The sequence below is a fragment of the Microbacterium azadirachtae genome (assembly GCF_000956545.1).
Lineage (GTDB): Bacteria > Actinomycetota > Actinomycetes > Actinomycetales > Microbacteriaceae > Microbacterium > Microbacterium azadirachtae.
In genome coordinates, this window is the sequence record NZ_JYIT01000055.1 from 1 (window position 1) to 46,493 (window position 46,493).

42 protein-coding genes are annotated in these 46,493 nt (G+C 71.5%); 20 read left to right on the forward strand and 22 right to left on the reverse strand.

Annotated elements, in window-relative coordinates:
- Positions 1 to 264 precede the first annotated feature (264 nt).
- Complete coding sequence (locus tag RL72_RS02715; RefSeq protein ID WP_045249276.1) at positions 265 to 1,194, reverse strand: 2-hydroxyacid dehydrogenase; 930 nt, start codon at positions 1,192 to 1,194, stop codon at positions 265 to 267.
- Positions 1,195 to 1,211: 17 nt separating this feature from the next.
- Here RL72_RS02715 and RL72_RS02720 point away from each other — a divergent pair, with 17 nt between their 5' ends.
- The 3 genes from RL72_RS02720 to RL72_RS02730 all read left to right on the forward strand — a co-directional run bounded on the left by RL72_RS02720 (position 1,212) and on the right by RL72_RS02730 (position 3,908).
- Positions 1,212 to 1,616 (forward strand): SDR family NAD(P)-dependent oxidoreductase, encoded by a 405-nt coding sequence (locus RL72_RS02720; RefSeq protein WP_248700350.1) that lies wholly within the window; start codon positions 1,212 to 1,214, stop codon positions 1,614 to 1,616.
- Between the two features lie 190 nt (positions 1,617 to 1,806).
- Positions 1,807 to 3,363: an SDR family oxidoreductase gene (locus tag RL72_RS02725; protein WP_248700351.1), complete on the forward strand. Its 1,557-nt coding sequence runs from the start codon at positions 1,807 to 1,809 to the stop codon at positions 3,361 to 3,363.
- 56 nt (positions 3,364 to 3,419) lie between these two features.
- Positions 3,420 to 3,908, forward strand: a complete 489-nt coding sequence (locus RL72_RS02730; protein ID WP_045249277.1) for a hypothetical protein — start codon at positions 3,420 to 3,422, stop codon at positions 3,906 to 3,908.
- Positions 3,909 to 3,958: 50 nt separating this feature from the next.
- Here the strand turns inward: RL72_RS02730 and RL72_RS02735 are convergent, their stop codons facing one another.
- From RL72_RS02735 to RL72_RS02750, 4 genes are all read right to left on the reverse strand, one after another.
- Positions 3,959 to 4,546: a dihydrofolate reductase family protein gene (locus RL72_RS02735; protein ID WP_045249278.1), complete on the reverse strand. Its 588-nt coding sequence runs from the start codon at positions 4,544 to 4,546 to the stop codon at positions 3,959 to 3,961.
- 248 nt (positions 4,547 to 4,794) lie between these two features.
- Complete coding sequence (purQ, locus tag RL72_RS02740; RefSeq protein WP_045249279.1) at positions 4,795 to 5,502, reverse strand: phosphoribosylformylglycinamidine synthase subunit PurQ; 708 nt, start codon at positions 5,500 to 5,502, stop codon at positions 4,795 to 4,797.
- Complete coding sequence (gene purS / locus RL72_RS02745) at positions 5,499 to 5,747, reverse strand: phosphoribosylformylglycinamidine synthase subunit PurS (protein WP_045249280.1); 249 nt, start codon at positions 5,745 to 5,747, stop codon at positions 5,499 to 5,501. Before purS ends, purQ begins: the two co-directional genes overlap by 4 nt.
- 174 nt (positions 5,748 to 5,921) lie before the next feature.
- Positions 5,922 to 6,443, reverse strand: a complete 522-nt coding sequence (locus tag RL72_RS02750; protein ID WP_045249281.1) for an adenine phosphoribosyltransferase — start codon at positions 6,441 to 6,443, stop codon at positions 5,922 to 5,924.
- Between the two features lie 377 nt (positions 6,444 to 6,820).
- Here RL72_RS02750 and RL72_RS02755 point away from each other — a divergent pair, with 377 nt between their 5' ends.
- A complete protein-coding gene (locus RL72_RS02755; RefSeq protein ID WP_045249282.1) occupies positions 6,821 to 8,266 on the forward strand; it encodes a glycoside hydrolase family 1 protein in 1,446 nt (481 codons plus the stop codon).
- A 3-nt stretch (positions 8,267 to 8,269) separates the two neighbouring features.
- Positions 8,270 to 9,337, forward strand: coding sequence for a LacI family DNA-binding transcriptional regulator (locus tag RL72_RS02760; protein WP_045249283.1), 1,068 nt, complete (start codon positions 8,270 to 8,272; stop codon positions 9,335 to 9,337).
- Between the two features lie 88 nt (positions 9,338 to 9,425).
- Here the strand turns inward: RL72_RS02760 and RL72_RS19025 are convergent, their stop codons facing one another.
- Entirely contained in the window at positions 9,426 to 10,502 is a 1,077-nt protein-coding gene (locus RL72_RS19025) for a hypothetical protein (RefSeq protein WP_052674143.1), read from the reverse strand.
- Positions 10,499 to 11,374 carry a DUF1266 domain-containing protein gene (locus tag RL72_RS02770; protein WP_045249284.1) on the reverse strand — a complete coding sequence of 292 codons (876 nt, stop codon included), beginning with the start codon at positions 11,372 to 11,374 and terminating at the stop codon, positions 10,499 to 10,501. The genes RL72_RS19025 and RL72_RS02770 overlap by 4 nt, the downstream gene beginning before the upstream one ends.
- Before the next feature lie 102 nt (positions 11,375 to 11,476).
- Here RL72_RS02770 and RL72_RS02775 point away from each other — a divergent pair, with 102 nt between their 5' ends.
- Positions 11,477 to 12,175 carry a TetR/AcrR family transcriptional regulator gene (locus RL72_RS02775; RefSeq protein WP_045249285.1) on the forward strand — a complete coding sequence of 233 codons (699 nt, stop codon included), beginning with the start codon at positions 11,477 to 11,479 and terminating at the stop codon, positions 12,173 to 12,175.
- On the opposite strand, the gene RL72_RS02780 is transcribed toward RL72_RS02775, so the two are convergent.
- The gene (locus RL72_RS02780; protein ID WP_045249286.1) at positions 12,176 to 13,522 is read right to left on the reverse strand and encodes a uracil-xanthine permease family protein; all 1,347 of its coding nucleotides are present in this window, start codon (positions 13,520 to 13,522) and stop codon (positions 12,176 to 12,178) included. It abuts the gene before it with no gap.
- Between the two features lie 169 nt (positions 13,523 to 13,691).
- Positions 13,692 to 14,591 carry a phosphoribosylaminoimidazolesuccinocarboxamide synthase gene (locus RL72_RS02785; protein ID WP_045249287.1) on the reverse strand — a complete coding sequence of 300 codons (900 nt, stop codon included), beginning with the start codon at positions 14,589 to 14,591 and terminating at the stop codon, positions 13,692 to 13,694.
- A 60-nt stretch (positions 14,592 to 14,651) separates the two neighbouring features.
- On the opposite strand from RL72_RS02785, the gene RL72_RS02790 reads away from it, so the two are divergent.
- The 3 genes from RL72_RS02790 to RL72_RS02800 all read left to right on the forward strand — a co-directional run bounded on the left by RL72_RS02790 (position 14,652) and on the right by RL72_RS02800 (position 17,409).
- Positions 14,652 to 15,233, forward strand: a complete 582-nt coding sequence (locus RL72_RS02790) for a GNAT family N-acetyltransferase (RefSeq protein ID WP_045249288.1) — start codon at positions 14,652 to 14,654, stop codon at positions 15,231 to 15,233.
- Between the two features lie 87 nt (positions 15,234 to 15,320).
- Positions 15,321 to 15,929: a PadR family transcriptional regulator gene (locus RL72_RS02795; RefSeq protein WP_245762924.1), complete on the forward strand. Its 609-nt coding sequence runs from the start codon at positions 15,321 to 15,323 to the stop codon at positions 15,927 to 15,929.
- The gene (locus RL72_RS02800) at positions 15,922 to 17,409 is read left to right on the forward strand and encodes a DHA2 family efflux MFS transporter permease subunit (RefSeq protein ID WP_045249289.1); all 1,488 of its coding nucleotides are present in this window, start codon (positions 15,922 to 15,924) and stop codon (positions 17,407 to 17,409) included. Before RL72_RS02795 ends, RL72_RS02800 begins: the two co-directional genes overlap by 8 nt.
- Positions 17,410 to 17,575: 166 nt before the next feature.
- Here RL72_RS02800 and purD read toward each other — a convergent pair whose 3' ends face one another.
- The gene (gene purD / locus RL72_RS02805; RefSeq protein ID WP_045249290.1) at positions 17,576 to 18,853 is read right to left on the reverse strand and encodes a phosphoribosylamine--glycine ligase; all 1,278 of its coding nucleotides are present in this window, start codon (positions 18,851 to 18,853) and stop codon (positions 17,576 to 17,578) included.
- 226 nt (positions 18,854 to 19,079) lie between these two features.
- Positions 19,080 to 19,778, reverse strand: coding sequence for an NUDIX hydrolase (locus RL72_RS02810; RefSeq protein WP_045249291.1), 699 nt, complete (start codon positions 19,776 to 19,778; stop codon positions 19,080 to 19,082).
- Between the two features lie 37 nt (positions 19,779 to 19,815).
- On the opposite strand from RL72_RS02810, the gene RL72_RS02815 reads away from it, so the two are divergent.
- Both RL72_RS02815 and RL72_RS02820 read left to right on the forward strand, forming a co-directional pair.
- Positions 19,816 to 20,184, forward strand: a complete 369-nt coding sequence (locus tag RL72_RS02815; protein ID WP_045249292.1) for a sterol carrier family protein — start codon at positions 19,816 to 19,818, stop codon at positions 20,182 to 20,184.
- 183 nt (positions 20,185 to 20,367) lie between these two features.
- Positions 20,368 to 20,685, forward strand: a complete 318-nt coding sequence (locus RL72_RS02820) for a hypothetical protein (protein WP_045249293.1) — start codon at positions 20,368 to 20,370, stop codon at positions 20,683 to 20,685.
- Positions 20,686 to 20,742: 57 nt separating this feature from the next.
- Here the strand turns inward: RL72_RS02820 and RL72_RS02825 are convergent, their stop codons facing one another.
- The 3 genes from RL72_RS02825 to RL72_RS02835 form a co-directional block, all read right to left on the reverse strand.
- Positions 20,743 to 21,342, reverse strand: coding sequence for a hypothetical protein (locus RL72_RS02825; protein WP_045249294.1), 600 nt, complete (start codon positions 21,340 to 21,342; stop codon positions 20,743 to 20,745).
- 118 nt (positions 21,343 to 21,460) lie between these two features.
- Entirely contained in the window at positions 21,461 to 22,720 is a 1,260-nt protein-coding gene (locus tag RL72_RS02830) for a serine hydrolase domain-containing protein (RefSeq protein WP_248700352.1), read from the reverse strand.
- A complete protein-coding gene (locus RL72_RS02835) occupies positions 22,717 to 24,456 on the reverse strand; it encodes a biotin carboxylase (RefSeq protein ID WP_248700353.1) in 1,740 nt (579 codons plus the stop codon). The genes RL72_RS02830 and RL72_RS02835 overlap by 4 nt, the downstream gene beginning before the upstream one ends.
- A gap of 210 nt (positions 24,457 to 24,666) precedes the next feature.
- On the opposite strand from RL72_RS02835, the gene purM reads away from it, so the two are divergent.
- From purM to RL72_RS02850, 3 genes are read left to right on the forward strand one after another with little or no spacing between them, the layout of a single operon-like run.
- On the forward strand, positions 24,667 to 25,782 hold the full coding sequence (purM, locus tag RL72_RS02840) for a phosphoribosylformylglycinamidine cyclo-ligase (RefSeq protein WP_428838615.1): 1,116 nt from the start codon (positions 24,667 to 24,669) through the stop codon (positions 25,780 to 25,782).
- 5 nt (positions 25,783 to 25,787) lie between these two features.
- A complete protein-coding gene (locus RL72_RS02845) occupies positions 25,788 to 27,347 on the forward strand; it encodes an amidophosphoribosyltransferase (RefSeq protein ID WP_045249296.1) in 1,560 nt (519 codons plus the stop codon).
- Entirely contained in the window at positions 27,344 to 28,693 is a 1,350-nt protein-coding gene (locus RL72_RS02850; protein WP_248700354.1) for an MFS transporter, read from the forward strand. Before RL72_RS02845 ends, RL72_RS02850 begins: the two co-directional genes overlap by 4 nt.
- On the opposite strand, the gene RL72_RS02855 is transcribed toward RL72_RS02850, so the two are convergent.
- From RL72_RS02855 to RL72_RS02865, 3 genes are all read right to left on the reverse strand, one after another.
- On the reverse strand, positions 28,647 to 29,870 hold the full coding sequence (locus RL72_RS02855) for a metallophosphoesterase family protein (protein ID WP_045249297.1): 1,224 nt from the start codon (positions 29,868 to 29,870) through the stop codon (positions 28,647 to 28,649). The genes RL72_RS02850 and RL72_RS02855 overlap by 47 nt on opposite strands.
- The gene (locus RL72_RS02860; protein WP_045249298.1) at positions 29,867 to 32,005 is read right to left on the reverse strand and encodes a DUF5054 domain-containing protein; all 2,139 of its coding nucleotides are present in this window, start codon (positions 32,003 to 32,005) and stop codon (positions 29,867 to 29,869) included. The genes RL72_RS02855 and RL72_RS02860 overlap by 4 nt, the downstream gene beginning before the upstream one ends.
- A gap of 124 nt (positions 32,006 to 32,129) precedes the next feature.
- Positions 32,130 to 34,088 carry a glycoside hydrolase family 5 protein gene (locus tag RL72_RS02865; protein WP_045249299.1) on the reverse strand — a complete coding sequence of 653 codons (1,959 nt, stop codon included), beginning with the start codon at positions 34,086 to 34,088 and terminating at the stop codon, positions 32,130 to 32,132.
- 188 nt (positions 34,089 to 34,276) lie between these two features.
- Here RL72_RS02865 and RL72_RS02870 point away from each other — a divergent pair, with 188 nt between their 5' ends.
- From RL72_RS02870 to RL72_RS02885, 4 genes are all read left to right on the forward strand, one after another.
- The gene (locus RL72_RS02870; protein WP_045249300.1) at positions 34,277 to 35,167 is read left to right on the forward strand and encodes a carbohydrate ABC transporter permease; all 891 of its coding nucleotides are present in this window, start codon (positions 34,277 to 34,279) and stop codon (positions 35,165 to 35,167) included.
- The gene (locus tag RL72_RS02875; RefSeq protein WP_082071988.1) at positions 35,167 to 36,141 is read left to right on the forward strand and encodes a carbohydrate ABC transporter permease; all 975 of its coding nucleotides are present in this window, start codon (positions 35,167 to 35,169) and stop codon (positions 36,139 to 36,141) included. The genes RL72_RS02870 and RL72_RS02875 overlap by 1 nt, the downstream gene beginning before the upstream one ends.
- Positions 36,142 to 36,205: 64 nt before the next feature.
- Positions 36,206 to 37,525: an ABC transporter substrate-binding protein gene (locus RL72_RS02880; RefSeq protein ID WP_052674144.1), complete on the forward strand. Its 1,320-nt coding sequence runs from the start codon at positions 36,206 to 36,208 to the stop codon at positions 37,523 to 37,525.
- 91 nt (positions 37,526 to 37,616) lie between these two features.
- Positions 37,617 to 39,368 carry a glycoside hydrolase family 35 protein gene (locus RL72_RS02885; protein ID WP_045249301.1) on the forward strand — a complete coding sequence of 584 codons (1,752 nt, stop codon included), beginning with the start codon at positions 37,617 to 37,619 and terminating at the stop codon, positions 39,366 to 39,368.
- 6 nt (positions 39,369 to 39,374) lie between these two features.
- Here RL72_RS02885 and RL72_RS02890 read toward each other — a convergent pair whose 3' ends face one another.
- A complete protein-coding gene (locus RL72_RS02890) occupies positions 39,375 to 40,403 on the reverse strand; it encodes a LacI family DNA-binding transcriptional regulator (protein ID WP_248700355.1) in 1,029 nt (342 codons plus the stop codon).
- Positions 40,404 to 40,459: 56 nt separating this feature from the next.
- Between RL72_RS02890 and RL72_RS02895 the strand changes: the two genes are divergently transcribed.
- The gene (locus RL72_RS02895) at positions 40,460 to 42,670 is read left to right on the forward strand and encodes an alpha-galactosidase (protein WP_045249303.1); all 2,211 of its coding nucleotides are present in this window, start codon (positions 40,460 to 40,462) and stop codon (positions 42,668 to 42,670) included.
- Between the two features lie 17 nt (positions 42,671 to 42,687).
- On the opposite strand, the gene RL72_RS02900 is transcribed toward RL72_RS02895, so the two are convergent.
- On the reverse strand, positions 42,688 to 43,512 hold the full coding sequence (locus RL72_RS02900; RefSeq protein ID WP_045249304.1) for an MOSC domain-containing protein: 825 nt from the start codon (positions 43,510 to 43,512) through the stop codon (positions 42,688 to 42,690).
- A 90-nt stretch (positions 43,513 to 43,602) separates the two neighbouring features.
- Complete coding sequence (locus RL72_RS02905) at positions 43,603 to 43,788, reverse strand: DUF3073 domain-containing protein (RefSeq protein WP_045249305.1); 186 nt, start codon at positions 43,786 to 43,788, stop codon at positions 43,603 to 43,605.
- A 161-nt stretch (positions 43,789 to 43,949) separates the two neighbouring features.
- Between RL72_RS02905 and RL72_RS02910 the strand changes: the two genes are divergently transcribed.
- The gene (locus RL72_RS02910; RefSeq protein WP_045249306.1) at positions 43,950 to 44,492 is read left to right on the forward strand and encodes a universal stress protein; all 543 of its coding nucleotides are present in this window, start codon (positions 43,950 to 43,952) and stop codon (positions 44,490 to 44,492) included.
- 181 nt (positions 44,493 to 44,673) lie between these two features.
- Here RL72_RS02910 and RL72_RS02915 read toward each other — a convergent pair whose 3' ends face one another.
- The gene (locus RL72_RS02915; RefSeq protein WP_045249307.1) at positions 44,674 to 45,309 is read right to left on the reverse strand and encodes a PadR family transcriptional regulator; all 636 of its coding nucleotides are present in this window, start codon (positions 45,307 to 45,309) and stop codon (positions 44,674 to 44,676) included.
- Positions 45,306 to 46,157, reverse strand: coding sequence for a DUF4097 family beta strand repeat-containing protein (locus tag RL72_RS02920; RefSeq protein ID WP_045249308.1), 852 nt, complete (start codon positions 46,155 to 46,157; stop codon positions 45,306 to 45,308). Before RL72_RS02920 ends, RL72_RS02915 begins: the two co-directional genes overlap by 4 nt.
- Positions 46,158 to 46,493: the final 336 nt, after the last annotated feature.

A 46,493-nucleotide genomic window follows, 5' to 3' on the forward strand; every position in this document is an offset into this window, starting at 1 on the left:
AACCAGATGGCGGCTCCGCTCCTGTCCACTGGTCGCCGTCTGCGGCATAAGGGTCGCCTATCCCGCAATCGGCGACCAGTGGACAGGAGCGGAGCCGCCATCTGGTTCGGTGGTCGCCCTCTGCGGCTTAGGGGGCCGGACACCCGCAATCTGCGACCACCGGGCGGAGGGGGTGCTCTTTGTGCGGTTCGCTGGTCGCGCTTTGCGGTTTCGGAGCGGTGTAACCCGCAATCCGCGACCAGTGAGCGGAAGGGGGATCCGGGGTCAGCGGCGGATGAGGTTCACGGGGGGCTCGCCCGCGAGCATGCGGTCGATCTGGGTGCGCACGAGCGCGGCGATGCGAGGCGCCATCGCGGTCGACGCGCCGCCGACGTGCGGGGTGAACAGCACGCCGGGCGTCGTCCACAGGGGGTGGCCCTCGGGCAGGGGCTCGGGATCCATGACGTCCAGCGCGGCGCGGATCCGGCCGTTCTCGGCGACGAGGGCGTCGGTGTCGACCAGCGTGCCGCGGCCGACGTTCACCAGCAGGGCGCCGTCCGCCATGCGCGCGAGCATGGCGGCGTCGAACAGCCGGTGCGTCGCCGGCCCGCCCGGCAGCGACAGGATCACGATCTCCGCCTCGGGGAGCACCGCGGGAAGGTCGGCCAGCGCGTGCACCGCGATCTCGCCCAGCCCGTCGATCATCTCGGTGCGCGCGGTCTGGGCGACCGCCGTGACGCTGACCTCGAAACCCGCCAGCCGCCGGGCGACGGCCTTGCCGACGCCGCCGATCCCGACCAGCAGCACGCGTCGGTCGGCCAGGCTCGACGTGAACGCCCGATCCCAGACACCGGCGTCCTGCGCGCGCACGAACCGCGGCAGCTCGCGCTGCGCGGCGAGGGTCAGCGCGAGCGCGAGCTCGGCGGTCGCCGGCTCGTGCACGCTCGCGGCGTTCGCGAACAGGACCCCGGCCGGGATCCGGTCGATCACGGCCTCGTACCCGATCATCTGCCCCTGCACGAGACCGACGTCGAGGTCATCGAGCGCGGTGAGGTGCTGCCGGCCCAGATACGACGGCACGACGATGTCGATGCGCGAAGCCGGGGGCGGCGTCGCCATGTCCCACACGCGCACCTCCACTCCGTCGGGCAGGGGGCCCCGGGCGATGACGTCGGCGGCGAGTTCGGCGGTGGGGACGGTGACGAGGAAGCTCACCCCTCGAGCGTATGCCCGTGCGCGCGGTGCCCGGCGGGCCACCCGCCCGCCGGTGGACGTCCGCGGTGCGCCCGCGGGGAGAAGGCGGCTGGGGCCTCAAGGGCGGCGGCCAGGCCATCTCGTACTGCGCCTCGAAGGGCGCCGTCGTGAACATGACCCGCGCGCTCGCGATCGACCACGGCCCGCAGGGCATCCGCGTCAACTCGGTGAACCCGGGCGACGTCGACACCGGCATGCTGCGCGACGAGGCGCGCCAGCTCGGCCAGGACCAGGCGGGCTTCCTCGCCGAGGCCGCCGAGCGACCGCTCAACCGCATGGGTCAGCCCTCCGAGATCGCCGCGGCCGTGGTGTGGCTCGCGAGCGACGAGTCGTCGTACGTGACCGGATCCGCCCTCGTCGTCGACGGCGGCGGCATCGCCTGAGCCGCCCGGACCGCGGCGGGCCGGTGCGCGTTTTCCCTCCCCGAGTCGTCTTTCCCTCCCCGTGGACACGCAGCTGCGGGGAGGTAAAGCCAGTCAGGGGAGGGAAACGACAATCGTCCCGGGTACCGCCGCGAGCGGATTACCGGACGGCCCGGGCTCTCGTCCCGCCGGCTCGCGTAAAATCGTGACAATGACCGACGCCCCCTCCGACACCCCGTCGACGCAGAGCGACCGCAGCGGCACGACAGGCGGCGACGTCGTCGGATCCGGGATCGACCCGCACGATCTCGCCACCACCCTGCGGGTGCTCGCCGAGCTGCACGAGCTCGACCAGGAGCACCCCGACTTCATCGCGGTGCGCCGCGCGACGTCCGCGATGTTCAAGGCCGCCAAGCGGGTGCGCCGTCGCGAGATCCGCGACGCGATCGCGGAGGCCGACAAGGCCGTGATCGCGGCGACCGCCACCGGCGCGCCGGACCGTATCGACGACGAGACGCGCGGGCTCGACCTCGCCAGCAGCGTGGTCGACGCCCCCGTCGCCGGGGAGCTGCTGAAGCCGCGCAACTGCTACATCTGCAAGCAGCCGTACACGACGGTCGACGCGTTCTACCATCAGCTCTGCCCGGACTGCGCCCGGTTCAGCCACGGCAAGCGCAACGCCCGCACCGACCTCACCGGCAAGCGCGCGCTGCTCACCGGCGGCCGCGCGAAGATCGGCATGCACATCGCGCTGCGCCTGCTGCGCGACGGTGCGCACACCACGATCACCACGCGCTTCCCGCGCGATGCCGTGCGCCGATTCGCGGCGCTGCCCGACTCCGCCGACTGGCTGCACCGCCTGCGCGTGGTCGGCATCGACCTGCGCGACCCCGCCCAGGTGATCGCCCTCGCCGACTCGGTCGCCGCGCAGGGCCCGCTGGACATCCTCATCAACAACGCCGCGCAGACCGTGCGCCGCTCGCCGGGTGCGTACTCGCTGCTCGTCGACGCCGAGCTGCAGCCGCTGCCGGACGGCCCGCTGCCCGAGATGGAGACCTTCGGGCACACCGCGGATCCGCATCCCGAGGCGCTGCAGGCCTCGGTCGACGCGCACCCGCTGCTGTCGATCGCCTCGCTCGGAGGCACGATCGCCGAGCAGGGCGGCCAGGCGCTCACCGCTGAGGAGCTCGCTCGGCTCGCGATGGCCCCCGGCTCCTCGTCCCTCGCGAAGCACGCCGACGGCACCGCCATCGACGCGGGCGGTCTCGTCCCCGACGTCAACCGGGTCAACAGCTGGGTGCAGAGCGTGGACCAGGTGGATCCGCTCGAGATGCTCGAGGTGCAGCTCTGCAATACGACCGCGCCGTTCCTGCTGATCAGCCGGCTGCGCCCCGCGATGGCGGCGTCGCCCGCGCGGCGCAAGCACATCGTGAACGTCTCGGCCATGGAGGGCCAGTTCTCGCGTCGGTACAAGGGCCCGGGGCATCCGCACACGAACATGGCGAAGGCAGCGCTGAACATGCTCACCCGCACGAGCGCAGGCGAGATGCTCGAGACCGACGGGATCCTGATGACCGCGGTCGACACCGGGTGGATCACCGACGAGCGCCCGCACTACACCAAGGTGCGCCTGGCCGAGGAGGGCTTCCACGCCCCGCTCGACCTGGTCGACGGCGCCGCGCGCGTGTACGACCCGATCGTGCGCGGCGAGGCGGGGGAGGACATCCACGGCGTGTTCCTGAAGGACTACGAGCCCAGCCCCTGGTGACGCATGGTCAGCGCTCCCCATCGCGGGAGGCCTGCGGCCGTCCGTAGGGTGACAGGGTGACGTCTCCCGCCTCGAAGCCGAAGAGTCCCTACAAGGGCACCGGGTACTGGGTCTCGCAGCTGCTCATCTCGGGGTTCTTCCTGCTGGCGGGGACGGCGGGCGGCCTGTTCATCCTGTTCGCGCCGGACTGCTGGCTGAACACCCGCACGTGCGCCCCGGAGGGACGCGGCGAGGGCGTCATGCTGCTCCTGGTCGGCATCGTCTTCGGCATCATGTTCTTCGCGATGCTGCGCGCCTGGCGGCGCATGTCGAAGGAGCAGCGCGCGGTGTACGCCTGGGCCATCATGCAGCAGCACGCCACGCGCACCGACGGGCACCCGGTGAACCCGCGCGCGGTGGTCGACGACCTGGCGATCATGGGAGTCGCCGCGCGGGCGAAGCGCGGCGACCTGTCCGTCGCCGAGATCCGCCGGCTGCAGGAGCTGCGCCCCGACGTGCCATACCCCGGCTCGCTGCCCCTGCCTCCGACCCGTCGCGAGGACTGATCCGGCGAACCCGGGCGGCTCACCGCGACGGCGCGGGCCGTGCGCGCGGCTCAGCGGCGCACGGCGTAGCGATGCAGCGTGACGCCCTCGTCGTAGGAGGCCTGCTCGAGGAGGTCGACGATCACCGGTGGGCGGCTCTCTCCGGGCCTCGGATCGTCGAACAGCGGCCGACCGGATCCGAGGATTGCCGGATGCGTGAACAGCACCAGCTCGTCGAGCAGGCCGGCGTCGAGCAGCGCCGTCGCGATCGTCGCTCCGCCGACCCCGATGTCCCCGTCGGTCGACTCCCGCACCTCCGCGAGCCGGGCGACCGCGTCCTCGCCGATCACGCGCGTGTTGTAGGGCGCCTCGGTGCGGGTGCGCGAGATGAGGATCTTCGGCTTGTCGGTCCAGATCGCGCCGTACTCGCGCATGTACGCGGGGAGGGATGTGTCGTCCCGCGCCGCGGGCCAGAAGTCCTCCATGATCTCGAACACGCGTCGCCCCTGCACCATGAGGGCCAGCTCGCCGGCCCTCCGGTTGAACTCGCGATGCAGCGGCTCGCCGATCCGCATCCAGTCGCCGCCGCCGTCCTCGCCCGGCACGGCCTCGATCCGCAGATCCAGCGACACGTTCATCCAGTACACGAACCGGCCCATGGGATCCTCCGCTCCTCGGCGTCGTCGATTCGACGCTAGACCGCGGTGCCACGGGGTGCAACGGATCCCGGCGACGCGATGACGTGGCGCGGTGAGGGGGCGCGGTTGCAGGCGCGCGCGGGTGCGCTGCGCGTGCGGGCGGGTGGGGCGCGTCTGCAGGAGCGCGCGACGCCTGCAGGACGAAATCGCGGATCCGAACCTGCAGGCGTCGCCGGATCGGATCCGTCGTGGGGACGGCGGGACCGGTGTTATGCGGCGACGCGTGCGACCGCGGCGATCGCGCTCGTGAAGAACGGCAGTCCGTCGACGCCGCTGCGCATGGCGGCGGCCGTGTCGGGGCCGAAGCCCGGCTCGGTCGCGTGCTCGGGGTGCGGCATGAGTCCGACGACGTTGCCTGCGGGGTTCGTGAGGCCGGCGATGTCGCGGAGGGATCCGTTGGGGTTCACCCCGGCGTAGCGGAAGGCGACGAGACCCTCTCCCTCGATGCGGTCGAGCGTCTCGTCGGCGGCGATGTAGCCGCCCTCCGCGTTCTTCAGCGGGATGATGATCTCCTGGCCGCGCGTGAACTCGTTCGTCCAGGCCGTGTCGGCGTTCTCGACCGTGAGCTTCTGGTCGCGGCGCACGAAGTGCTGGTGGTCGTTGCGGATCAGGCCGCCGGGCAGCAGGTGCGCCTCGACCAGCATCTGGAAGCCGTTGCAGATCCCGAGGATCGGCATGCCCTTGGCCGCCGCGTCCTTGATCTCGGTCATGATCGGCGAGAGCGCCGCGATCGCCCCCGAGCGCAGGTAGTCGCCGTAGCTGAAGCCGCCCGGCAGGATGACCGCGTCGACGCCCTCGAGGTCGTGCGAGCCGTGCCAGAGGGCGACGGGCTCCGCGCCGGCGATGCGCACGGCGCGCTGCGCGTCGCGGTCGTCGAGCGAGCCGGGGAACGTGACGACCCCGATGCGGACGGTCACTCCGCGACCTCGACGCCGACGACGTCCTCGATCACGGAGTTGGAGAGCACCTCTTCGGCGACGCGGCGCGCCTCGGCGAGCACGGCGTCGGTGACCTCGCCGTCGACGGTGAGCTCGAAGCGCTTGCCGATGCGGACGTCGCTGAATGCGGTCACGCCCGTCCGGGCGAACGCGCCGGAGACGGCCTTGCCCTGCGGGTCGAGCAGTTCGGACTTGGGCATGACGTCGACGACGATGGTGGGCATACCAGGAATCCTCAAGTGGTCGCGCGGGCGGGGCGCGTCCAGTCTACCCGTCGCCCTCCCCCGCTCGGTCGCGACCTCGTCGAGCGCCCGATCTCTGTTTCAGAGCGCTCACCTGGCCGGATCCGGGGTCCGGAAGCAGCCAGGTGAGCGCTTCGAAACGGGAGAGGGGAGGGGTCAGCTGTGGAAGACGGTGTGCACGTCGCCGACGACGTCGCGCCCGCCCAGCCCGTCGATCTCGAAGAGCACCGAGATCCCGGCGACCGTGTAGCCGAGCTCCTCCACGATCCGCCGGCCCGCGGCGAGGGTGCCGCCGGTGGCGAGCACGTCGTCGATGAGCAGGATCCGCGCGCCGGCGGGGAGGTCGTCGTGCATCTCGATCGTCGCCGTGCCGTACTCGAGCGCGTAGTCGACCGACGCCGCCGGCAGCGGCAGCTTGCCGGCCTTGCGGATCGGCACGAACCCGGTTCCGGCCTCGATCGCCGCGGCTCCGGCGAGGATGAACCCGCGGGCCTCGATCCCGGCGACCACGTCGAAGGCCCCGCGGAACGGCGCCACCAGGGCCTCGGTCGTCGCCTGCAGCGCCTCGCGGTCGGCGAGCAGCGGCGTGATGTCGCGGAACAGGATCCCCGGCTCCGGATAGTCCGGGACGGAGCGGATGAGCGATTCGGCGCGGGCCAGGGCGGGCGAGAAGGTCACCGGACCAGGGTACGCGCGTGTGCCGGTGTGCCCGTGTGCGTGCCGGAGTGGGGCGCCGGGGCGAGGTGAGTCGTGGCGCGCGACCACGACGCAGGAGATCCCGCCCCTATGCGATTCGGTCGGGCTTCGCCGGCGTCTCTCCTGCGTGGTGTCTCCGGAGAGGGGGTGGCTCCCGGAGGGCAGGCTGTTGACAGTCGTGGGAGCGCTCCCATAGCCTGGCCGGGATGCGCGGGCGCCTGGTCCGATCAGCCCCGCGCACGACCGACGAGCGGCCCGAGGCCAGAGCCGCACACCCGCCAGAGCCGCACACCCGAACGAGCCGCCCGCCCAGGGCCCCCACACCGAGAGCCGCACACACCGAAGGAGCATGCGCCCGCATGAGCACCGTGGATCCGTCCGTCCGCCGCTTCCCCGACGGGTTCCTGTTCGGAGCCGCCACCGCCGCCTATCAGATCGAGGGCGCCGCGTTCGAAGACGGCCGCACCGCCTCGATCTGGGATGCGTTCGCGCGCGTGCCGGGAGCCGTGCAGAACGGCGACACCGGCGACGTGGCGTGCGACCATTACCACCGCTACGCCGACGACGTGCGGCTCATGACCGACCTCGGGCTGCAGGCGTATCGCTTCTCGACGTCGTGGGCGCGCGTGCGGCCCGACGGCGGCGCGGTCAACCCCGCCGGGATCGCGTTCTACGACCGCCTCGTCGACGAGCTGCTCGCGAACGGGATCGTGCCGTGGCTCACGCTGTACCACTGGGACCTGCCGCAGGCGCTGGAGGAGAAGGGGGGCTGGACCTCGCGCGACACCGCGGACCGCTTCGTCGAGTACGCGCTCAGCGTGCACGACGTCCTCGGCGACCGCGTGCAGCACTGGACCACCCTCAACGAGCCGTGGTGCTCGTCGTTCCTCTCGTACACCGCGGGCGTGCACGCCCCCGGCCGGCTCAGCATCGAGGACGGCATGCTCGCCGCCCACCACCTGCTGCTCGCCCACGGCCGCACGATCCGGGAGCTGCGCGCGCGGGATCCGAAGCTCGACCTCGGGATCACCCTCAACCTCACCGTCGCCGATCCCGCCGACGCGCGCGACCCCGCCGACGTCGACGCCGCCCGTCGCATCGACGGACAGTTCAACCGCTGGTTCCTGGATCCGGTCCTGCGCGGCGCCTACCCGGCCGACGTCGTGTCCGACATCAGGGACGTCGATCCGGAGGCCGTGCGCCGCTGGGCGGCGGCGATCCAGGAGGGCGATCTCGACACGATCGCCGCACCCCTGGACTGCCTGGGCGTCAACTACTACCACGGCGAGCTGCTGTCCGGCTCGCCCCAGCCCGGCAGCGAGGGCACCCCGCACGACGGCGGTGGTGACGGCGCGAACGCCCGGCCCACGCGGTCCCCGTTCCCCGCAGCCGACGATGTGCACTGGGTCGAGCGTGGCCTGCCCCGCACCGGCATGGACTGGGAGGTGCAGCCCGAGGGGCTCACCCGCCTGCTGCGGCGTCTCGGCACCGAGTACGCACCGGGCCTGCCCCTCTACGTGACCGAGAACGGATCCGCCTACGACGACGTGCTGGAGGACGGACGGGTCCACGACCCCGAGCGGGAGATGTTCCTGCGCGAGCACGTCGCCGCGACGTACGACGCGATCGAGGAGGGCGTGGACGTGCGGGGCTACTTCGCGTGGTCGCTGCTGGACAACTACGAGTGGTCCTGGGGGTACGACAAGCGGTTCGGGATCGTGCGGGTCGACTACGACACCCAGGAGCGGATCGTGAAGGACTCGGGGCTCGAGTACGCCCGGATCATCGCGGCACGGGCGGTCTGAGCGATGGCGGCGCGCGCGGGGAGCGGATCCGGCGAGGCGCCTGCGCCGGATCCGATCCGGTCCGGGCGGGCGACCATCGAGGAGGTCGCGGCGGCGGCCGGGGTCTCCCGTTCGACCGTGTCCCGAGTGGTGAACGGTGCCACCGCCGTGAGCCCCGAGGCGCTCACGGCGGTGCAGGACGCGATCGCCCGGCTGGGCTACGTGCCGAACCGGGCGGCCCGCTCGCTCGCGCTGCGGCAGACGCACGCGATCGCCCTCGTCGTGCCGGAGGACACCCGGCGCTTCTTCGGCGATCCGTACTTCGGCGCGGTCGTGGCGGGCATCAGCGACAGGATCGCCCGCTCGGACTACATCCTGAACCTGCTCATCGCCAGTGACGACCCGGGCGGCCGGATGACCGGCTTCGTGCGCAACGGCGGCGTCGACGGCGCGATCATCCTGTCGCACCACACGAGCGACGCGTTCGTCGACCGTATCGTCGAGGCCGTACCCGTGGTCTTCGGAGGACGCCGCTCCGGCGGGGGCGGGGAGGACTGGTTCGTGGACGTGGACAACGTCGCCGGCGCCCGGCAGGCCGTCGGACATCTGCGGGACACGGGCCGGCGACGCATCGCGACGGTGACCGGCCCGCTGTCGATGGCAGGTGCCGTGGACCGTCTCGCCGGCTTCCGGGACGCGCTGGCCGAGGCGGGGCTCACGCCGTTCGCCGAGATCACGGGGGACTACTCCGAGGCCGGCGGCGTACGGGCCGCGCAGGAGCTGCTCGCCCGCGCCGCCGGGCCGGGCGGCGAACTGCCCGACGCCGTCTTCGCGGCGAGCGATCTGATGGCCCGGGGCGTGCTGCGCACACTGCGGAGCGCGGGGGTGCGCGTTCCCGAGGACGTCGCGATCGTGGGGTTCGACGACTCCGCGGTGGCCCTGTCGACCGACCCGCCGCTGACCACGGTCCGTCAGCCGATGCACGCGCAGGGCGAGGCCCTCGCCGGGGTGCTCATCGACCGCCTCACCGGATCCGCGCCGCCCCGGCGCACGATCCTCGGCACCGAGCTCGTGGTGCGCGGCTCGGCCTGAGGCGCCGAGGCGCGCCCCGCCTCCGGGCCGGGGGACCGGGAGGCGGGGCGTCGGCCGCCGAAGTCCCCAGCACTCCGGCGTCCCACGATCACCCTCCGAAGGATCGCAGGAGGTTCCCCCCGAACAGCGCGAACGCGGTGATCCCGGCCGAGAGGATCACCGCCGCCGCGGTGGCGGCGACGGCGAGCAGGGACACGCCCTGCCCGCCCAGGCGCTGTCCGCCCAGACCGATCGTGACGCCCTCCGCGTGCGCGATCTGTCGGGCGGTCTCGTCGCGGTAGGCGGCCGTCCGCGCCGCGAGGCGGCGGTGCAGCTCCTCCGCGAGCTCGATGATCCCGCGCATGACGTCCGGCTCGTCGAAGCGGGTGCGCGCGGGAAGGTACAGGTAGGCGCGGTCCTCGACGAGCTCGAGCTCGCCGCCCGAGCCGAGATCGAGGACGCGGGCCATGAGATCCGGCGTGAAGAGGTAGAGCGCGTCGCGCTGATACCCCTCGGGCACGAGCAGCTGGAATGTCGTCGCGAAATGGCCTTCGAGATCCATGCGCGCGCCGCGCAGCCCGAGCGTCGGCACGATGCTGCGGCGCCGGTTGCGCAGCACGATGTGCGGGACCTTGGCGGCCAGCGGGAGCTCGACGAAGGCGAAGGGGCGCTGCAGGGTCGCCCCCTCGTCGCGGCTGCCGACCGAGTGCGCCGTGCCGAGCTCGAACGGGATCCGCGGATCGTCGGACGCCACGACGCCACGCTCGACTGAGCGCCGCATCCGGGCGAACGCCCCGCCGGGCCGGCGGGTGCCCTGCAGCAGGTCGGCGTAGGCCCAGCCGTTCGTCCAGGCGAAGAGCGCGAGCTTGGTGCGGCGGGACAGCGCCACGGCGTACCAGAGGAAGCCGGCGGCGCCGAGCAGCCCGTAGCCCACCCCGAACGCGGCGATCAGCGGCACCCGCGCGAGAACGCCGATCCGTCCCAGCCACCAGAGCCCGACGACGATCGCCGCGGTGAGCAGGAGCACGCCCGCGAGCACCACGAGGAAGCGCCGATGCAGGGGGATCCCGGCCGCGCGCTCATAACCGAGCAGGGTGCGGATGCCCGGTGCGGAGCGCAGCGGCGAGAGGTCGACGCGGATCGGATCCGCAGGGGGCACGGGTGCGCTCGGTGTCGCCCCGGTCACCCGATCCGCCAGGGCAGGCTCGCCCAGGGGCCGTTGCGCTTGGCGGTCGCGGCGGCCTTGAAGTCGCTCCACCCGTCGCCGAAGCGGTCGAAGGTCTTCTCGCCGATCGTGCCGTCGCTCCAGTGCATGACGCGACCGACGATGTAGCTGAGGCCGAAGTCGGCCCAGGAGGTGAACCCGGGACGTCCCTCCTCGTTGATCCGGCGGATGAGGGCGCGCGCCTCCGGCACCTCGGCGTAGCCGAGCGCGACGCCCCACGTCGCGAGGGCGACGGCCTGCCCGAGCGCGTAGGCGTCGAGGGTGCGCACGTACACGTCGGGCGTCACGATGTCCTTGCCGACGAGCTTGCGCACCTGCGCCTCGACGCCCTCGATCGCGGCGACGAATCCCCGGGCGTCGCGCTTGTCGCCGCCGGCCTCGACGATCGCGGCGATCCACTCCTTCGACCGGGGGACGCGGCCGAGGCGCTGAGCGAGCTCGGACCGGATCGACAGACAGGAGACCCACAGGTCGCGGCGACGACGGCCGTTGACGAGGCGCTCGATCCCGGCGAGCCACTGCTCGCGGTCCGGCACGCCCCACATCTCGACGAGCTGCTTCTTCTCGTTCGCCGTCAGCGCGGGGGCGGTGGGGTCGTTCCAGGGGCCGGACGGCTGGTTCACGATCTGCAGGAAGCCGAGGGCGATCTCGTTCGCCTCGCGGTCATCCGTCGAGTACTGCTCGGAGGGCTTGACCTTCGCGGCGGGCATGAGCCAGACCACGAGGATGAGGAGCACCACGACCCCGACGATCACCCACACCCACCACTGGGCGGCGAGCCAGCCGAGGATGCTGCCGAGGTCGTTCAGGTCCACGCGGGCGCTGCCGTGCATGGGTGTTCCTCCGTGGGGGATTCTCGTAGGTTGAATACGTATTCAGTCATTAATGTAGCGAAAGGATCCGTCACCCGGCAACGGACCCGGAAGGCGCCGCACATGGCACGCTCCCCGGAGCAGAACCGCCTGGCCAGGGAGCGCTCGCATGAGGCCCTGCTGCAGGCCGCGATCGACGTGTTCGCCGAACGCGGCATCGAGGGCGCCACGATCGCCGACATCACGGGTCGCGCCGGCGTCGCGCAGGGCATGGTCAATTACTACTTCGGAGGCAAGGAGCAGCTCGTCGAGGCCGTGATCGACCGCTGGTTCGCGATGCTCCTCGGGATCGCGCGCGGCGAGGGGATGGATGCGCCCGCGGCCTCTCCCGCACCCGCGGAGGACGCGCCCGCCGAAGTGCGGCTGGCGGCCATCATCGACACCGCGCTCGGCATGACCGCGGTCGCGCTGCCGCTGCAGCGCGTGGTCGTCGCCCTGCAGCAGCAGCCGGCGACCCGGGCCCTGTTCGCGGCCGCCGAGCAGCGCCACATCGCCGGCGTGGCCGCCGCGGAGGACGCGGTCCGCGGGATCTTCCGGGAGCGCGGTGCCGACGACCCCGCCATGGAGGAGATCATGCTGCGCAGCGTGCTCGACGGCATCGTCGGGCAGTGCATCATCTACGGCGAGTCCTACCCGCTCGAGGCGGCGCGCCGGTGGGTGCACCGCAGCTACGGGCTGCCCGAGCCCGTCGCCCCGCTCCCGGGGACGACGACACCCGTGCCGGACTCGGGATCCGAGCCGCGGGCACGGGCTTCGCGCTGATCAGGCCGGGTCGCCGCCCATCGGGCCGACCGCCTCGAGGGGCCGCGGGTCGTCCGCGCCGCTCTTGCGCAACCGCGCGATCGCGTTGCCGCCGTGGTAGATGACGATCGCGGCGACGGTGGCGATCACGATGCCGCCGAGCATGAAGCCCGAGTCCTTGATCGAGATCGAGAAGCCGCCGACGGCGATGATGAGCGCGACGGCCGCCGTGTACTGGTTCACCGGACGGGAGAAGTCGACGCGGTTGTCGACCCAGATCTTGATGCCGATCACGCCGATGAGACCGTAGAGCCCGGTGGTGATGCCGCCGAGCACGCCCGCGGGCACCGAGTTGATGATCGCGCCGAACTTGGGCGAGAGGCTGAGCAGGATGGCCGCGATGCCGGCGACCCAGTACGCCGCGGTCGAGTAGACGCGGGTGGACGCCATCACTCCGATGTTCTCGCCGTAGGTCGTCGTCCCGGATCCGCCGAAGAAGCCGGCGAGCGTGGTGGAGACGCCGTCGGCGATGAGAGCCTTGCCGGTCTGCGCGTTGATCTGCGGATCCTCGACCATCGTGGCGACGCCGCGCACGTGGCCGACGTTCTCGGCGATCAGCACGAGCACGACGGGGAGGAACATCGCGATGCCGCTCCACACCGTGGGGGTGCCGAAGTCCGGGAGGTGGAAGGTCGGCAGGCCCACCCAGGCCGCCTTGTCGACCGCGGAGAAGTCGAGCTCGCCGCGGAACGCCGCGAAGACGTAGCCGGCGATCACGCCGAGGAAGATCGAGATCCGCCCGAGGAATCCGCGGAACAGCACCGCGAACACGATCGTGATCGCCAGCGTGAAGGTCGCCGTGACCGGGGCCTTGGCGAAGTTGCCGTAGGCGGCGCCGGCGAGGTTGAAACCGATGAGCGCGACGATCGTGCCGGCCAGCACGGGCGGCAGGAAGCGGTCGACCCACTTGACGCCGGCGACGTGCACGACGACGCCGATGAGGGCGAGCAGCACGCCGACCGAGACGATGCCGGCCAGCGCGGCGCCGATCCCCTTGTCGGCGCCCGTCGCGTGCGCCGCCGTCGCGGCGGTGACCGGGGCGATGAACGCGAACGAGGATCCGAGGTAGCTGGGCAGCTTGTTGCGCGTGATCAGCAGGAACAGGATCGTGCCCACGCCGCTGAACAGCAGTGTGGTGGGCACGGGGAATCCGGTGAGGATCGGCACCAGGAACGTGGCGCCGAACATCGCCACGACGTGCTGCACGCCGATCGCGATCGTGGCGGGCCAGTTCAGGCGCTCGTCGGGGCGGACGACGGCACCGGGCTCGACGGTGCGTCCGTCGCCGTGCAGGGACCACAGGGCCATGCGGGCTCCTCGGGATCGGGGGAAGGGGCTGCCCAAACCCTATCCTGGGCGTTCCCTGGGCGCGGGAGCGCGGCGCCCCGCCCCCGTGTTCCGTCTGTTTGCGTCAAACCGTGGGATCTGGGCCTCCGGGCCCCCGGTTCGACGCAAATAGACGGAAGAGGGGATCCGGTCAGGCCGTGAGGCGGTGCAGCAGCTCCGCGTAGCGCTCGGCCGTCCGGGCCACGACGTCGGCGGGCAGCGCGGGCGGGGTGCCCTGCTTGTCCCAGTGCGCGGCGAGCCAGTCGCGCACGATCTGCTTGTCGAAGCTCGCCATGCGCTCGGCGGGCGTGGATCCGGTGCGCCAGGCCTCGGCGTCCCAGTACCGGGACGAGTCGCTCGTGAGCACCTCGTCGGCGAGGCGCAGCACGCCGTCCTCGCCTGCACTGAGCCCCGTCGAAGGTTCGACGCCGAACTCGAACTTCGTGTCCGCGAGGATCAGGCCGCGCTCCGCGGCGAGGGCCGCAGCCCGGCGGTACACCGCGAGCGAGACGTCGCGCAGCTGCGCGGCGCGCTCGGCGCCGACGAGCTCCTCGGTGCGGGCGAACGTGATGTTCTCGTCGTGCTCGCCCATCGGCGCCTTGTAGGCAGGGGTGAACAGCGGCTCGGGCAGGCGGTCGCCGTTCTGCAGGCCGGCGGGCAGCGGGATGCCGCACACGGTGCCTTCGGCCTGGTACTCCGCCCATCCGGATCCGGTGAGGTAGCCGCGCACGACGCACTCGATCGGCAGCATCTCGAGCTTCCTCGCGAGCATCGCGCGGTCGGCGACCTCGGCGGGGATCTCGCCGGCGACGAGGTGGTTCGGGATCGGGTCGGATCCTTCCGCGAGGCGGTCGAACCACCAGCGGCTGAGCGCGGTGAGCAGCGCGCCCTTCTGCGGGATCCCGGGCTCGAGCGCGAAGTCGAAGGCGCTCACCCGGTCGCTCGCGACGACGAGCAGCCGCTCGTCGGACGGATCCTCCGGCGAGTACAGGTCGCGGACCTTGCCGGAGTAGAGGTGACGCCAGCCGGGGAGATCGAGGGGTGTGCTCACGCGTCCATTATCGCGGTGCCCGGAGCGGCCGATGTCCGAGGCCGCGCGTAGGGTGCACGGGTGAGCGCCGCCGACCCCTCCGAGATCACCACCGACCGACTCCTGCTGAGCAGGCCTGTGCCCGGCGACCTCGCCGCGGTGTTCCGGATCCACGCCGATCCGCGGGTGTGGACGCACTTCCCGAGCCTTCGGCCCTCGGATCCCGAGGAGATCGAGACGATGATGGCGCGCTGGCGGCGCAGCTGGGAGCGCGCCGGGCTCGGCACCTGGACGGTGCGGCTGCGCGAGACCGGCGAGATGATCGGCAACGGCGGCTGCACGCTGCTCGCGCCCGACCCCGACGATCCCGCGGCGCACGTGTGGAACCTCGGCTACCGGCTCTCGGCCGACCACCACGGCCACGGCTACGCGACCGAGCTCGCCCGCGCGGCGCGGACCGCGGCGGCCGGGATCGCCCCCGAGCGCCCGGTGATCGCCTACCTGGTCGAGCACAACCGCGCCTCCGCGGCGGTCGCGGAGAAGGCGGGGCTGACCCTCGTGCACCGCGCTCCCGACGCGGGCAATCCCGATCCCGCCGTGATGCGGCTGGTCTACGCCGACCGCGCGCTGACCGACGCCCAGCTCGCCACGGCCCTGCGGTGAGCGGCGGATCCGGGCTGGTGCCGGCGGGCGTTCCGGCGTATAGTCCAACACGGATAGTCCACATGGACTAGTTGGAATGGAGTGAACGTGAAGGATCCGGCGCTCACCCCCCTGGGGGTGATGGTGCTCGCACTGCTGCGCGAGGGCGACATGCATCCGTACGAGATGGCACGGCTGCTGCGCGCGCGCCGCGACGACCGGATCATCCCGATCTCCCACGGCACGCTGTACCACACGGTCTCCCGTCTGCACGGGCAGGGCCTGCTCGAGGAGGTGGGCGTCGACCGCGACGGCAACCGCCCCGAGCGCACCACCTACGCCGTCACACCCGCGGGCACCGAGGCCGTCCGCGAGTGGGTGCGGCGCGAGCTCGGCGGCAGCCGGCGGCAGACGCCGTTCCGGGTGGCGCTCGCCGAGGCGCACAACCTCGAGCGGGACGAGGTCGTCGACCTGCTCACGCAGCGGCTCGCACTGCTGAGGGACGAGCTCGAGACGCTGAGCACCTCGCTGGACGGCGCCGCGACCCGTGCCGTGCCCGAGCAGTACCTGATCGAGGTCATCCGGCACCGGCTGCTGCTGCAGGCGGAGGTCGACTGGCTCGACACCCTGATCCCCCGGATCGCCTCCTCCGACCTCGCGTGGGGGCCGGATCCGGACCACCTTCTTGCCAAGCGAAAGGCACATCACCATGGCTGAATCCGTCAGCACGTCGACCGGGGCGTACGCCGCCGGTCACAAGCCGAAGAGCCCGTGGCCCGCCCTCTGGGCCCTGGTCATCGGCTTCTTCATGATCCTCGTCGACACCACGATCGTCTCGGTCGCCAACCCCGCCATCAAGGCGGCTCTGGATCCGGCGACGAGCAACCTCGACAACGTCGTGTGGGTCACGAGCGCGTACCTGCTCGCCTATGCGGTGCCGCTGCTGATCACCGGGCGTCTCGGCGACCGGTTCGGCCCGAAGAACATCTACCTCATCGGTCTCACGATCTTCACGCTCGCCTCGCTGGGCTGCGGCCTGTCCGGCACGCTCACCGCGCTCATCGCGTTCCGCGCGGTGCAGGGCCTGGGGGCGGCGCTCATGACGCCGCAGACCATGGCCGTGATCACGCGCACCTTCCCGGCCGAGCGCCGGGGTGCGGCGATGGGCCTCTGGGGTGCGACCGCCGGCGTGGCGACCCTCGTCGGCCCGCTGGCGGGCGGCCTGCTCGTGGACGGCCTGGGCTGGGAGTGGATCTTCTTCATCAACCTGCCCGTCGGCGTGATCGGCTTCGTGCTGGCCTGGTTCCTGGTCCCGCGCCTGCAGACGCACGAGCACCGGTTCGACGTGGTGGGCGTGTTCCTCAGCGCCATCGGCCTGTTCCTCATCGTGTTCGCACTGCAGGAGGGCGAGCACTACGACTGGGCCGGCTGGATCTGGACCATGATCGCCGCGGGCGTCGTCGTGATGGCCGTGTTCCTGTGGCAGCAGGCCAAGACGCGCAGCGAGCCGCTCGTGCCGCTGGAACTGTTCCGCGACCGCAACTTCTCGGTCGCGAACCTCGGCATCGCGGCCGTGGGCTTCACCGTCACGTCGATGTCGCTGCCGATGATGTTCTTCTACCAGCTCGCCCGCGGCCTCACCCCGACGGAGGCGGCGCTGCTGCTCATCCCGATGGCGGTGCTCTCGGGTGTGCTCGCCCCGCTCGCCGGCCGGATCCTCGACCGCGTCGATCCGCGACTGCTGCTCGTGCCCGGCCTCGGCCTGACCGTGCTCGCACTCGTCTGGTACGCGCTGCTGATGAACCCCGACACCCCGATCGGCATGTTCCTACTGCCGTCGGCGCTCATGGGCATCGGCCAGGCCGGGATGTGGGGGCCGCTGGCCACCACCGCGACGCGCAACCTCGCGCCGCGTCAGGCCGGCGCCGGCGCGGGCATCTACAACACCACCCGCACGATCGGCTCCGTGCTGGGATCCGCCGCGATCGCCGCATTCATGCAGAACCGTCTCGTCGAGAACCTGCCCGGGGCGGCCGACCACGGCGGCGACTTCGGCGCGGGCAAGCTGCCCGAGTTCGTGGTGATGGGCTTCGCCGCGGCGATGTCGCAGACAATGGTGCTGCCGACGCTGGTGCTGGCCGCCGGCGTGATCGCGATCCTGTTCATGAAGCGCCCGGAGCACCTCCGCGCGCGCTGAGCCTCCGGGTCGGGACTCTCCACCCCTGGCGTTTCCCTCCTCCGACCGTCATTCCCTCCCCCACGGACGCCCGGAGGGGGGAGGGAATGACGGTATGCGGGGGGAAACGCGCGCTCGCGCCGCGGTGGCGTCGCGCGCCGCGGCCGCTACTCCGCCGCGGCGGCGGCTACTCCGCGACGCGGGCGGCGATGTCGGTGCGGTGGTGGGCGCCGTCGAGGCGGATCCGTCCGAGCGCCTCGTACGCGCGGGCGCGCGCGTCCGCGAAGCCGGATCCGGTCGCGACCACGTTCAGCACGCGGCCGCCGGTCGCGATGAGGTTGCCGCCGGGCGCGTCGGGGCCTGCCGTCGCCGCGTGCACGATCCCGACCCCTTCGACGGCGGCGGCCTCGGCCAGGCCCTCGATCGGCCTTCCGGTCTGCGGCGCCTCGGGGTAGCCCTCGCTCGCGAGCACCACGGTGATCGCGACCTCGTCCGAGAACTCCGGCTGCGGCTGGTCCTCAAGGGTGCCGGTGGCGGCGGCGAGCAGCAGCTGCGACAGCGGCGTGCGCAGCCGGGGCAGCACCACCTGGGTCTCCGGGTCGCCGAAGCGGGCGTTGAACTCGATCACGCGCACGCCGGCGGGGGTGAGGATGAGGCCCGCGTAGAGCAGGCCGATGAACGGCGTGCCCTCGGAGTCGAGCTGCTTCACGACGGGGAGCGCGACGGTGCGGGTGACCTCCTCGACGAACGCCGCCTCACTGCCGAACTGCTCGGCGAGCCAGGGCAGCGGTGAGTACGCGCCCATGCCGCCGGTGTTCGGGCCCTCGTCGCCGTCGAAGGCGCGCTTGAAGTCCTGGGCGGGGCTCAGCGCGCGCACGGTGTCGCCGTCGCTGAGGAAGAACAGGGAGACCTCGGGGCCGGTGAGGAACTCCTCGATCAGCACCGGGCCGTGCGGCAGGTAGTGCTGGGCGTGCGCGAGGGCGGCCTCGCGATCGTCGGTGACGATCACGCCCTTGCCCGCGGCGAGGCCGTCGGCCTTGACCACGTACGGGGCGCCGAGGTCGTCGAACGCGGCCTCGACCTCGGCGGCGGTCGCGGCGCGGACGGCACGGCCGGTCGGCACCGAGGCGGCCTCCATGATCCGCTTGGCGAAGGCCTTGGAGCCCTCGAGCTGTGCGGCCGCGCGCCCGGGCCCGAACACCGGGATGCCATGCTCACGGACCACGTCGGCGACGCCGGCGACCAGCGGCGCCTCGGGTCCGATCACGACGAGATCCACGCCGTGCTCGTCCGCGAAGGCACGCACGGCGGAGCCGTCCATCGGGTCGACCTCGACCAGGGTCGCGTCCTGCGCGATGCCGGCGTTGCCCGGCGCGCAGAGGATCTCGTGCGCGGACCCTTCGGCGCGCAGAGCGAGGATGATCGCGTGCTCACGAGCACCGGAACCGAGGACGAGGATCTTCACCCGCCCAGCCTACCGAGCGGGACTTCGGCGGCGCGGCGCGTTTCGCGGGGCCGTCTCCCTCGACGCGCGGCCATTCTGCAGGGCGCCGTGGTGTTGTGCAGGGTGAGAGGAGCGACCAGCCCGGTCTTCCGGGCGGATCTCCGCGGATTCGGCGGGGTCACCCTGCAGAACGGCCGGCCCTCCCTGCACAACGGCCCGGACGCTCCCGTGACCTCTGCCGCGCTGGTCAGACCTCGAGGCGGATCGGGCGCTCGTCGGCGCGGTCCCAGGGCAGCGTCCACCCGGCGGCGTCGAAAAGCCCGTCCAGGACCATCGCGGTGAAGCCCCAGACGATCGTGCCGTCGACGTCGAACGCCGGACCGCGGAACGTCTGCCCCATCCGGGTCAGCGTCGAGGTGAACCGGGTCGCCGGGTCGAGCAGCGTCGCCACGGGCACCCGGAACACCTGCACGGTCTCGGCGTGGTCCACCGCGACGACGCGGGAAGGCTCGCGCCACCACCCCAGCACCGGCGTCACGAGGTGGTTGCTGGCGGCGAGGGGGATCTCCGGCAAGGTCGCCAGGATCTCGACGCCGGACGGATCCAGTCCGGTCTCCTCCTGCGCCTCGCGCAGTGCGGTGGCGGCCGCATCCGCATCCTCCGGCTCGCTGCGCCCGCCGGGGAACGACACCTGCCCCGGATGCGAGGAGAGGGTCGCGGCGCGGCGCTGCAGGAGGACGTCGAGGTCCGCCGGCACGGTGATCGCGTCGGCGTCGGAGGGCTCGTCGTCGAGCCGGCCGAAGAGGATGAGCACCGATGCCGGGTTCGGCTCGTCGACCGCGGGAAGGCGGTCGAGCCCGATCGTGCCCCGTGCCGCCGCCGCGAGCAGATCGGCGCGCGCACCCGCGGCGGCGCCGGCGGCGGAGGTCTCGGTCGAGGAAGTCATCACGCCGAGCCTATGCCCGCGTGCCTAGGCTGGATCCATGGCCAGCAGGATCGACACGACCGCGGGGCGCGCCGCGCTCGACGCCGCCCGTGCCGCGCTCGCGGCCGGGGAGAGACCCGCGCGCGCCGACTACGCCACGGCGGTGCGCTATCTGCTGCAGCTGCTCGACGAGAAGGCGCCCGGCAACAGCGTCGAGGTGCGGGTTCCGCCGTTCGGGGCGGTGCAGGTGGTGCAGGGCCCCCGTCACACCCGGGGCACACCGCCGAACGTCGTCGAGCTGGATCCCGCCACGTGGATCGCGGTCGCGACCGGATCCGAGACGTGGGCGGCGGCGGTCGACGCGGGCCGGATCCACGCGTCCGGGACGCGCGCCGACCTCACCGAGCTGCTGCCGCTGCGCCCCTGATCCGGCGACGCAGCGCGCGGTGCGCGCCTGCCGAGATCCGGTGACCTGACCGAGATCAGGCGATCCTCCCCGAATCCTCCTGTTCTCGGTCACCTCGCCTGTTCCCGGGTATCGATCCTGAGAGACCGTGGGAGGCCGGGGGACCCCGGGGCGGCGCACAGACCGGCGTGGGACAATGGATCCATGAGCACGTCGCAGCCGCACCGCACGCCCGAGATCGAGATCGCGCGTGTCCGTCGTGCGCCGCGCTGGGGCGTCTTCCTCGGGATCGGCGTGGGCGTGGGCGTGGTCGTCGCGTTCCTGCTGACGGCGTTCGGCAGCTTCGAGGCGTCCAAGGCCACCCAGGTGGCCTATCCGTTCGGCCAGGTCTTCGGCTTCCTGCTGCTGTGGACGGTGCCGGCCGGGATCGCCGTGTTCGGCGTGATCGCCCTGCTGCTCGAGCGCGCCGCGCGCCGCAGCGAGCGCGTCGTGCGCGTCGACCACGAGACGATCGCCGAGTAGTCCGCGTCCGCGGGCGCTCTGAGGCGCGGGACGCGCAGGCCGTAGGTCGAGGCCGTCTCAGGCCACTTCGGCGATCACGGGGCGGATCGCGGTGTCGAAGTCGACCGGGTCGTGCCGGAGCGTGTCCGTGACCGCGATGCTGAACGCGCCGATGCGCCAGATGCCGCGCTGGGCGAGCGGCAGCACGTGCACGTTCAGCTCGAACGAGTGCGCCCGGCGCCCGGTGTCGCGCTCGAACTCCGCGAGCGCCGCCGCATACGCGCGGTAGGGATCCCCGGTGCCGGAGACCGAGCGGGCGTAGCGCTGCTGCGCGTCCTTCGCGTAGTGCAGCACGTCGGCGGCGAACGGAATGATCGCGGTGCGCAGCCGCTCGGCGCCGCGGGCGGGCAGCGCCACGATGGTCTCGAAGCCGTCGATCAGCTCCAGCGGCGTCGCGGACGGGTGGGTGACGGGCTCGACGGTCATCTCCCAGTAGGCCCGCCACTGCCGCTCGAGCGCGTCGTCGGCCTCGCCGTCGTCGAAGGCCCGGCGCGGATGGTCGCGCAGCGGGGGCAGCTCGGCCGGCACCTTGATCCCGAGCCGCTGACGCAGGGCGAGGGCGACCAGCACCGGGATGCCGGCCTCCTCGCGCACAAGCCACTGCGGCTTCTCCGTCATGGCCTAATGGTACGGATTCCCGGGCTCCGTGGAGCGGCCGATTCCGGTTTCGAGGAGCGATGTCCGTCGTGGAGCCGCAGGGAGGCGACGAACACCGCTCCTCGGACGGAAGGGCGGGTCAGCCGATCGTGCGTGCGACGGCGTCGAACGCACGGATGGTCCACAGCAGGCGCTCGCCGTCCTGCGGCGTCGGCCAGCTCGAGAGCTTGGCGGCGACGACGTCGGCCGCACGGTTGACGTAGACCATCTGGCCGTGGATGCCGAGCGCGAGGAACACGTCGGATCCCGGATACGGGAACCAGAAGCCGTTGCGGTACATGCCGCCCGGCATGAGGGTGGGCTCGGCCGCGTTGGCGAACGCCGCGCGCGAGTCGGGCGCTCCGGCGAGTGTCTCCGCGATCCACGCGGCAGGCAGCACCTGCCGGCCGTCCAGCGCGGCCCCGTCGCGCAGGAACAGCGTGCCGAAGCGCAGCAGATCACGCAGCGACGCCGAGACGCCGCCGTCGAACATCCCGGATCCGACCGCGTCGACGCCGACGTTGGCCCCGAACTCCGCGCCCATCGGACCCCACAGCCGCTCCGACATCAGGTCGGCCGCGTGGATCCCGGTCGCTCCCTCGAGCACGAACGCCAGTGCGTCGGTCTCGCAGGACTTGTAGTCGAAGCGTCCGCCGTGCGGGCCGTCGGCGCCGAGGGTGGCGAGGAAGTCGCGGAGCGTGTGCGGGGTGTCCGGATGCCGACGCGGCGCCCAGCCGATGGCCTCCTCGAGCAGGCGCACCTCGGCGTTCTCATCCAGATACGCCTCGGAGAACCGCACCCCGGTGCGCATGTCCAGCAGATCGCGCACGCGTGCGCCGTCGTACCCGGAGCCGGCCAGCGCCGGGACGTAGGCCGTGACCTGCGCACCCGGATCCAGCTCTCCCGCGCCCATGAGCGTGCCGGCGACGGCGGTGGTCAGCGACTTGCTCACCGACATCAGCAGATGCAGCACGCTCGGCGACATCGTCCCGACGTACTGCTCGCCCATCACCGCGCCGTCGCGGGCGACGATCCAGCCGTCCGTGAAGGTCGAGGCCATCACGTCCTCGAACGGCGCCGAGCGGGGCTCCCACGGATGCGGGACGTCGATGTGCGCGAGATCCGCGGGCACGCTGGGCAAGGCCAGGGTGCGCCCGTGCGAGGAGATCTCGTGCACCGGCAGGAAGTCGGCCATGTGCTGCATCGACCAGCGCAGGTTCGGCTCCTGCTGCCACGCTTCGAGGGGTGGGATGAACCCGTCGACGGGGCGTCCGTCCGGGGCGGGCGGGGGCACGGCTGCCGCGGCCGGGGTCATGCCGTTCCAGAGGTCCGTCGACGGGGGCGTCACATCACCGCTCATGGTGTCGATTCGGTTCCGATCAGTTCAGGCTCAGAGGGTTCCATCGCGGGCGGCAGCGGCGTGGCCGCGTACATCGCCCTGATGGACTCGATGAGGTGCTTCGCGCGGATGGACAGACGACCCGTGGGCGTCTGCAGCCGGCCCTTGGTGACCAGGATCCCCAGATCCGCGCCCTTCCAACGGTAGTCGCCCGGCCCGTAGATCCGCAGGAAGAACGACTCGGACTCGTTTCCGAGCAGGTGCCAGTCGAGATCCCCCTGCGAGAACGCGAGGCGGCCATAGGCGTCGAAGACGTACCGTCCGGTCGGGGGCGCCACGTCGATGTGCTCCACCGTCGCGTCGGTGTGCTTGATGATCATGTGGCTCCACTGGTCGGCCGCGGCGAGCTCCTCCCAGCGGTCGTTGATCTCGTCGACGTCGAGGTCGAACTCGACGCCGGAGTACTCCAGCAGGTGGAACAGGAACAGCGGGATGTCGGCGTAGGCCCCCGCGGTGACGTTCGTGATGGCGGAGGCGCCGGAGATGCGCGGGTTCAGCTCGCCGAGGTAGACGTCGCCGGTGTCGGTGTCCAGCAGCACGTCGACCTCGAAGAAGCCGCGGTACCCCTCCGCGCCGAGCCGGTCGCCGAGCGTGCGCACGAGCCGCGCGGCCGTGCGCCGGGTGCGCTCGTCGAGGACGTCGGGGAACATCTCGTTGCCGGCCCAGCCGCCGCGGTAGGGGGTCAGGTCCTTGTGGCCGGTGATCTCCGTCATGAACGGGCCCACGATGGTGCCGTGGCGGGTGAGCACCGCCTCCACGGCGATCGGGCGGTTGTTGATCCTCTTCATGACCTTGAGCTCGTGCCCGACGATGTCGTCCTCGTGCTTGGCGAAGGAGGCGGCATCGGTGACGAAGTAGGTGGTCTTGCCGGAGTCCCCGTACGCGGTCTGCACGACCAGGTCGGATCCGAGTCCCGCCTTGGTGGCCTGCTCCTGCAGATCCTCGTAGGAGCCGGCCGTCGTGATCACGTGGGGGACGCTCGGCACGCCGACCGATTCCGCGATGCGGGTGGTCACCATCTTGGAGTCCAGGTGCTCGCGCAGGGCGGCCGACGGCAGGATCAGCTCGTAGCCGAGCTCCTCGCAGATGGCCTCGGTCTCCGCGTCGAAGAACACCATCGCGATGCGCGGCCGCTCTCCCGCGGGCGTGAGCCGTGCGATGTGCGCGCGCACCTCGTGGTGGCGCAGCAGCCAGTTGTTGATCTCCTCGCCGCTCTGGAACTCGATGTACGGCTTGTGGATCGGGCTGAACACCCGGGGGTGCGCGCCCTGCCAGCCGTCGTAGTACGTGATGTACGAGAACCCCCGCACCCAGCGGTCCAGGCCCAGCAGGTTGAACGCCGAGGCGCCCAGGAAGAAGATCGGCGCGCGGTTGGTGCGGAAGAAGTGCCGGATCTCCGACATGTTGCGCAGGCCGTGGGAGCGTGCCGGCTTCTCGCCGGGCGCGGTCTCCGGATCCAGCGTGGGCAGCGCCACCGGAAGCGGGTTGGTCGCCGGCCCGGCGGTCGTGGCGGAGCTCGGCACGGGCTTGCGGGCCCGGGAGCGGGCGGCGCCCGTCTTCCTGGGCGCTGCGCCCGCCGCGTCCTTCTTCGCGAGCGAGGCGCTCGACGCACGTCTGCGAGGCGACGGTGTGACGGCTTCGGATGTCTCCTCGGCCGGGGTCTGCGCCGACCCCGGGTCCTTCTGAGTGCGTGCCACGATGGTCCTCTCCATTCGCGAAGGCGCGGCCTCGTTGCCGCGCTGCAGAGTTCTCTCGGGATCGGGGGAGTCAAGTAATACCAGTTCTCCCGCGGCAGCACCAGAGCCGGGGGCGGCCCCCCCGGCAGCGGTCGGGGCGGTCCCGGCGCGGGGCGACGGCGGAGTCCGACGCCGGGCGCCGGCACAGCCGCCCGCCGGTAGGATTGCCTGGTGTCCTCCCGCACCTATGCTGAGGCCGGCGTCGATACGGCTGCCGGCGATCGCGCCGTCGAACTCATGAAGTCCGCCGTCCGTGCCACGCACGGACCCGAGGTGCTCGGCGGGGTCGGCGGATTCGCCGGTCTCTTCGACGCCTCGGCCCTGCTCGGCTACCGCCGGCCGCTGCTCGCCTCGAGCACCGACGGCGTCGGCACGAAGGTCGCGATCGCGCAGGCGATCGACAAGCACGACACGATCGGCCACGACCTCGTCGGCATGGTCGTCGACGACATCGTGGTCGTAGGCGCGAGGCCGCTGTTCATGACCGACTACATCGCCTGCGGCAAGGTCGTGCCCGAGCGCATCGCCGACATCGTGCGCGGCATCGCGGAGGCCTGCGAGCTCACCGGAACCGCCCTCGTCGGCGGCGAGACGGCCGAGCACCCCGGCCTGCTCGGCGTCGACGACTACGACGTCGCGGGCGCGGCGACCGGCATCGTCGAGGCCGACCGGATCCTGGGCTCGGAGCGCGTGCAGGACGGCGACGTCGTGCTCGCCCTCGCCTCCAGCGGCCTGCACTCCAACGGCTACTCGCTCGTGCGCCACATCCTGGCGAAGGCCGGCATCGGCTACGGCGACCGCTCCGACGAGCTGGGCACCACATGGGGCGAGGCGCTGCTCACCCCGACCCGCCTGTACACGACGCCGCTGCTCGGGCTCACCGAGCGCTTCGAGGGCGCGGTGCACTCGCTCAGCCACGTCACCGGCGGCGGCATCGCGGCCAACCTGGCGCGCGTGCTCCCGCAGGGATCCTGGGCCGAGGTCGACCGCTCCACGTGGTCGCCGGCCCCCGTGTTCCGCGTGCTGAGCGACATCGCCGGCACCTCGCTGGAGTCCAGCGAGGGCACCTGGAACCTCGGCATCGGCTTCCTCGCGGTCGTCGACGCCTCGTCCGCCTCCGCGATCGCCCAGGCGCTCACGGCCGGCGGCATCGACACCTGGCAGGTCGGGACGGTGCGGCTCGACGCCGTCGCCGCGCGCCCGGCCGGCGAATTCGAGCAGGGCGCCAAGGGCGTCGACGGCGGTGCCGTGCGCCTGGTCGGCGCCTACGCGAACGGAGCGAACTGACCCCCATGTGCGGCATCGTCGGAATGGTCGGGCACGCCCCCGTCAATCAGGACATCTACGACGCGCTCCTGCTGCTGCAGCACCGCGGGCAGGACGCGACCGGCATCGCCACCGCCGAGCCGAACGGGGTCATGCACCTCGCCAAGGCGCAGGGCATGGTGCGCGAGGCGTTCCGCACCCGCGACATGCGGTCGCTGCTCGGCAACGTCGGCCTCGGACACGTGCGCTACGCGACGAAGGGCACCGCGTCGAGCGAGGAGGAGGCCCAGCCGTTCTACGTGAACGCGCCGTACGGCATCATCCTCATCCACAACGGCAACCTCACCAACACCCGCGAGCTGACGGCCGACATGGCGCAGCGCGACCGCCGCCACCTGAACTCGTCGAGCGACACCGAGCTGCTGCTCAACGTGCTCGCCCACGAGCTGCAGACCACGACGTCGACGGTCGACCTCGACTCCGAGCGCATCTTCGAGGCGGTCGCGCGCACGCACGAGCGCATCGAGGGCGCCTACGCGGTGATCGCGATCATCGCGGGCTACGGCCTGCTCGCGTTCCGGGATCCGTTCGGGATCCGTCCGCTGATCCTCGGCAAGCGCATCCGCCCTTCGAGTGCCTCAGGGACCCCTTCGAGTGCCTCAGGGACCCCTTCGAGTGCCTCAGGGACCCCTTCGAGTGCCTCAGGGACCCCTTCGAGCGCCTCAGGGACCGACCGGGAAGAGTGGGTCGTGGCGAGCGAGTCGCTCGTGCTGGAGAACGGCGACTACGAGGTCGTGCGCGAGATCGCGCCCGGCGAGGCCGTGTTCATCGCGAACGACGGGACGCTGTTCTCGAAGCAGTGCGCGGCGGATCCGACCCTCGCCCCCTGCGCCTTCGAGTACGTGTACCTCGCGCGTCCGGACTCGGTCATGAACGGCGTCTCCGTGTACGAGTCGCGCCTGCGCATGGGCGACCGCCTTGCCGACACGATCGCCAAGCACGTGCCGCTGGACGAGATCGACGTCGTCATGCCGATCCCCGACTCCTCGCGCCCCGCCGCCATGGAGGTCGCCCGCAAGCTCGGCAAGGAGTACCGCGAGGGCTTCTACAAGAACCGCTACGTGGGCCGGACGTTCATCATGCCGGGCCAGGCGGTGCGCAAGAAGAGCGTGCGCCAGAAGCTCAACGCGATGTCGACCGAGTTCAAGGGCAAGAACGTGCTGCTGATCGACGACTCGATCGTGCGCGGCACCACGTCGAAGCAGATCATCCAGATGGCCCGCGACGCGGGCGCCGCCTCGGTGATCTTCGCCTCCGCCGCGCCGCCGATCCGGCATCCGCACGTGTACGGCATCAACATGCCGTCCAAGCACGAGCTCATCGCGCACGGCCGCACCATTCCGGAGATCGCCGAGGAGCTCGGCGCCGACCGGCTCGTCTACCAGGAGGTCGACGACCTCAAGGCGGCGATCACCGAGGGGTCCGAGCTCACCGACCTCGACCTGAGCCCCTTCGACGGGCGGTACGTGACGGGAACCGTGACGGCGGAGTACCTGGCCTGGCTCGAGGGGTCGCAGACCTCGTGACGGGCGATGACCGGCCCCTGAGGAACTCGGAGGTCCGGCCGCTCTGGCGCGGGCGGGCACTGGCGGTGCTCGGCATCGTGCTCGTCGCGTTCTCGCTGCGCTCCGCGGTGGCGTCGCTGTCGCCGGTCGTCGACCACGTGGCGCGGGACTTCCCGATGCCGTCCGCCGTGGTGGGCCTGATCGGCACCGCGCCGCCGGTGTGCTTCGCCCTGTTCGGGCTGCTCACGCCGCTCATGGAGCGTCGCCTGGGCCTGGAGCGGGTCGCCGTGATCGCGCTCGGCGCCGTCACGGTCGGGCTCGTCGCCCGCGGTCTCGCCGTCGACTCGTCCACCCTGCTCATCGCGACCGCCCTCGTGTTCGCGGGTGTCGGGATGGCGAACATCCTGATGCCGCCGCTCGTGAAGAAGTACTTCCCCGACCGGCTCGGGCTCATGATGACGCTCTACACGACGGTCATGGCGTTCTCGACGTTCCTGCCGCCGCTCGTGGCGGTCCCCGCGGCCGACGCGGCCGGCTGGCGGGTGTCGCTGGCGATGTGGGCGGTCTTCGCGCTCGCCGGCACCATCCCGTGGATCGTGATGCTGCTGCGCTCCCGCACCGAGGCCGCGGCGGCCGCAGCCCCGCCCGCCGAGTCGGGGGATCCGGTCGCGGCAGGATCCGACCGGCTGTCGTTCGAGGACGCCACGGCCCTGTCCACGGGGCCGATCGTCACCGCGCCGTCGAGCTCCCGGGTGTTCTCGCGCCTGGCCCGGATCCCCTTGGCCTGGACCCTCGCGGGCGTCTTCGGCACCTCCGCGAGCATGGCCTACACCGCGTTCGCCTGGCTGCCGACGATCCTCGTCGAGCACGCCGGCACGACGCCGCAGCAGGCGGGCCTGCTGCTCTCGCTGTTCGCGTTCACGGGTCTGCCCGCGTCGCTGATCGTGCCCGTGCTGATCGTGCGCTTCCGCGCGACGACCGCGCTGTACGTGATCGGCGCTCTCGGCGCCGTCGTCGGCCTCCTGGGCCTGCTGCTCGTGCCGGCGCCGTCGATCGTGTGGCTGTGGGTGCTGCTGTACGGCCTGGCGGGCCTGCTGTTCCCCCTCGCTCTCGTGCTGATCAGCATCCGCGCCCGCGAGCCGGAGACGGCGGTGGCCCTCAGCGGCTTCGTGCAGAGCACCGGCTACGTGCTCGCGGCGGTATTCCCGTTCCTGCTCGGCGTGCTGCACACCACGACCGGCGGCTGGCAGGTGCCGCTCATCGTGCTCACCGCGCTGCTCGTGGCCTCGATCCCCGCCGGCGTCTATGCCGGGCGGCACATCACCGTCGAGGCGGCGTGGGAGCGCCGCCACGGCCGGATCTGGTAGCACCGGGACTCCGCCACCCTGAGAACGGTCGCACGCTCTCCGACGGGGTCAGCGTCTCCGCGAGCACCAGGGCGCCGTCGAGCGTGCGCATCTCCAGGCGCAGGGCCTCGGGATCCGCCCGCACATCGATCCAGGTCGCGGCCTCGGGGGACGCGGCGTCCAGGTCCGGGCCGCCGGCGACGACCTGCGCGTACGGGAACGTCGCGTCCGCGGGGATCAGGGCGGGCTCATGCGTGTGGCCGGAGACGATCAGCTGCGCGCCCCACGCGACCAGGGCATCGTGCCAGGCGTCGCGGCTCATCCGGCTGAACCAGTCGTACCCGTCGCGGTCGTAGTCGGCCGGGGTCTCGTCGGTCCAGCGCAGCGGGATGTGGCAGAACACGAGACGGTACGGGGCATCGCGGATCTCGGGCCGTGCGATCTCCTCACGCAGCCAGTGCGCCTGCTCCGCGCGCAGCGGCTCGAACGCGACCCGTCCCCGGAAGGTCGGATGCGCATCGGGCTTGTCCTCGCCGGTGTGCAGGAAGACGCACGCCACGGGGCCGATCCGCACGGCGGAGAAGGGCCGGCCATCCCGCATCGCCACGTAGTCCTGCAGCTGGAACGCCCAGTCGCCGCGCACGTCGTGGTTGCCGATCGTGACCTCGAGCGGCCGGTCGGCGCTGATGTCGCGCTGGGCGGGGGAGAGCACGGTGCTCACGAACTCGCCGGGTGTGGTCCAGTCGTTGCAGAGATCCCCGTTCCAGACGAGGAGGTCGACCGCGGGCGTCTGCGCGTCGAGCGCACGGATCGTGTCGTCGCGCTGATGCGTGTCGTTCCACACCGCGATCCGGGCGCTCTCGGCGGATCCGTCCGCCAGGCGCACCGTCTTCCAGGCGCTCACGTGCTGCGCACCGGGCGCGGCGACCGCGTCGGTCACGGCGCGCACCTGCACGGTCGCGCCGGGGCGGAACCCTTCGGTGCGCACGCGCAGCACGTGATCGCCCTGCGGGGTCATGCCGAACGCGTCCATGCGCGCCTCGCCCTCGCCGTCGTCGGTGCGCCACTCCAGCCGGCCCCGGCTGAGCCGGCTCACCGCCCACACCCCTTCGAAGCCGTCCGGGCGCACCGCCATGATCACCAGCGGGCTCGTCACGAGCTCGCTGTCTGCGGTGGACGCGCGGGGGGCGGGGGTCATCGGTTCTCCTCATCGGGATCGGGGGCGCCGCCGAGGTCCAGCTCGAACCGATAGCGCAGGTCGTCGTCGAACCACATCCGGAAATTGGTGCCCCACACATTGTTGTGCAGATTCACGGAGAACCCGTCGGCGGGATCCGGGATCGCGTCGTCGAAGCGCAGCAGGGCCGGGGCGCCGACCGCGACCAGGGGCGCGTCGATCGCGCGCAGGCGCAGAGGCCGCGATCCGCTGCGCACGACGGCCGTCGCCGCGTGCAGGGTGCGGTTGCCGCGGCGGACGACGCGCTGCGGGTCCACGGGCGCACCGAGCTTGTGCAGCGTCCAGGTGTCGTCCGCCGCGGGGGAGCCGGGGGCGGGGCGGAAGCCGAACCAGCTCGCCTCCGGCAGCCGGGACGCCTCGCGGCCGCACACGTCGAGAAGGATCCGGATCGGGCCCTCGCTCGCGGGGAAGCGGTACTCGATGCGGATCCGGGCCGGCGCGCCCGTCGCCGCGACGAGTCGCGCCGGAAGGGACAGGTCGGCCGTCGCGACGCCGGTGCCGTCGGCGTTCGTGACGACCCGCAGGGTCCGCACGGCGGGTGCCGTGACGCGCGCGGGGAGGCTGTCGGCGATCGCCAGGCCGGGGCTCGCCTGGTCGGGGATCGCCCAGAAGCCGTGCTGGTCGAGGTCCCGGCAGTACTGCCGCAGCCAGCGCTGCTCGTCGCGTTCGTCGAAGGTCTGGTGGCGGAACGCGCCCAGCGCGTGGTCGTCATCCGCCCACACGCTGCCGTGTGCGTCGCGCAGCCCGGTGATCGACCCGTCCGCGCCGAAGCGCACCGCGAACCGTCCGAGGAGCACCTCCTCGCCGACGGCGAGGGTGCGCTCGGTTCCGTCGACCGGTGTCGCGCCCTCCGCCGCTGCGTCACCCCGGGGCTGCAGCTCGGCCAGTGCCGCCCGCGCCTCGGCCGCGCGCGCGGGCGCCAGCGCGGCGATCGCCGCATCGAGATGCGCGCGCTGCTCGGCCCAGGACTCCTCGAATCCCGAGTACGTCAGGGGGTTCCGCGACGGGTGCTCGGCCCACGCCCAGTCGTAGGCGTGCGTGTCCGCGGGGTTCGATGAGGGATCGACGACGTCGCGGGCGCGAGCCGCGCGGAACTCGTCCTTGAGGTAGTTCGCGTAGTCGGGGAGGTGGGTCTTCAGGTCCTCGCCCCACGTGTGCTCGGCGATGCGCAGCAGCGCCACCCCGAAGTCGTGGTGCTCCGCGGAGGCGGGACCGAGGGCGCCGTCGCGGACCCACGCGGTCCGCAGCCGCTGCAGGGCGCCCAGGCCGGCGGTCAGGAGAGGATCGGCACCGGCCCCGTGGATCCAGGTGTCGCCGATCTCGTCGGTGAGCACGGGCAGCGCGTCGCGGTGCGCGAGCACCGCGCGAGCGAAATCGTCCAGGTTCGAGGCGACGATGCGCGCCCCGGGGTGCGCGGCTGCGAGGGCGGCGAAGAGCTCTTCCACCTCGTCCACCGTGGGCGGGCCGTCGTTGTCGCCGGTGTGCGCGAGGTGCAGCGCGTCGGTGCCGCCCGGCACGACGGCGAGCGCCAGCCCCTCCGAGCCGTAGGAGCGCGCGTAGTTCACCACGACCTCGGCGCCGTCGGGAGCGCGCCAGACGAAGAACTCCGGCACGTCGGGCACCGCCGAGGCGCCGTTCACACCCAGGTGCAGGTACTCGATCCCGGCGGCGTCGAGCACGGGCACGAGCCCGATCGTGTGGCCCGGCACGTCGGTCATCTTCGCGGCGATGGTGCGGCGGCCGTAGCGTGCGTCGAGATCCTGCGACAGCGACGTCGCGAACGCGGCGAGCGACGGATCCAGGAGCTCGGTGTGCGTCGTGAGCGGCAGCGCGTGCCACCGGATCCGCCCCTGCCGCAGGGCGGCATCGAGCCGGGCGACCTGCGCTGCGCTGCCCGTGCGCAGCACGTGGTCGATCAGCCAGGAACCGGTCGTCCACACGAAGCGCGCAGGTCCGCCACGGCGTTCCAGCTCCTCGGAGAGCTCGATCGCGCGGGGCAGGTAGCGCTCGGTGTAGCCGGCGATCACGTCACGGGCGAGGGCCGTGAAGCCGATGTCGAGGTGGGTCTTGAAGACGACGTGGATCGTGTCGATCACGGCGGATCCTTCCGGGGGTCAGGGGCGGTCCTGCGAGGCAGGTCGAACATCGCGGCGCTCGTGCCGCAGGGAGCGTGCCGCTGTTCCGGGTGGGTCGCACGGCACCCGGAACAGCGGCGCCGGATCAGTGCAGCGGCTTGCAGAGCAGCGCGCTCGGCACGCCGCCCTGAAGGCGCTGATAGGTGTAGGCGACGCCGGCGATGTACTCGCCGTCGGCGCACTGGCCCTTGAAGCGCCCGGGCGCCCAGTCGCTCGCGGTCGAGCCTCCGCCGGCGGGCCGGTTGTCGGCGCGGTCGAACCAGAGGGTGCGGCCGTTGCTCGACGGCAGCGCGGACGCGCTCGGTGCGCAGAGCAGCCGGGAGGCCGCCCAGCGGTTGACGGTGCCGATCGTCAGGCTGAGGCCCACGGCGATCTCCCCGTTCGCGCACTGCAGCTTGCTGTAGCCGCCGGCCCAGTCGACCTGCACGTTGGCCTCAGTGCTCACGACATGGCGGACGGTCGTGAGGCTCGGCTGTCCCGCATCGGTGCACAGACCGCGGTTGCTGCTGCGGGAGAGGCCCTGCAGCCGCTCGGTGTCGGGGCAGACGCCCTTCCACTGACCCGGATCCCAGTCGGGCCGGTCCTGCATGAGCGCGGAGGCGTTGGTGTCGGGCAGGTAGCTGTCGCTGCCGAGCATGTTCCAGCGCACGGCGGGGTCGACGTGTCCCGTCCTGCCGGGGGAGGTGACGAGCTTCTGCCAGCCCGCATACCGCCAGTCGTCCGCGATGCTGATCCGGCTGCCGTCCGGCCGGTAGCCGAGCAGCGCATAGGTGTCGGCGAGGTCGCCCGCGGCGTCGGCCTGGGTGACCAGGGGCCAGGCGGCGAAGTCGGTGTCGTTCGCCGCGAGGAGGTCGGTGAAGTTGTTCCACCAGTCGATGTTCTTCTGATCGGTCTCCCCGGCTCCGCGGATGCCGAATTCGCTGATCCACACCGGAGCCGTGTAGTGCTGGCCGGCCGTGGTCACGAACAGCGCCTCCTGCGTCACCGCGTCCGCGAGCTGTGTCGCGGTCATGTCCCGATAGCGCAGGTCGTGGGTCTCGCCCAGCCCCGTTGCCCCGGTGTGCTGCGGACCCGTGTAGCCGTACACGTGCGCGGAGTACACGAGCTTGTCCGGGTGCAGGATCGTGTTCGACGTGTTCGCGACCGGCTTGAGCATGGGCCGGTCGTGGAACAGGCCGTCCAGCGGCACGCCCTGCCAGTTGATCCCCTCCATCACGATGAGGACGTCGGGGCTGACCTTCTGGATCGCGATCGCCGCCTGCTGATACGCCTTGTACAGGTCGTTGCCGTCGCCCATTCCCCAGTTCGCATCGTCGGTCACGTCGCGGCGCACCTCGTTGCGCAGATCCATGCCTACCACCCGCGGGTTGGCCCGGTAGCGCTGGGCGAGCATCACCCAGTCGGAGATCCACTTCTCCGTGGTCTGGCTGCTGTACCACTTGGTGTTCGCGTCGACACCGCAGCACCACAGCGACGTGGTGGTGTGGTTGTTCAGGATCACGGCGAATCCGTCGGCGGTGAGCGCGTCGACCACGGCGTCGAAGACCTGGAGCGGCGTCTTGCCGCGCAGCTGCGGGTTGGCTGCGACCGCCGCATCGGGCGCCGCCGTCATCCCGAGCATCTCGTTGGAGAACGGCAGGCGGATGCTGTTGATCCCGATCGAGTGGAAGTCGCTCATCAGGGTCGGCAGCGCCACGCGGTCGAGCCCCATCGGGATGTCGTAGCTGTCGCCGCTGTTGTGCGTGGCGGGGTCGTCCTTGGATCCGCTGCCGCTCCAGTGCCCCTGCGCTCCATCCCAGTTCGCGGAGATGAGCTTGAACCGGTCGCCGTCGGCGTCGACCACGTACCGTCCTCGGGTGCTCAGCGGTGCGGTCCATGACGCGGAGAGCTCGGCGCCGGTGAGCACGGGGATCGTCGTGGCCCGCGCCTGCGCGGACGTGGCCTGCGCCTGCGGCTGCGCGGCTGCGGGGATCGGCGCGGCGAGGCCCGTGGCCAGCGCTGCGGCGCCGAGCGCCGCGAGCACCTGATTCCGTCGTCGTTGCATGGATCCAACTCCTTTGTCTTCTGTCCATCTGGTCGGACTCCGTCTCCTCCGCACATCGTCCATGCGGTGGATTCTCGACGGATTGGCAACGTAAACATCACGTTTTCGAGGCGTGAGTTGTTTACGTAACCATAGTGTGCCTATAGTGCTCTTGGTAACGCAACCAATCACGAGGAAGTGAGACACGGATGTCGATCGCGACGCCGCTCCGACGCTCCCGCCCGTCCTGGGCGGGCTGGTGGTTCGTCGGTCCGTTCATGCTCGTGTTCGCGCTGGTGCTCATCGCGCCGCTGCTCTACGCGATCTATCTCAGCCTGTTCCGCGACTCGCTGATCGGCGGCACGCACTTCGTCGGCCTGGAGAACTACGCCACGGCGATCGTCGACCCGAAGTTCTGGGACGCGACCGGACGCGTCGTGCTGTTCCTGGTCGTGCAGGTGCCGATCATGCTGGTGCTCGCCCTGGTGGCCGCGTTGGCGCTCGACAGCGCACGGCTGCGGTTCGTGCCCTTCTACCGGCTGAGCATCTTCCTCCCCTACGCCGTCCCCGGCGTGGTCGCGGTGATGATCTGGGGCTACATGTACGGCGACCAGTTCGGACTCGTGGCGGATCTGAACCGCTGGCTCGGCGACATCGTGCCCTCCCCGCTGTCGTCGACGTGGATCCTGCCCGCGATCGGCAACATCGTCACCTGGGAGTTCGTCGGCTACAACATGCTGATCTTCTTCTCGGCGCTGCAGGCCGTGCCGCAGGAGCTCTACGAGGCGGCTGAGATCGACGGGGCCGGCGCCCTGCGCACGGTGTTCAGCATCAAGCTCCCGGCCATCCGCGGCGCGATCGTCGTGGCGACCATCTTCTCGATCATCGGCAGCTTCCAGCTGTTCAACGAGCCGGCCGTGCTGCAGAAGATCGCGCCGAACTCGATCTCGAGCTACTTCACGCCGAACATGTACGCCTTCAACCTGTCGTTCGCCGGATCGCAGTTCAACTACGCGGCCGCGATCGCGATCATCTCCGGCGTGATCACCATGATCATCGCGTTCTTCGCGCAGTCCCTCGGATCGAAGGAGCAGAAGTGATGAGCGTCATGACGTCCCAGGGCGCGGAGCCGCTGAACACCGAGGCCGTCGTCACCGGCCGCCGACCCAGCCGGCTCGCGAGCGGCCGGATCCAGGGTCGTCCCGCCCGCCGCGCCGGCCGGCGACCGGCGCGCCGCACGCGCACCTCGATCACCCTCATGATCGTGATGACCCTGATGCTGCTCTACAGCCTGGGCCCGCTGTTCTGGCTCGTGGTGAACTCCACGAAGTCGCGGCAGGACCTCTACACCACGTCCGGCCTCTGGTTCGGGCCGAAGTTCTCCCTCTTCACGAACATCGCCGACGTGTTCGCGTACGACGACGGGGTGTTCCTGCGCTGGTTCCTCAACACCGTGCTCTACGTGGTGGTCGGCGCCGGCGGCGCCACGCTGCTGGCCACCCTGGCCGGGTACGGGCTCGCCAAGTACCGCTTCCCGGGCCGGCGCGCGGTGTTCGCGATCATCCTCGGCGCCCTCGCGATCCCCGGATCCGTGCTCGCGGTGCCCCAGTTCCTGCTGTTCAGCAAGCTCGGGCTCACGAACACCCCGGCCTCGGTGCTCATCCCGTCGCTCGTGAGCGCCTTCGGTCTGTACCTGGTCTGGGTCTACGCGGCCGAGGCGATCCCGGACGAGCTCATCGAGGCGGCGCGCCTGGACGGCGCCGGCGAGCTGCGGATCTTCTTCTCGATCTCGCTCCGGCAGCTCGCCCCGGCCTTCATCACCGTGCTGATGTTCGCCGTCGTCGCCACCTGGAACAACTACTTCCTGCCGCTCATCATGCTCTCCAGCCCCGAGTGGTACCCGCTCACGGTCGGACTCAGCCAGTGGGCGTCCGCGTCCGCGTCGATCGGCACGCAGCCGATCCCGCAGCTGGTCATCACCGGCTCGCTGCTGACGGTGCTGCCCATCTCGGCCGCCTTCCTCTATCTGCAGCGCTACTGGCAGTCCGGCCTCGCCGCCGGAAGCGTCAAGTAGCCGCAACCCCTCTGTTCACCTCCCCCGCACGAAACTCTGCATCACCTCCGGAAAGGACCCCGCAGTGAAGAAGAACATCTGGATGCGCGCCGCCGTCGTCGTCGGCGCCGCCTCGCTCATGATGGGCGCCCTCGCGGGCTGCCAGGGCGGCAGCGACGCCGCCCAGGGCGGTTCGAAGGCCGACATCGACGCCGCTCTCAAGAAGGGCGGCGAGCTGACCTGGTGGACCTGGAGCGACGCCACGCAGAAGCAGGCCGACGCGTTCACCAAGGAGCACCCCAACGTCAAGATCAAGGTCGTGAAGCTGGACAACCCGGATGCTGCGGTGACGAAGCTGCAGAACGCCGTCAAGGCGGGATCCGGTGCTCCCGACATCGTGCCCGTCGAGTACCAGACCATGCCGCAGCTGACCATGGCCGGGGCGCTCGCCGACATGACCTCCTACGGCTTCGACGGCTACAAGGACCAGTTCACCGCGTCGACCTGGAGCTCCGTGAACGTGAACGGCAAGCTCGTCGGCATCCCGATGGACTCCGGTCCGATGGTCTTCATCTACAACAAGGACCTCTATGCCGCCGCCGGCATCACCGAGGCGCCGAAGACCTGGGACGAGTTCGTCAAGGACAGCGCGGCCATCCACGCGAAGGATCCGAACACCTACATCGCCACCGGCGGCGACGCCGGATTCTTCACCAGCATGATCTGGGCCTCCGGCGGCCATCCGTTCAAGACCGACGGCGAGAAGGTCACGATCGACCTTCAGGACGAAGGCAGCAAGAAGTTCGCCGACATGTGGGGCGGCATGCTGCAGCGCGGCGAGCTCTCTCCGCTGGCCACCTGGTCGGACGAGTGGAGCAAGGCACTGAACCAGGACAAGCTCGCCACGCTCATGATGGGTTCCTGGATGATCTCCGGAATGGATGATCACGGCGCCGGCAAGTGGCAGGTCGCCCCGATGCCGACGTGGGACGGGACTCCCGGATCCGCCGAGAACGGCGGAAGCGGACTGAGCGTCACCGACCAGAGCAAGAACAAGGCCCTCGCGGCCGCCGTGCTGCAGTTCATGGCCGACGGCACCGGCCGCACGCTCATCAACCAGAACGGCTTCCCGTCGACGGTCAAGGAGTTCGACAACGCCGACTGGAAGAACATGACCTTCGCGGCGTACGGCGACCAGAAGCCGAACCCGATCGGCGCGGACTCGGCGAAGTCGGTCATCGCGGGCTGGCAGTACCTGCCGTTCCAGGGATACGCCAACAACGTGTTCGGCGACTCGGTCGGCAAGGCGATCGGCGCCAAGGGCGATCTGAACGCGGCTCTGAAGGAGTGGCAGAAGACGCTCGTCGACTACGGGAACCAGCAGGGCTTCCAGGTCAACAATTAACCCGCCGCCGCTCGGTGCGGGGTCCGCTGCGGCGGGCCCCGCACCTTTCCCGCCGCCCTCCACGACCCCTCGATCCTTCCCGGAGTCCGCAATGCCCACCTTCGCCATCGGCGAGACCGACTTCCTGCTCGACGGAGCGCCGTTCCAGGTGATCTCGGGCGCGATGCACTACTTCCGCATCCACCCCGGCCTCTGGGAGGACCGTCTGCGGACGGCCCGTCAGATGGGCCTCAACACGATCGAGACCTACGTGCCGTGGAACGCGCACGAGCCGGTGCGCGGCGAGTTCTCCGCGGAGGGCGACCTCGACCTCGGCCGCTTCCTCGACCTCGTGCAGGCGCAGGGGATGCACGCGATCGTGCGCCCCGGCCCCTACATCTGCGCCGAGTGGCACAACGGCGGACTGCCGGAGTGGCTCATCGCGGATCCCGGGATCCGCGTCCGCTCGCAGGATCCGCGCTATCTCGCCGAGGTGGAGCGCTATCTCACGCGCGTGTACGACATCGTCCGGCCGAGGCAGATCCACCGCGGCGGGGGAGTCATCCTCGTGCAGATCGAGAACGAGTACGGGGCGTACGGCTCCGACAAGGCGTACCTGCGCGCCCTCACCGACCTCACCCGTGACGCCGGCATCGAGGTGCCGCTCACGACGGTCGACCAGCCCGCCGGCTCCATGCTCGACGACGGGACGCTGCCCGATCTGCACAGCACCGCGTCGTTCGGATCGCGCGCGGCGGAGCGCCTGGCGGCGCTGCGCCGGCACCAGCAGACGGGGCCGCTCATGTGCTCCGAGTTCTGGTGCGGCTGGTTCGACAGCTGGGGCGAGCCGCACCACACCACCTCCGCGGCCGACAGTGCGGCGGAGCTGGAGACCCTCCTCGCCGCGGGCGCCAGCGTCAACATCTACATGGTGCACGGCGGCACGAACTTCGGCTACACGGCGGGCGCCAACGACAAGGGCGTCTACCGGCCGATCGCGACGTCGTACGACTACGACGCGCCGATCGCCGAGGACGGCACGCCCACCGAGAAGTACTGGCGGTTCCGCGACGTGATCGCCGCGTATGCGCCGGTGCCGGAGGACCTCCCTGCGCCCCGGACGCCCGCGCGCGTCCTGGAGGCGCCGCTGGTGCGCGCCGTCGCGCTCGCCGACGCGGGGTTGGAGAGCTGGACCCGGCACGAGACCGCGCCCGCCGCGACGTCCTTCGGTTCCCCGCGCGGCTACTCCCGGTATGCGGTCGCGGTCCCGCACGGCGGCGCGCTCACCGTGGGCGAGGCGCGCGACCGCGCACATGTGTTCCTGGACGGACGCCCCGTCGGGATCCTGGATCGCGAAGCGCACGACCGCGTGCTCACGGTGCCGGCGGCGGGCGAGCTCTCGATCCTCGTCGAGCATCTCGGCGGCGTGAACTACGGTCCGCGGATCGGCGAGGCCAAGGGCCTGATCGGCCCCGTGCGTCTGGACGGCGAGGAGCTGCACGACTGGGCCGTCTCCCCCCTCGAGCTGACCGCCGACGCCGTGCGCGCGGCACTCGCCGCGCACGGGACGGCGGTGCGCCCCGGCGTTCCCGTCGCCGGTCCGGTGCTGCTCGGGGGCGTCTTCGACGCCGACCCCTCGGGCGACCTGCATCTCGACGTGAGCGGCTGGGGATCCGGCGCGGTGTGGATCAACGGCTTCGCACTCGGCCGCCACTCCGCGCGCGGCCCGCAGGAGACGCTGTACGTCCCCGCGCCCGTGCTGCGCGCCGGAGGCAACGAGATCCTCGTGCTGGAGCTCCGTGGCGCGGAGCGGCCGACGGTGCGCTTCGCGGAGTGGCCGCGGCTCGGCCCGACCGAGTTCTGAATGCGGTCAGGTCAGAGCCGGTGCGGGACCGGTGCTGTCCCGCACCACGAGCCGGGTCGGGATGAGCGGGTTGTCGGGCAGGGGATCGCCGTCGATCATCGCGATGAGCAGCTCGGTCGCGCGCTGGCCGACCACGTCGAAGTTCTGGTGGACGGTGGTCAGGGCGGGCCAGTAGCTGTCGCTGTCCTCGCTGTCGTCGAAGCCGATCACGCTGAGATCCTCGGGGATCCGCAGTCCCGCCTCGTGGGCCGCGTGCATCACGCCGAGCGCCATCTGGTCGTTCGCCGCGAACACCGCCGTCGGGCGCGGGCTCTCGGCGAGGATCTCCCGGCCGGCGGCGCGGCCCGAGGCGGCGGTCCAGTCGCCGCGGTGCAGCGTCGGCGCGTGGAGCCCGTGCTCCTGCAGCACATGTGCGTAGGCGTCCTCACGGCGGCGTGCGGAGAACGACTTGAGCGGGCCCGCCACGTGCGCGATGCGGGTGTGGCCGAGGTCGAGCAGGTGCTGCATGGCGATCCGGGCGCCCTGCTCCTGGTCGGTGTCGACCAGGGTGTGCTCCGCGGTCGCCGTGGAGTCGACGATCACGAGCGGCAGGCCCGCGGTCAGGGCGTAGTCGTCGGGCGAGCCGAACTCGGCGGACATGATCAGGATGATGCCGTCGACGGCCTGCTCCTCGAGGCGCCCGAACGCGCCCGTCACCGAGACGCGCGTGGGGTCGGCCACAGGGATCAGGGTGGTCGTGTAGCCGGCCGCGGCGCCGGCCTCGGCGACCGCTTCGAGGGTGCGCTCGTTGCCCAGCGTCGTGATGTTGAAGGTGACGACGCCGAGGCTGCGGAAGCGGCCGGACTTCAGATTGCGCGCGGCGCTGTTCGGCCGGTACCCGAGCTCCTTCATCGCGGCGAGCACCTTCTCGCGCTTCTCCGGGCGCACGTGGACATAGCCGTTGGCCACGCGCGACACGGTCTGCGGAGAGACGCCCGCGCGCTGGGCAACGTCCTTGATCGAGGCGCGCGGAGCGCCGTCCTTGGTCCGTTGCACATTGGTCCCTTGCATGGCAACGTAAACAATACTCGAACCGCTGAGGAAGAGGAATCATGTCGTCATCGACCGTCGACCACGCCGTCGTGGATCTCGGCATCGTGCTGCAGACCGAGGACGTCGCTCTCGTCCTGGACATCCGCGGCGGCGGGCTGCCGGAGGTGGTGCACTGGGGCGCGGCCTGCGGACCCCTCGACGCCGCGTCCTTCGACGCGCTGACGCGCACCGGCGTCTTCCCCGACGCCGGCAGCGAGGTCGACGCGGTCGTGCCCGTATCGCTGCTCCCCGAGCTCTCGCGCGGATGGAGCGGGACGCCGGGGATCAGCGGCTCCCGGGACGGCGCGCACTGGTCGCCGCGCTTCGAGGTGACCGGGGTCCGGGTGGACGGCGCCCCGCTCGAGGACGGATCCGGCCCGGTGCCGACCGGACGCCGCCTCGTCTCCCTCGGCCCTGCTTCGGTGCAGGTGTCCGCCCGCGACGACGAGGCGCAGCTGGAGCTCGAGCTCGACGTCGAGCTCATCGCCTCCGGCGCGATCCGCACCCGCGCGGCCCTCCGCAACGCCGGCGACGACGGGTACGCGCTCGATGCGCTCCTGCCGACGTTGCCCGTGCCGCTGGAGGCGGACGAGGCGCTGGACTTCGCGGGACGCTGGGCGGTCGAGCGCGTTCCGCAGCGGCGCCGCCTCGGCGTCGGCGCGCACCGCAGGGAGAACCGGCGCGGGCGCACCGGCCTCGGGAGCGCGCTGGTGCTCGCCGTCGGCCGGCACGGCTTCGACGAGGCCTCGGGCGAGGTGTGGGGGATCCACGTCGGCTGGTCCGGCGACCACGTGCATCAGGTCGAGCGGGTCGCCGAGGGCCGCCAGGTGCTCGCCGGGGGCGAGCTGCTGCGGCCCGGCGAGATCCGGCTGGGTGCCGGCGAGGAGTATCGGAGCCCGTGGCTGTACGGCTTCCACGGGCAGGGTCTCGACGCGCTCGCGGCGCAGTCGCACCGGATGCTGCGCGCGCGGCCCCAGCACCCGCTGTCGCCCCGCCCGGTCACCCTCAACGTGTGGGAGGCCGTGTACTTCGACCAGAACGAGCGGGATCTCGTGGAGCTGGCCGATGCCGCCGCGTCCGTCGGGGTGGAGCGCTTCGTGCTCGACGACGGCTGGTTCGGTGCGCGCCGCAACGACCGCGCCGGGCTCGGCGACTGGACCGTGTCGCCCGAGGTGTGGCCGCAGGGGCTGCATCCGCTCATCGACCATGTGCGCGGCCTGGGCATGCAGTTCGGGCTCTGGGTGGAGCCGGAGATGGTGAATCCCGACTCCGACCTGGCCCGCGCGCATCCGGACTGGATCATGTCGGCGCGCTCGGAATGGCCGCTCACGGGGCGCCATCAGCAGGTGCTCGATCTGGCGAACCCGGCCTGCTACGCGCACGTGCGCGACGCGCTCATCGCGCTGCTCGACGAGTACGACATCGCGTACCTGAAATGGGATCACAACCGCGACCTCGTCGAGGCGGGCACCGGATCCCGGCGCGCACCGGGCGTGCACGGGCAGACCCTCGCGTTCTACGCGCTCGTGGACGAGCTCAAGCGCCACCAGCCGGGGCTCGAGATCGAGTCGTGCTCCTCGGGCGGCGGACGCGTCGACCTGGGCGTGCTCGAGCGCACGGACCGGGTGTGGGGATCGGACGACAACGACCCCCTGGAGCGCCGGCGGATCAACGCATGGACGGCCCAGCTGGTGCCGCCGGAGCTCATCGGCGCGCACATCGCGTCCGCCCCCTCGCACGTCACCGGCCGCACCCACACCCTCGCGTTCCGCGCCTCCGTCGCGCTCTTCGGGCACCTGGGCGTCGAAGCGGACATCCGCCGTTGGAGCGACGAGGAACGCGCCCAGCTGGCGGAGTGGATCGCCCTGCACAAGCGCGAGCGCGCCCTGCTGCACGGCGGCCGGATGGTGCGTGCGCAGACACCGGACCCGGCCTTCGCGCTGCAGGGCGTGATCGCCGAGCACGGCGGACGCGGGCTCTACCTGTTCACCGCACTCGCCGTCGGTGCGACCGCGACGGCGGGGCGCTTCCGTCTGCCCGGGCTCGACGACGGCCGGCGCTACCGGGTCGAGATCGAGCCGCTCAGCCTGCGGGGACTCGCGGGCAACGCCGCGGCGTGGCAGCGGGACGGCGTCGAGCTGACCGGGAGGATCCTCGGCCGCATCGGCATCGTGATGCCGTCGGTGCATCCCGAGACCGCCGTCATCCTGAGAGCGACAGCGGTCGACTGAGCGTCGGCGTCGCGCCCTCAGTCCACGAGCACCTCGTCGCCGACGCGGATCGTGCCGCCGACGCCTGCGGGGTCGCCGACCGCGCCGCTGATCCCCGGCAGCACGAGCAGGCGGCCGAGCGTCGGCTCGTCCTGGCCGAGGGATCCGGTGAGCGTCTTCAGCACGCTCGCGTCGCGCTCGCCGGTGTCGGGGTTCGCGTGCGTCGCCAGGCAGCGCACGATCGGGCCGGCGGTGCGCAGCCGCACGTCGCCGATGCGCACCTCGCCGTGCCAGTTCAGCTCGTCCCACGCGTCGACGCCCCCGATCACGACGTTCGAGCGGAACCGGCGATCGTCCACCTCCTGTTCGAGCGCGGCGCCCAGCGCGGCGACGCTCGCCTCGCTGTGCAGCGACACGTAGCCGCGTCCCCGGTCCTGGAACCGCGAGCGGGTGCCGTCGCCGACCAGCGCCAGCGGGAGGCGTCCCGGCCGCTGCAGGCGCTTGGCGTCGGGGGAGTCGAGCACGAAGGCGGTGACGGCCTCGGAGAGCGCGTGGCGTCCGTCGTTGTCCAGATCCGCGTCGGCCAGCGTCTCGCCCGCGTGCTCGATGCGCACCCGCCGCGCGTCGTGGTCGTAGGTCAGCCGCAGCTGCGCGAGCGCGGGGAAGGACTCGAGCGCGAGCCCCTTCGACTTCGGCCAGTGATCGAGGCCGTCGCGCTCCTCGGGTGTCGCCGCATCCGCGAAGCGGAACGCGAGCACCCGGTCGCCGGCGATCCGGCCGTCCGCCTGCACGGTGAGCGAGGAAAGGCTCTCGGGCGTGAATCCCTTGACGGGGTGGCGATAGAGCGCGACGACGTGAGGCATGGATCCATCCTCGCAGGGACGCGCGGACGACCGGTGCCAACGACGAACCCCGCCGCGAGCATGCTCGGGCGGGGTTGCGGATGAGAGAGCTCAGGCCCTTTCGAGCTCGTCCTCGTCTTCGTCGGCGTACTGATCCGCCCACTTGTCGACGTACTGGTCTTCGGTCTCCGGATGACCCAGCTCGCGCTCCAGCGCGGAGTAGTTCACCGACGGACTGTAGGACTTCAGTTCGCGGGCAATCTTGGTGTGCTTTGCCTTCTGACGGCCACGGCCCATGCGCGAGACCCCCTTACTGTAAGCAGCGGACGAAACGGGGCCCGCTGTCTATTTCCGGCACCGGCTCGCGGCCGGTAAGAGTAGCATCCAGGATAGCACGAGGGCCACCTCACCTCGCCGTGACGGGGGTCGCAGCAACCCGGCCGGAAGGGAACGATGAGATGAGCGACACCGCCCCCACCCCTGAGGAACGAGAACTGCAGAACACGCAGCTGCAGAAGGCCGTGATCGTCGCCCTGCGACCCGGTCAGCCGCCGCGCGTGCTCGCCGAGGCGATGCGCTACGCGACCCTGCTCTCCGCGCCCCTCCTGATCGTGCACGTCGACGTCACGCGCTTCGTCACGTTCGAGGATCCGGACGGCATGGTGCACTCCGCGCCGATCGACCTCAACATCGACACGGGCGCCGAGGAGTTCGCCGAGCTGCGCGCCGAGGTCGAGAAGGTGCTCGCCGGATCCGGCCTCACCTGGACCGCGCGTCAGCTGGTGGGTGACCCCGCGCTCGCGATCAAGCATCTCGCGGGCGAGGTGGATGCGCAGCTGATCGTGGTCGGCACGCGCAGCCGCGGGATCGGGGAGTCGATCCGCGAGTTCTTCACCGGATCCGTCGCGGCACGGCTGTCGCACCGGCAGTCGCGGCCGATCCTCGTCGTGCCGCTCGAGGAGCCCGTACCCGACACGCAGAAGGAGATCTGGCCGGAGTAGCCGGATCCGGGTCGGCGCCTTCCCTTCCCGGTCGTTGAGCCGAGGACGCGCAGTGCCCGACCCTTCCGGCCGTTGAGCGAGGACGCGCAGCGCCCGAGACGAAACGCGGTCACCCACCAGGGCGCCGCGTTCCGTCCCGTCGGCCGTCGGCCGTGCTCGCTCGCCGACCCGGTGAAGGGCCTCAGCTGCGCAGCCCGGCCAAGGCCGACGTCACCGCGTGGGCGGCGGCGTCGAGCGCCGCGTCGAGGTCGCTCACCACCGGGGCGGGCAGCAGGCCGCCTTTGGCGACGTGCGTGCGCAGATCGGCGCGCACGCGGGCGCGGAACTCGTTGATCGACGCATCGGCGCGACGCAGCTCCTCCCGGCTGGCGATCCGCTCGTCGGCGCGCGCGGTCGCCTCCCGGTAGGAGGAGGCCGTCGCTCCGGAGCGCTCTTCGCGGGCGGCGGCGGCGAGGTCGGCGCGCAGGCTCCGCATGGCCTCCTGCACGCTCTGGCGCACCTCGTTCGCGATCAGGCGCACGGAGTCGTTGAGTCCGGCCTCGATGCCCTGCAGGTCGCCCTCGCGCGCGGCGAGCTCGGCCCGCCCCGCGTCGGTGATGGCGTAGATCGTGGTCCGGCCGTCGGCCGTCTTCGTGACGAGTCCCTCCTCCTCGAGCTTCGCCAGGCGGGGGTAGATCGTGCCGGCGCTCGGCGTGTAGGTGCCGCCGGTGCGATCGGTGAGCGCCTGGATGATGCCGTAGCCGTGCTGCGGGGACTCGGCGAGCAGTGCCAGCAGGTACAGGCGCAGGTCGCCGTGGGAGAAGACCGCGGGGCTCACAGCAGATCCTCCCCGTCGGAGGTGAACGACACCGGCGCCTCGGCCGCGTCGCGGCGCAGCACGGTGACATCGCCAGAGACGGTGTTCACGCGCACGTCGGCGAAGGTCCCGGACAGCTCGCCGCGCGAACCGGCGAAGTTCGACGGGCCGGAGGTGCCGCGCGGCACGCCGTCGATCGTGATGCGGCCGCTCAGCGTCCGGGCCACGTAGTTCGCGGCGAGTTCCTCGTCCAGGCGCACGGTCGCATCGCCTGAGACGCTGTTGAGCGACACCGTGTTGACGGGGCCGGTCGCGTCGATGAGCATCGCGCCCGAGACGCTGTCGATCGTGGCCTTGCGGATCTCGCCGGTCAGCGCGACGCCGCCCGAGACCGTGTTGGCCATGGCGGTGCCGGTCAGGCCCCGCACCTGCACGTCGCCCGAGACGGTGTTCACGTTCAGGTCGCCGCGGTGGGTGTCGACGATGAGATCGCCGGAGACGGTGTTGAGGCGGGCGTCCTCGGTGAGGCCGGAGACGAGAGCGCCGGCGCTCACGACGCCGAGGGTGAGCGCGATGTCCCGCGGGACGGCGACGCTGATCTCGGCCTTGGGGCCGCCTGCGCCGAAGTTGCGGAACACCTCGAGGAAGTTGTCCCACCCGATCTGCGGGTGGTCGATCTCGATCTGGGTGCCGTCGGACTCGATGCGTAGGTCCTTGATGGTGACGTTGTGCACCTCGATACGGATGCCGGGCTCGTCGTGGGCGATGACGTCGACCTGCCCGCCGACGAGTCCGATCTTGAGCTTCGACGCGCGCTCGATGTCGATCACGCGCTCCTGCCCGGGGGCGATGAGCCACTTCTCGGTCATGTCTGTTCTCCTGGTTGGGGATGCATATCCCGAGGATCGAGATATATCGTGTTTCCGAGCATAACACGATATATCTCGAATCCGTCAAGAGGTCTTCGCAGATCCGTTCCGCTCCGAGGCCGAGAAAGGGCGGACCCTGCGAGGAGTCCGCCCTTCGCCGCCGGCTCAGAGGTCGACGTGGTTGTTCTGCGGATCGCGCTCCCGCTGACCGCTCGCGAAGCTGACCAGGGCAGGTGCGTCCGACGTCTCCCTCCTCCTGTCGTCTTTCCCTCCCCCTGCGGGCGCACGTGTGAGGAGGGAAACGCGCTGCGGGGAGGGAATCGCGGTGGGGGATGA

Excerpts from the sequence above, each read along its gene's own strand:
- RL72_RS02820 (WP_045249293.1), top strand. The coding sequence starts at position 20,368 with ATGAGCACGTCGCAGCCGCACCGCACGCCCGAGATCGAGATCGCGCGT.
- purS (WP_045249280.1), bottom strand. The coding sequence starts at position 5,747 with ATGCCCACCATCGTCGTCGACGTCATGCCCAAGTCCGAACTGCTCGAC.
- RL72_RS02855 (WP_045249297.1), bottom strand. The coding sequence starts at position 29,870 with ATGACCCCCGCCCCCCGCGCGTCCACCGCAGACAGCGAGCTCGTGACG.
- RL72_RS02780 (WP_045249286.1), bottom strand. The coding sequence starts at position 13,522 with ATGGCCCTGTGGTCCCTGCACGGCGACGGACGCACCGTCGAGCCCGGT.
- RL72_RS02900 (WP_045249304.1), bottom strand. The coding sequence starts at position 43,512 with ATGCCTCACGTCGTCGCGCTCTATCGCCACCCCGTCAAGGGATTCACG.
- RL72_RS02760 (WP_045249283.1), top strand. The coding sequence starts at position 8,270 with ATGGCGGCGCGCGCGGGGAGCGGATCCGGCGAGGCGCCTGCGCCGGAT.
- RL72_RS02870 (WP_045249300.1), top strand. The coding sequence starts at position 34,277 with ATGTCGATCGCGACGCCGCTCCGACGCTCCCGCCCGTCCTGGGCGGGC.
- RL72_RS02755 (WP_045249282.1), top strand. The coding sequence starts at position 6,821 with ATGAGCACCGTGGATCCGTCCGTCCGCCGCTTCCCCGACGGGTTCCTG.
- RL72_RS02770 (WP_045249284.1), bottom strand. The coding sequence starts at position 11,374 with ATGCACGGCAGCGCCCGCGTGGACCTGAACGACCTCGGCAGCATCCTC.
- RL72_RS02895 (WP_045249303.1), top strand. The coding sequence starts at position 40,460 with ATGTCGTCATCGACCGTCGACCACGCCGTCGTGGATCTCGGCATCGTG.
- RL72_RS02725 (WP_248700351.1), top strand. The coding sequence starts at position 1,807 with ATGACCGACGCCCCCTCCGACACCCCGTCGACGCAGAGCGACCGCAGC.
- RL72_RS02830 (WP_248700352.1), bottom strand. The coding sequence starts at position 22,720 with ATGAGCGGTGATGTGACGCCCCCGTCGACGGACCTCTGGAACGGCATG.
- RL72_RS02885 (WP_045249301.1), top strand. The coding sequence starts at position 37,617 with ATGCCCACCTTCGCCATCGGCGAGACCGACTTCCTGCTCGACGGAGCG.
- RL72_RS02920 (WP_045249308.1), bottom strand. The coding sequence starts at position 46,157 with ATGACCGAGAAGTGGCTCATCGCCCCCGGGCAGGAGCGCGTGATCGAC.
- RL72_RS02875 (WP_082071988.1), top strand. The coding sequence starts at position 35,167 with ATGAGCGTCATGACGTCCCAGGGCGCGGAGCCGCTGAACACCGAGGCC.
- RL72_RS02810 (WP_045249291.1), bottom strand. The coding sequence starts at position 19,778 with ATGACTTCCTCGACCGAGACCTCCGCCGCCGGCGCCGCCGCGGGTGCG.
- RL72_RS02825 (WP_045249294.1), bottom strand. The coding sequence starts at position 21,342 with ATGACGGAGAAGCCGCAGTGGCTTGTGCGCGAGGAGGCCGGCATCCCG.
- RL72_RS02735 (WP_045249278.1), bottom strand. The coding sequence starts at position 4,546 with ATGGGCCGGTTCGTGTACTGGATGAACGTGTCGCTGGATCTGCGGATC.
- RL72_RS02910 (WP_045249306.1), top strand. The coding sequence starts at position 43,950 with ATGAGCGACACCGCCCCCACCCCTGAGGAACGAGAACTGCAGAACACG.
- RL72_RS02845 (WP_045249296.1), top strand. The coding sequence starts at position 25,788 with ATGTGCGGCATCGTCGGAATGGTCGGGCACGCCCCCGTCAATCAGGAC.
- RL72_RS02815 (WP_045249292.1), top strand. The coding sequence starts at position 19,816 with ATGGCCAGCAGGATCGACACGACCGCGGGGCGCGCCGCGCTCGACGCC.
- RL72_RS02905 (WP_045249305.1), bottom strand. The coding sequence starts at position 43,788 with ATGGGCCGTGGCCGTCAGAAGGCAAAGCACACCAAGATTGCCCGCGAA.
- RL72_RS02800 (WP_045249289.1), top strand. The coding sequence starts at position 15,922 with ATGGCTGAATCCGTCAGCACGTCGACCGGGGCGTACGCCGCCGGTCAC.
- RL72_RS02775 (WP_045249285.1), top strand. The coding sequence starts at position 11,477 with ATGGCACGCTCCCCGGAGCAGAACCGCCTGGCCAGGGAGCGCTCGCAT.
- RL72_RS02865 (WP_045249299.1), bottom strand. The coding sequence starts at position 34,088 with ATGCAACGACGACGGAATCAGGTGCTCGCGGCGCTCGGCGCCGCAGCG.